Here is a 57,671-nt window from a genome sequence, read left to right as displayed (position 1 = left end):
TTTTCATTTGATAATCAACTTGACGAAAAACAAACCGTTAATATCAATCGCTACTTATTTGAATGGGTAATCGAAAATATCTGTAAGAATGCGGTTGATGCCATGGGGGGCGTTGGCTCTTTAAAAATCACCTTATCTGAAACCAAAAACAATAAAATTGCCATCGACATTAGCGATAGTGGCAAAGGTATTTCTAAACAAAATGTCAGCAAGGTTTTTAATCCAGGCTTTAGTACTAAAAAAAGAGGTTGGGGCTTAGGGTTAACGTTGGCAAAACGTATTATTGAAATATACCATGATGGTAAATTATTTGTAAAACATTCGGAATTAAATAAAGGCACTACATTCAGAATTTTGCTTGATGCTTAATCAGCTTTCTTTTTGCTCTTAAAATGTCTAATTTTGCACGACAATTTAGGCAATTACATTATGCAACAATACTTAGATGCTTTAAATCTCAAGAAGATATTACTTATTGGCCTCTTTTTCAGGGTATTATCTATTATTTTCTCTAAAGGATATGCTTTTACAGACGACCATTATGAAGTAGTTGTGCTTGCACAAAATTTGCTCGACAAAATTGACTCTCCCTTTACACAAGATTTTTTAGTAAATGGTGAAGCCTATCTGTTCAGTTTAATATATCCCTATATCCATTATTTAATTTTTGCTACTTGTGAATGGTTTGGTACAACCAATCCAGAAACAAAAATGTTATTCGCAAGAATCGTCAATAGCCTTTTCTCGTTATTAAGCATTTATTATGGGTATAAACTGACGGAACGACTAAGTAACCGAAAAAATGATGCAAAAATCGTTGGGTTATTGTTAGCTGTATTTTGGGTATTCCCGTTTATGTCGGTTAGAAATCTAAGAGAATTTGTTTGTATTCCTCCTTTATTGATTGCCTGTTATTATGCTGTCAACCCAAAATTAGATAACAAATCTGTTCTCTGGGCAGCTTTTTGGTTTGTCATCGCTTTTGTATTCCGTTATCAAATTGTATTTATTCCTTTTACAATTGGTTTAACTTGGCTGTTGACTAAAAATCAATGGCAAAAAGCCATTCTATTTGGATTCGGATGCATCCTTTTTTATTTACTCACGCAAGGAATTTTTGATTATGTATATTGGGGCAATCCTATTGCCTCTATCAAAGCTTATTTCACGTTCAATGCTGATGCAAAAAATATTGAGATTTACCCTAATGGCCCTTGGCATAGGTATATCGGAACAATGGCGGGCTTAACCTTGGCCTTATCGTCATTAATGTTTTTTGCGGGTTATTTCAAAACGGCAACCCAAGCTGGCAACAGACGAATGTTGTTTTTGGCTTCGTTATTTTTCTTTGCTTTTCACTCTTATTATCCTAATAAACAAGAAAGATTCATCCTGCCTTTTATTCCTTTCTTCTTGATATTGGGGGTAATCGGTTTCAGAGATATTTATGAAACATTGCAAAACAAAGCATGGTTCAGGACTACGACTAAGGTGCTGGTCTATTGGTTTATTATCCTCAACACTATTTTACTTTGTATTCTTTCGGTAACCTACACTAAACGTTCGAGGGTAGAAAGTATGAACTATTTCAGAGAAAAAGGTGATCTTCAGAATTTTGTTGTGCAAAACTTTCAGGCATCGCAACCAGTGGCTATCTTTTATTTAAACAGGCGATTAGACTATTATGATATTGATACCCCTAAAAAACTAGAAGATCTGCCAAACGAGCTTAAATCGGGTAAAAAGGCATATCCCAACTATTTAATTTTAGTGGGCTCGGCAGATTTGGAAGCAAGGCTTGCGATGATGAAAAAAATATTCCCCAACTTACAGCACGATACTGACATAGAACCAAGTTTTATAGATAACATTGCTTACGTTTTAAATCCTTCACACAATCATAACGAGACTTGGTTTATATATAAAATAGTCCGATAGTACTTTTCAAAAATACTTGGACTCAACTATCCTTACATTATTAAAACTAATCAATCTTAAAGCAAATAATGCAAAAATCTCATCAATCAGTTTATTTCCCTAATTTAAATGGAGTTCGATTTATTGCCGCTTTTTCAGTACTCATCCATCATACAGAACAAATAAAATATTTGATGGGTCTTGAAAATTTTTATGATTTCTTTATTTTAAAAAATATGGGAAAGTTGGGCGTAGGTTTATTTTTTGTATTAAGCGGCTTTTTGATTACCTACCTTTTGTTGAGTGAAAAAAATAGAAGAGGAGATATTTCTACGAAGGATTTTTATATCAGGCGAATCCTGAGAATTTGGCCATTGTATTATATCATAGTATTGCTAGCGTTTTTTGTTTTTCCAGAATTTTCTTTTTTCTATGGTCCTTTGGGGAATGACTTTAATTATGATACTAATTTTTATAAAAGACTCCCTTTCTTTTTACTTTTCCTTCCCAATGTAGGTTTTGTATTTTACAGAGCACCCTATTTATGTGCCCAAACTTGGTCTATTGGTATTGAAGAACAATTTTATGCCATTTGGCCGTGGATTATTAAAAGGAAAAATCCTTTAAAATCATTTTTAATCGTAGTATCAGTATTTGTAGCAATAGTAGGAAGTACTTCTTTTTATTTTCTAAAGTTGAGTGATTTACCAGAAGCAACCAAGGCTAAGATTTATGAAAACCTAGCCCTATTTTTTAGTCAGTTTAGAATATTAACAATGGTAATTGGAGGGATTGGAGCCTATCTAGTTTTTAGTAAACAAGAAAAGATTTTATCTTTCTTATTTAAAAAGAGTACTCAAATCATCGTTTACACGATAACAGTATTGATAATTGGGTCAAATGTCTATATCCCGGGTTTCAATCTCGAATTTCATGGCTTTTTCTTTTGCTATTTCATTATCAATGTAGCAGCAAACCCTAATACAATCCTAAACCTAGAAACCCCAATTATTCATTACTTAGGTAAAATTTCTTACGGTATTTATATCTACCATTCAGCCGTTATTGTATTCTGTATCAATGCGATACACTACTTTCTGGGGAATAACCTGAGCCTTCCTGTTTTTAACGTCATTCTATACACGTCAGCCATCGGTTTAACCGTCCTTGTGTGTGACTTATCCTTCCGCTTTATAGAAACGCCATTATTACGTTTGAAAGAAAGATTCAACCGATAAATATTTGATAATCAGAATATTTTGTTAAACTAATATTCTGATTATCAATCATTATGCCCCAACATTGGGCTAGTTTTCTCTAGGAGTATTTTGCATAAGTAATTTACTTTGTAGCTCTATAATTTGTTTTTGCATTTCAATGACATCATCAGCTTTCAATGCAACATAGCCAGCTTCTGATTCTTGCACTACAGACATCGAAGGAATATCTGTTTCACCTGTTAAATAAGCAACTTTTACATTCAATGTTTCCGCCATTCTTTTCAACTGAGAATACTTTGCATCGTTTCTATTTAAAATAGCATGTAAAGTAGCTTCCGTAATTTTTGATTGAGTCGCTAATTGTAATAACGTCATTCCTTTTTCTACAATTAGTACTCTTACTCTGTCCTCAATTCTTTTCATTTGTGTGCTGGGTAAATAATCTAATTCTCAAGAAGTATTAGTATTTATCTTTAATAATTAACGTTGATTTATTATGATTTATTTAATGTAAATTTTGAGTTATACTCATATAACTATAGCTTTGTATTATCAATTTTTTTGATAATTAATACATAAAATCGACCTAGTGCCTAACAAATTTTGTCTAACAAAATTTGTAGGGTACAAATATAAACGCTCTGACATTCGTATGCCACCAAATGACCTAAAAAAAACATCCGAATTACTTAAATGCAGGATAAAAGCTTGCAAAGATTCTTTACCGAATAATTGGAGGCAAAGAATTATCATTATCGCACCTGAGTATGATAGTTTAAAGGGTGCAAGATTAATGGATAATGTTTACAAACTTCGTTCTTCTGACTTACGCCTTACAGAGCTAATTGAAAAAATTGTAGAAGAGATTAATCAAAAAAAGGGGCAAAATCCTAAAAAAATATAGTCTTGATAAAGAAGAGAACAGATTAGTAATGGACAATAAAATTAATCTTGTCACATTTTAAGTATAAACGCTTATTACTAGAAATTGTTTTCAAAATCTTAAATTATTTATATCTAATTATCATTAATTTGCGTTAATGATACTTTTAAGATATAATTATTCAAAAGATTTATCTAGTAATAAGCGTTTTCTAGGAGTATTAAAATTAATAATTAAAATCTTTTATTCCACTAATTTTTCTGTTTTTTTGTCGTGAAAAAATATCACAAATAGAATTAACACTACGGCAGCAATACCAGCAGGCACCATCCAGACAGAAGTCCAATCGTGGACATTACCAGTAGTATATTTTGTCAATACTTTTCCAGAAAGAAACGAGCCGATTCCCATTCCGACACCATAAGTAGCCAATGTAATTAAACCTTGTGCCGAGTTCTTGATTTTATCACCCGCTTTATTATCTGTATAAATTTGTCCAGTAACAAAGAAGAAATCATAACAAACACCATGCAATACAATTGCTAAATATAAAATCCATTCCGATGAAATACCATCACCATAACCAAAACAGATAAATCTGACAATCCAAGCGATAAGACCAACGATTAACATCTTTTTAATACCAAACTTTTGTAAAGCAAAAGGAATCAAAAGCATAAATAATACCTCTGAAGCTTGTCCTAAAGACATCTTGTTCTCTACCTTAGTCATGTGTGATTCCGTAAGTGACAAATTAGCATGAGCATAATAAAATGCTAATGGAATACATACTAAAACCGATGATATGAAGAATATTAAGAAAGATCTATCTTTAAAAAGTACAAATGAATCCGTACCTAAAATTTGCGAAACAGAGGCTGTACCACTAGCTTTTGGAGGTGTATTAGGTAAAGTAAAAGCATAAATACCCCAAGCAATAGAGGTAAACATCGCAATTTGGAAAATCGTTACTTTATCCCCAATCTCATAGTATCCAATAATATTGGTTACTACAATCCAAGCAATCGTGCCCAATACTCTAATAGGAGGAAATTCTTTACCCGGGTCTTTCATCTGATTCATCGCAATAGAGCTAGACAATGCCAAATTTGGTGCGAAAGTCAAGGTATAAGCTAAAATATACCAAAAGAAAGTATCTGCGTCTTTGTTTTGAATTAAGAAATATAAAATAACGGCTCCTAATATATTCAAAACACCCATTACTTTTTGTGCTGAAAAGAATCTATCAGCAATCAATCCTACGAAAAAAGGGGCAAAAATTGAAGCAATTGAAAAAGTAGCGTAAGCACTTCCTATTTGATCACCATTAGCATGTAATGAAGTAAATAAGTACTTACCCATTTGACCGTACCAAGCTCCCCATGTACTAAACATCAGGAACATCATAAACATAAGTTGAATTCTAGTAGTTAATCGCATATTTTGTTTTAGATAAAGTAAGAAAAGTCTAAAATTGAAGATTTTCAAGCAAGTAAATTAATTCATAAATTTATAAATTCTGTCATGACTAACCCTAAAAATACAAACTTGAATGCTAAATAATTAAAAGACAATTAATTATCTAGCATTGTATTTTTCTGACATTTTAAAAAATTTGAAAATATCAAAAAACATGTTTTATTTTTGTCAAACTTTTTTGAATTACTGGAAGGTCATTTTCTGACTTTTTTCATCAACAAAATAATTATCTGATAAAATTCTATAGCGTATAGTAGTGCTCAAAACACTCATTATAGGTACAATGTTTACGGCATTGTACCTTTTTTTATAACTTCTTATATGCTTCTTTAAATGCTTCAAACTCATCTTGTAAAATCAAGATTTCCTTCTCAAAAAATCTAAAATCGCAGTGTTTGGCTTTTTCTTCAATAATTCTTGTTATCTCGTGTAAACGAGACGCCCCCAATGTTCCCGAATTACCTTTCAACGTATGAAGTTCGCTTTGAACTTGTTTGCAGTTGCTTGAATGAAAGCCTTCAATAGCAAGCTGAATTTGTTCGGTAGCTTCTTCTTCAAAACCTTCCAAAATAGAACTCACGAAGCTCATATCTCCGCCAACACTATTGGCAAGCTGTTTGATGATTTCTTGATCAAGCACAGGCAGTGAATCTAGTGAGATTTCAGCAGGAGTATTTACTTTTTCAATTGATTTATCATCTGTTACTGAGGTTATCTCAGCTTTCATTGAATCTGCCGTACTAATTGTTTTAATAGGATTCTTTTTGTGATTGTTTCCTCTTTCAACCCATTCCCTAACTTTTCTTACCAATATTTCAGCCCTGATAGGTTTAGGAACATAATCATTCATCCCATTGGCCATAAAACGGTCACGGTCTTCGCGCATGGCATAAGCAGTCATGGCAATAATCGGTGGCAGGTTATCTGATAATGCTCTTAATCGATGAGTGGTTTCTACACCATCCATTTCAGGCATCTGAATATCCATGAATATTACGTCAAAAGGTTTTTCTATTAATGATTTTTCTACCAAAGCAATGGCTTTTTTACCCGAATCGGCTGTAATTACTTCACACCCAGCTTTGCGCATGATTTCGCTTGCCACTTTTCGGTTTGTTGCATTATCATCTACTAGTAAAATATAAGGCGTGATATCACTAAAATGACCTACAACTTGGAATGCTACTTCGTCTTTTTTAGCCATCATTGGGCTAATATCCGTTTGCTTGATTTCGATGATAAACCAAAAGGTAGAACCTTTGCCCCAGTCTGAATAAACGCCTATTTCTCCTTTCATCAAACGACAAAGCTCTTTTGAAATGGCTAATCCTAAGCCTGTACCACCAAAAGATTTTTTAGTAGAATTATCCACTTGCTGAAACGCATTGAAAAGCATTTTCAGGTTTTCTTCTGTAATACCAATGCCAGAATCTTTTATCTCAACACGTATTCTATTAAACTTCCCTCTTTTTTGCACCAGATTTACCTTGATATTTACGGTTCCATTCTCGGTAAATTTCAAAGCATTAGAAGTAAGATTAGACAAAATCTGTAAAAGACGTGTTTCATCAGCAATCACAAACTCTGGCAAATTATCGCCAAATTCGCAGATAATTCTATTGCCTTTATTGGCTGCAATCTGTGAGAAAAGTGCTTGTAATCTATCAAAAACATCTTTGAAAACAATTGGTGCTTCATGCAAAGCCATTTTCCCTGCTTCAATTTTAGCTAAATCTAAAATATCATTTAGGATATGTAAGAGTGTTTCTGATGATTTTTTAATGGTTTGAACATAGTCTTTTTGCTCTATATCTAGTGCGGTATCGTTCAATAAGTCTATCATCCCGATTACACCATTCATAGGTGTTCTAATCTCGTGGCTCATATTGGCCAAAAACCGCTCTTTTACTTTTAACGAACGTTCCGCTTCATCTTTTGCCTTAACAATGTCTTGTTGGTATTTCTTTAAATCGGTTATATCTCGCCCTATCCCCGATACCTCCTCAATCATACCATTATTCAGGAAAATTGGATTGAGGTAAATTTCTATCCAATTGGGGTTACCATCTTCCGAATCCAACTTTACTTCAAAATGCTGTTGTTCTCCTCTAAATGCGGCTTTATATTTTTCTTCTAATACCCTCCTATCTGTCGCTGAAACCATTCTGAAACCAACTTTCTCGGTACTCAACATCAATTGTGGCTTTAGATTTAATTGGTTTTCTATCAATTGAGAATATTCTTTATTGAAAGACGTTAACAACATCTTGCGATTCACCGACCACATTAAGTGCGAACTACCTTCAATAATAGCGTTCAATCTGGCTGTTTCACGCGCCAAAATATCTTCTGCTTGTTTACGAGCAATAGCTAAGGCTACCTGACCAGAGATAAAATCTAGTAACTCCAAATCTTTTTGTTCGTACTTGTTCTGACGCTCATAAGATTTTAAGCCAATGATTCCCGTTACTTTATTGCCTATTCTCAGAGGCACGCAAATCATCACTTTGGGTACTACGCCATATAAATAAATTGTTTTGTCTTCAGCCAACTTAAAAATGTCATCATCCCTCAATATCAATGGTCTATTAGCTGCAATGGCATATTCTGTTAATCCATTCCCTAATTTTCGTTTGGTAAAATTCACTCGATTATCAAAATATTCATCGACATAATAAGGGAAATACAAGAAAGATTTTGCAGAATCGTATTGAGCGATAAAGAAGTTTTTTACGTCAATTACCTCTCCTAACTCTTTATGAATATTGACATATAAATCATCCAAATTGGTAGAACGAATCGTTGCCTGTGCAATACTTGCATATAGCTTTGATGCTCGCTCAGCCCTTACTTTAGCCGTTGAATTATGAAAAATACAGCGAAAAGCAGTAGGTACGTCTTTCTCAAAACGACAGTTAACCGAACCTGCTAAATAAAGTCGGCGACCATCTTTTCTTCTAAAAACTACCTCAAAATCAGGGATATTGACACCATTTTTCACCTTCTCAAATTTCTCAAGGGCATCTTTGGCAAAATCTGGATGAAGAATATCTTTTAGCCTTAAAGCAGCTAATTCGTTCGACTCATAGCCCATGGTTTCTAACCATGACTTATTTACATACAAAAATCGCCCTGAAATACTCGTGATTTGAATTACGTCGGTAGTATTCGTAATTAAATCCTGCAATTGAGCATTCGAACGTGCTAAGGCTTCGGCTACTTTTCTGCGTTCGGTAACATCTTCACCTATAATTGTTAAATATCTTGTATCATCGCCCGCATCATTGAAAATGGTAGAATTCAGTTCAACGTATTTTACTTGCCCACTCTTTGCAAGCATCGTTCTTTCTTTTTGGTCAAACAATCCTCCTTTTTCCATGGCATCTTGAAAAGAGGTTATCCTTTGCACCTTCTCTTCACTTGGTACCAATACATCAAAAAAGTTTTTTCCAATCAATTCATCTGGCTGATACCCTAACATCCTCATTGAAAAGGCATTACAGTATAATATCGTACCGTTATCCTCCAGCACCATCCCTACTAAATTAAGATTCTCTACAGCCTTTTCTAATTCAGCAGCCATTGAGGGCGGCATTTCGCCTGCTCTTTCATTGGCTTCTAATACTCTTAATTCTTTTTTGAGGTGACGAATTTCTATGATTAATTCTTCTTTTGTTTTATGAGACCAACGCATAGCTTTTGTTCTTGGTTATTTTCCTTTTCGATTTTAACGAAATTTTATCTTAAAAGTACAAAAAACGGCGTAATTTTAAGGAATAAAAGCAATTCATTAGTCTTTTTGACATTGAAGCTGTTTAAACTTTCCCTTTCGGGTTAAACTAAGTCTTTTAGAATAGCTTGTTCCAAAATTTACTCGACGTAGCGATGCTATGCTTCGCAAATTTTGAAAAAATCAATTCAAAAATACAATACTTTCACCTTAGAAACGGAAAGTTTAAACAGCTTCATTATTTAACATCCAAAAACCAACGACAGAATCATTGAAAGACGTAAGAGCTAAAAAAAGTCTAGGACAACATTTTCTAAGAGATTTAGAGGCAGCAAGAAAAATTGTAGAGCTGATGTCACTTCATGGGGGCTACGACCAAGTGATGGAAATTGGACCAGGAATGGGCGTACTTACTCAATTTTTATTACAACATACAGAATATCAAACTTCGGTAGTTGAACTAGACCGTGAGTCGGTCGAATACCTCAATATACATTATCCACAATTGAAGGGAAGAATCCATTCAGCCGATTTTTTACATCAGGATTTATCGACCTTCTTCAATGGTCAAAAATTCGGCATTGTGGGCAATTTTCCATATAATATTTCTTCACAGATTTTATTTAAAGTCCTCGACTATAAAGATTATGTACCAGAAATCGCTGGTATGTTTCAGAAAGAAGTAGCTGTAAGGATTGCTTCAAAGCCTGGCAATAAAGATTATGGTATTTTGAGTGTCCTCTTACAGGCATTTTATGATATTGAATACTGCTTTTCGTTGGGACCTGAAGTATTTTCACCACCCCCAAAAGTAAATTCTGGCGTAATTCGACTAAAAAGAAATAATGTATCGGATTTGGGCGTATCCGAAAGTAAATTTAAGGCTATTGTAAAAATGGGGTTTAATCAGCGTCGTAAAACACTAAGAAATGCCTTGAGAGCCTTACAATTACCTGAAAATCCGTTTTTAAATAAACGTGCAGAGCAATTATCTGTAGCCGATTTTCTTGAACTAACTCGGCTAGCCGAAGATAATGCTCCGATTATTGAGTAAAATCCTCTAACTATTTAGTCCATCCACATAATTGCTGGGGCTACAAAATCATGGAATCGACAAATCAACAACCTTTTGAACTTACTCCCTTTGAACTCACAAAGGAATACTTAGAAAAAATACAGACTGCCATATCAGTGCAAGAAAATGAGTTAATCATCGCTGAAATGGGAGAGTTATATCCAGCAGATATAACGAATATTTTGTATGAGTTGAACGGTGAAGAGTCTCATTATTTAGTAAAGTTATTAGACAAAAAATTAGGTGCTGAAATCATCACTAATCTTGATGCTGATGATCGCAAGAAATTCCTCAAGAATTTTACAGCAAAGGAAATTGCGGAATACATTGACGTGTTGGATTCAGATGACGCCGTTGATATTCTGAACGAACAACCTAAAGATATTTCTGAAGATATTATCGGTTTGTTGAAAGACAGAGAGCAAGCTCGTTTTGTGAACGATTTGATGCACTATGACGAAGATTCAGCGGGTGGTTTGATGCAAAAAGAGTTAATCAAAATCAACATAAAGCAGTCTATCACTGAATGTATTGAAGAAATAAGAAGACAAGCCGAGGATGTAGAAAACGTATCTGCCGTCTATGTGGTTGATGATGAAAGTATTCTATTAGGCAGAGTATCTTTAAAAAGAATAATTCTTGCTAAAAGAGGAGCCAAAGTATCGGATATATATGATGAAGATATTGTTTCTGTAAAAACCACGGCTAAAGGCGAAGAGGTTGCCGATGTAATGCAGAAATACGATTTGGATGCTGTGCCAGTGGTAAATATTCAAGGACGTTTGTTAGGAAGAATTACCATTGATGACGTGGTCGATTTTATTACGGAGTCTGCTCAAGAGGATGTTCAAGCGATGACTGGTATCTCGGAAGACGTAGAAGAAGACGATAGCGTTTGGCGTTTGGTTCGTTCACGTTTGCCATGGTTGCTTGGGGGAATGGTTGGGAGTTTCTTTGCAGCAAGATTAATTCATAATTTTGAAGATTTATTATCAAAAATTCCAGCAGTAGCTTTTTTCATTCCGTTAATTGGCTCAACAGGTGGAAATGTAGGTGTTCAATCGTCTTCAATCATTGTACAAAGTTTGGCTGATAAATCTGGTATAGATGTCTCTCTTGGCGAACGACTCTTGAAGGTATTAAAAGTAGCTTTTTTCAATGCTATCATTGCTGGTATTTTTGCGTTCTTTGGTTCCCTAATTGTTGATAGTGTTAATGTTCAGTTATCTATAACGGTATCGCTCTCTATATTTTCTGTGGTATTGTTAGCTTCATTCATGGGTACTATAACCCCATTAGTTTTAAATAAATTCAACATTAATCCTGCTATAGCCTCGGGGCCTTTTATTACCACAACAAACGATTTACTGGGCTATGGTGTATATTTATTGATTGTATATATATTGATGTAGATTATGATTGCAGTTATACAAAGAGTTGCTGAGGCTTCGGTAAAAATAGAGGGGAATATAAAAGGGAGTATCCAAACTGGCTTTTTGATATTATTAGGGATTACTCATGCAGATACTTTGGAAGACGTAGAATGGCTTTCTAAGAAAATTGTTGGCATGAGAATTTTCTCTGATGAAGAAGGGAAAATGAATCTTGACCTCAATACTATAAATGGTGATATTTTACTCATTAGTCAATTTACATTACACGCTAGTACTAAAAAGGGCAACAGACCGAGTTTTATAGAGGCTGCTCGCCCAGAAGTTGCTATCCCTTTGTACGAACAAATGATACAACAATTATCCAAAGATTTGGGTAAGAATATACAAACAGGCGAATTTGGGGCAGATATGAAAGTATCACTTATCAATGATGGTCCTGTTACAATTGTGATAGATTCCAAGCATAAAATTTAGTCTTTTTAAAATGATACGCAATACTATTGTAACGATTGCTGCCACTTTGGTGATTATAGCAGTAAACCTGAATGCTGATGTAGTACATTGGCCTCTTTTTGTTATCCTACTTTCGGCTTTAGTAATTGGTTACTTAGAACCCAAAAAAGGTTGGATTTCGGCGATTCAATTAATAGTCGGAATTTTTGCTGGTTTTTATCTTGCTCAGTTTTTAGGAATAGAAGCAAAGTTTCCTAATATCAATCAATTCTCTACTTATATTTCACCACTTCCTTGTTTGTTTGGTGGTTTTATGGGTAGTTTTTTCAGTAAAACACTGCATCAAAAATGACTATCGAAGAAGCACAAAGCACGGTTGATAATTGGATAAAAACCATTGGCGTTCGTTATTTCAATGAACTGACCAATATGGCAATGCTTACCGAAGAGGTAGGCGAAGTAGCAAGAATAATTGCTCGAAGATATGGAGAACAGTCTGAAAAGGAATCAGACAAAGCTAAAGATTTAGGGGATGAAATGGCAGATGTATTGTTCGTGTTGATATGCCTTGCGAATCAAACAGGTATCAATTTGACAGAAGCTTTACAAAAAAACCTAGACAAGAAAACAAACCGTGATGCTACTAGGCATTTGGAGAATGAGAAGCTTAAATAGGGACTAAAGGGTTTGAGGACTATAGGACTTAAAGAATTGAAAACTAAGAGATTTTTAGACCAAAGGATTTTGGAATAAAAGGTTGAAGGGCTTGAAGTTCTCAGCCTCCAAACAAAAACGGTAACCGCAAGGGTTATACCGCTACATTTATCAATATTCTATTAATTTTCATCTAAAATCTTCTTCTTCAAGTCCTTTAGTCTTAAAATCCTTTAGTCCATAAAAAGCTACTTCTTCATCTGCTTAGCTTCTACTTCTTTTACCATTTTTTGTCCTTGGTCTTTTGTGATTGCTGGTTTAATAAAAACAGAAATTTGGTCAACAGAAGGGTTCAACTTGGTGATAGACGAATGTAAAACATCAAATTCCATCTCGCCTGAAATAGCATTAAATTCTTGCGGTGTCAATCCTCCATTATCATCTGAAAAATCATTAAAGCGAACATTGATATTTTTACCAGCGAGCTTTCCTCCTTCCCAACTTACTACGCTTCCTCCTAAATCCCATCCAAAGCCAGTAATTGTAAACGTTTTGCCATTTAACTGTACAATTTCAGCTAGTTTCATGCCTAAATGAATATCATTTTTCGAGCTCCAAGGCGAGCTAAAATCTGTTTTCTCATCTTTGGTATAACGCACTCGTATCATTACATCCTGAATCTGCTGATATTCCTTGCCGTCTTTCCAATAAACTTCTACTTCTTTTTCAGTATCAGGATAAAGCTTTGTTATTTTAAACTGTCCTTCGCCAGTTTCTACGATTACGTCTTTCTTGACATTCTCTGCCCCATACTTTTTAGTAAGTCCCTCAAAATTCATACAAGCTAAAATATCCTCTAAATATAATTCTTGAATGGTATCTGGTCTTGCAATAATTTTTGAATGTCGCTTAGCATTTGTACTCGAATCTATCTTACTATCCTCGTTTTTCTTTTGGCTACAGCCATTCAGACACACCACTGAAATAAAAATTATTGAAATTCTCACTAAAGTAAAAAAACTTACAAACGGTTTTTCCATGATTATTATTGGTTTATTTCCCAAAGCTAATAAAAAAGGCTTGGAGGGACAACCCTCCAAGCCTTTGATTTTTATCATTTATTCTTAGATTAAGAATGAATTGCACGGTTTTCAGTAGCGGCTAAACAAGCTTCTTTCATCGCCTCAGTATAAGTTGGGTGTGAATGAGACATTCTCGCTACGTCTTCTGCACTAGCACGATATTCCATGGCTACTACTGCCTCGGCAATCATATCTGCTGCTCTTGCACCAATGATGTGTACGCCTAATATTTCGTCAGTAGCTTTGTCAGCTAATACTTTCACTAAGCCGTCAGTATCACCAGATGCCGTAGCACGACCTAACGCTTTGAATGGGAATGAACCCACTTTATAAGCCTTTCCAGCCGTTTTCAATTCTTCTTCAGTTTTACCTACAGAAGCTACTTCTGGCCAAGTATAAACTACGCCTGGAATCAAATTATAGTTGATGTGTGGTTTTTGTCCTGCAATAGTCTCTGCTACAAAAACACCTTCTTCTTCCGCTTTGTGTGCCAACATTGCTCCACGAATCACATCACCAATCGCATAGATTCCTGGTACTTTTGTTTGCAAAGTATGCTCATCAACTTCAATCTTACCACGCTCAGTTGTTAAACCTGCTGCTTCAAGATTCAAGCCATCTGTATATGGACGGCGACCGATACAAACCAACACATAGTCGCCTGTAATTTGTACGTCTTCGTCTTTACTATTTTTAGCTGTTACCGTTACATCGTCTCCATTGTTTACAACACTCGTAACTTTATGAGAGAAATAATACTCAGCACCTAATTTCTTAATCGATTTTTGTAATTCTTTACCCATCGTTTTATCCATCGTAGGAATCATCGAATCAGCAAATTCAACAAAACTTACTTTAGCACCCAAGCGAGCATACACAGAACCTAACTCTGCACCAATTACCCCAGCACCAATTACTACAAGATGTTTTGGAACTTCTTGTAAGTTCAAGGCTTCTGTTGAAGTAATTACTCTCTTTTTATCAATAGGAATAAAAGGCAATGCCGTTGGTTTAGAACCCGTAGCAATGATAATATTTTTACCCGTAATCTGTTCAGAAGTACCGTCAGCCTTAGCAACATTAATAGTATTTTTATCAATGAATGAACCTAAGCCATTATGAACAGTAATCTTGTTTTTCTTCATCAAGAAATTAATCCCGTCGTTCATTTTCTTTACAACCCCTGCCTTACGGTTAATCATTTGCTCGATATTAATTTTCGGAGCAGAGATTTCGATACCGTGGTCAGCAAAAGTATGAGCAGCATTATGAAAATGCTCAGAAGAATCTAAAAGAGCTTTTGAAGGAATACAACCTACATTAAGGCAAGTACCTCCCAAAACTGAATATTTCTCAATGATGGCAGTTTTGTTGCCTAATTGTGCGGCACGGATTGCAGCTACATAGCCACCCGGCCCAGAACCGATTACTATTACGTCGTATTGCATATTATTAGCTTTTGGCATTCAGTGGTTAACTGACGACCATCAAGTTATAAGTTGATTTACTTTATTATAAAATGGGGACTCTTATTTTTCTTTCATAAAAAGATAGCTAAAAACTCCTTATTTTCTAAGGAATTTTTAGCTATCCGTTCTGATTGCCGATTGCTGAAAGCCATCAGCCTTTTATTTATACATCTAACAATAGACGTGTTGGGTCTTCAAGAAGCTGTTTTACTCTTACTAAGAATGAAACTGATTCTCTACCGTCGATAATTCTGTGGTCATAAGAAAGGGCAATGTACATAATCGGACGAACTACAATCTGTCCACCCACTACAACGGCACGTTCTACGATATTGTGCATCCCTAAAATAGCTGATTGAGGAGCATTGATAATTGGCGTTGATAACATCGAACCAAATACACCACCATTAGTGATAGTAAACGTTCCACCAGTCATTTCTGGTAAAGTCAATTTATTATCTCTTGCTTTTAGCGCTAGGCGAATTACTTCTGATTCAATACCTGCTAAAGATAGTTGCTCAGCATTTCTGATAACTGGCACCACTAAACCTTTTGGTGCAGAAACTGCAATTGAAATATCACAAAAATCATGGTAAACAATTGAATCGCCATCAATTGAAGCATTCACTGCTGGAAATTCTTTTAAAGCTACACAAACGGCTTTGGTAAAGAATGACATAAAGCCTAAACCAACACCGTGTTTCTCTTTGAATTTGTCTTTGTATTTTCCACGAAGATCCATGATTGGTTTCATGTCTACTTCGTTGAAAGTAGTTAACATCGCAGTTTCGTTTTTCACTTGAACCAAACGACGAGCCACTGTCTTACGCAAAGAAGTCATTTTCTCCGTTCTTTCTCCTCTACCTGATGTTGATGGAGCTGCCACTGGAGCTGGCTCAGCTGCTTTAGCAGGAGCTGGCGTTGGCGCAGCTACTGGTTTTTGTGCTGATTGTGCATCTTCTTTCGTAATACGACCACCTACACCAGAACCTTGAACATTTGCTGGGTCGATACCTTTTTCTGCTAATGCTTTAGCTGCCGCTGGCGAAGCATGACCTGCTGCATAGCTAGTAGTTGATGCACTTGAAGCTGGTGCTTCTGGAGCAGCAGGGGCTGCCGCTGGTGCAGAAGCCGCTACAGCCTGACCAGCACCTATAGTGATAGTGGCTACTATTCCACCGATTGGCAAGGTAGTACCTGCTTCGGCTACAATATGTAATGTTCCTGTTGCTTCAGCAGGAAGTTCAAAAGTTGCTTTATCTGATTCTAGTTCACATAATACTTCGTCCATGTTTACTGAATCTCCTTCTTTTTTGTTCCATGAAGAAACCGTTACTTCTGTAATTGATTCTCCGACAGAAGGAACTTTAATCTCAATCGTTTTTGGAGCTTCTGTACTAGCTGCTGGCGCTGCCGCTGGTGTAGCAGGTGCTTCAGTAGTTGGAGCAGGTGCGGCTGGAGTAGCAGCAGTTTGACCACCTACTGTTTCAATAATACATATAACAGCACCAATCGGTAAAGTATCACCTTCTTTAGCAACGATTTTCAAGACGCCTTCAGCTTCGGCTGGGAGTTCAAAAGTGGCTTTGTCTGATTCTAGTTCACACAAAACTTCATCCATTTTAACAGTATCTCCGTCTTTTTTATTCCAAGCGGCGATAGTTACCTCTGTTATTGACTCGCCTACTGGCGGTACTTTCATTTCAATTGCCATATTCTGAATTTATAATTTAGAATTTAGATTTTAGAATTGATGATATCTCTAAAAACCAAAACTATATGATTAAAATACTTAGTTACTATAATTTAAGTTGATTGATGAATTACAAGCGTTGTCTCTAAAACTTGTTTAATCTAAAACACTGGTAACCCTATGAATTAATAAAAGTTGGTTACCCATTCAAGCATGAGTAACCAACAAATTTATTTTTACGCGAATGCTCTTTCTATTAGTGCAGCTTGTTCTTCATTATGAACTTTTAAGAAACCTGTTGCAGGCGAAGCTGATTTTTTACGTGCTACTAATCCTTCAAATGGTTTCCAGCCAAATTCACGAATGACGAATGACCAATATCCCATGTTTTCTGGTTCTTCTTGTACCCAGTACACTTTTGCTTTAGGATATTTATCTATCTCTGCCTGAACTTTTCCAATAGGGAATGGCTGTAGTTGCTCTACACGAATGATGGCTACATCAGTACGGTTATCTTTAGCTTGTTTGTCTAACAAATCAAAATAAACTTTACCGCTACAAAGCAATACTTTCTTCACTTTTTTTGCTTCTACAAAAGTATCTCCATAAACTTCTTCAAATTTTCCATCTGTAAAATCACTGATTGGTGAAACTACTTTTGGATGACGGAACAATGATTTTGGAGACATCATCACTAATGGCTTACGGAATTCCCAAGCTAATTGACGACGCAAAGCATGGAAAAGGTTAGCTGGCGTAGTAAGGTTTGTTACTACTATATTCTCTTCGGCTGCTAATTGTAAATACCTTTCTGGACGAGCATTTGAGTGCTCAGGCCCTTGACCTTCATAACCGTGTGGTAACTGCATGACCAAACCATTCATTGTTCCCCATTTAGACTCACAAGAAGCAATAAATTGGTCAATCATTGTTTGGGCGCCGTTTGAGAAATCACCAAACTGTGCTTCCCAAATAACCAATGTATCAGCGTTTGCTAAAGCATAACCAAACTCAAAACCCAATACTGCATATTCTGATAATAATGAGTTGAAGATTTGTAATTGCTCTTGTCCTTCTTCAATATAATTTAAAGAAGTATATGATTCGTTCGTATTGGCATCATGTAAAACAGCATGACGGTGCGAGAACGTTCCGCGCTGTACATCTTGTCCTGATACTCTTACGGGTTTGCCTTCCAACAATAATGAACCATAAGCCAACGCTTCAGCAGTTGCCCAGTTCAATAAACCATTTTCAAAGAATCCTTTTCTATCTGATAATACTTTTTCAATTTGCTTTAAGGCAGTAAAACCAGCAGGCAATTTTGAAAGCGATGCAGCAATTTTATCGATAGCTTCTTTTGAAATACTTGTTTTCGGAGAATTATCAAAATCTGCTAGATTAGCATAACGCAATTCAGCCCAACGGTTATCCAATTTTAAAGGATGGTATTCAGGACGAATTTTTTGTTTTACTAAATCCAAACGAGCTTGTAATTCACTCTTGAACTCAGAATCCATCTCTGAAGCCAATTTTGCATCGATATCACCCCTAGTAATCAATTTCTGAGTATATAACTCTCTTGGATTTAAGTGATTCGTAATATTTGCATAAAGCGTTGGCTGCGTAAAGCGAGGTTCGTCAGATTCGTTGTGACCATTTCTACGGTAACAAACCATATCAATAAACACATCACGGTTGAATTGCTGACGGAACTCGGCTGCCATTTTAGACACAAAAACTACTGCTTCAGGGTCATCACCATTTACGTGGAATACTGGCGCATCAATGATTTTTGCAACGTCTGTACAATAGATTGACGAACGAGCATCTTCAAAGTCAGTTGTAAACCCTACTTGGTTATTAATCACAAAGTGGATAGTTCCACCTACTTCGTAACCTTTTAGTTTTGCCATTTGTGTTACTTCATAAACAATACCTTGACCAGCTACGGCGGCATCACCATGAATCAAAATTGGCAAAATTTTATCGTAATCTCCTTCGTAGTGAGCATCCGCTCTAGCACGACAAAAACCTTCTACCAAAGGATTTACAGCCTCAAGGTGTGAAGGGTTAGGTGCTAATTTCAACGAAATTTCAACACCCGACGGAGAAATATGTTTTGAAGAATATCCTAAGTGATATTTCACGTCACCATCGCCATGAATTTGGTCAGGAAGATTACCTTCAAAACCATCAAAAATAGCATCGTAAGACTTGTGCATGATGTTGGCAAGCACATTCAAACGACCACGGTGTGCCATACCTATCATGGCTTCTTTCACGCCTAATTCTGCTGAACGGTTGATGATAGCATCCAATGCAGGAATCGTACTTTCACCACCTTCCAAACCAAAACGTTTTTGACCTAAGTATTTGGTTCCCAGGAAGTTCTCGAAAACTACTGCTTCGTTCAGTTTTGTTAAGATTTGTTTCTTTTCATCAATAGAAGGATTGAACGATAAGGCTTCTCTTTCGATTTTAGCACGTAACCATTCTTTCACTTCTGGCTCACGGATATATGCATATTCAAAACCGATAGAGCCTGCATAAATCTTATTAAGCGATTCTAGTATCTTACGTAAAGAAACAGCACCAATGCCTAAGAAATTTCCAGCTTGAAAATTAGTATCTAAATCAGCTTCTGAAAGAGAATAATCTTTCAAATCTAAACGGGGCTGACGGTTTTTTCGATTACGAATCGGATTGGTTTTTGCTAGAAGGTGTCCACGAGAACGAAAGGCTTTAATTAAACTAATTACAGCCATTTCTTTCTGAACGTTTGAAGTATCAGGCGAAGAAATGCCTTCACTTTTTATACCATTGGACACTCCTTCAGAGTCACTCCAATTTGCGTGAAAATCAAAACCTTTGAAAAAGTTTTGCCAACTTGTATCTACCGAATTAGGGTCTTTTGAATATGACTCATAAAGGTCAGAAATCGCTGCCGTATCAGCATTGGCAATGTATGAAAATTGATCCATTATAATGTGACGTAACCAGAATTGGGACTATCGTTATTTGTTTCTTTTTTGTTCTTATTCTATTCTAACGGCAAAGTTAAGCTAAGCTTTCAAATTAAAACATAAAAATTATTTGTTTTTTATTGAAAGAATGCCAAATTTATATAGCACAGCTTTTAATGATTCTAAAAGGGTACGTTTCTTTACAAAGTACAATAATAACTTCAAAAATTAATTATTTTATACTATTGGTTCAGCTTTTTTAGGTTTTCGATATATTCCAGTGCTTTTACAGATAATAAACGTTCGTTTAGATAGTAAGATTATCTCAGAAATATCTAAAAACACCCGATTTTCCATTGCCTGAATCAAATTCATAGCGTAACATTATCTGATGAAAGCCTTCTTTAGCTCCGACTGCCCCATTTGAATTGCCCGTAAAGTCATAAGCATATCCAAGCTGAATTTTACTGAATTGAATTTGTAAAGAGCCTAAAAAGGCATTATTTGAAAATTCAGACCCTGTATTTTGATACCACACTCCTAATCCAAAACGCTTATTAATCCATGCTGTTGCATTAAGGTCAACGTCTGTTCGGGTAGTATAGTTGTTTGAAAGCCTTCTAACTAGTACCCCCGTCTTCAACTGAAGGTCATCATCAATATCAAAAACATATCCTGCTGTAATAAACGAAGGTTGGTTGAATTCATTTTTATTGGCATTCAAATTCAATAAAGAAATACCTGCGTAATAATCATCATTATGGTAATAAATTCCCAAGCCAACACTTGAATTAAATCCTGTGGTACCAATACCTCCACCGCTTGATGAGATATAAGCGGGTACTTGCGTAACACCAGCCTGTACGCCTAATGCTAATTTGCCGTCATTGGGTAAGGTAAAACGATAGGCGAAGTCTCCGTATAATCCTAAGTTTCCTATAATACCGCCTGTATTGTTACCAATCAATTGATCAGCACTGTATGCTTGAAAACCTATCGCCATTTTATCTTGAGCAATGGGCATATCAAAATTGAAATACTGTTGATTAGTAGCAGCCGCACCCACTGTACTAAATAACGGGCGACGGCGATACAGTACTGCCATACTTACTACCTCTCGACTGCCCGCATAAGCTGGATTTACATTCAGCGGCATAAACGGATAGGTAATATATAATTGTTCTTGTTGAGCAAAACTCACAAAAGAGCATAACAATGAACCAAGGAAAACAAGATTTAGTAATATACGATGGATGACGTTTTTCATAGATGAAATATTTTGGGGCGAAGTTACAAAAAGCCTGATTACAATATTTCTATCATACTACTTATTTCAAGGCTACATTTCTAGTCATTAGCTTTCCAATGCCTATAAATAGGAAAGAAACCATTATAAAGACGAGGGTTATAAAGGAGGCATTGATAATTACTTTTAGATAGCCAAGCTGAATAACATTAAAAAATGGATATGGATAAAACCCTGAGAAAGCTCCGCTCAATAAAATAAAAATCATATAGAGGAAAGGGAAAATTAACCAAGGTAGAAAATCACTCCATTGGAGTTCGTCTTTCTTGACATATACGAGCCAATAGATAAAAAAAATCAGGGGTATAATTAAATGAAGTAATTCGTCGGCAACCCTCAATAAGCCTTCTGGATGCCATATGAAGCGTAGCATGGTATTATAAATTATGCTGACAATAACGATATAGACTGTGGTGGCTGTTAATGTCTTGGGAAGTGACAAAAAGTTTGTCAATGCAATATTTGGCTTTAACAATAATACTGTGGCACTCATTGAAACGAGGAGGTTGCTAAGGACAGTAAAATAGCTAAAAAACCTAATCGTTAATTCCGAAATATCTGCTTTTTTGTTCGTTATCAATACATAATATTGGAGAATCAAGGCAAACCAGCCCAATAAAACCAAAAATATTAAAAAGATCTTTTTTGACGGGATTCGCGAAATTTTCATACTTGAAAGATTAAAGCTATTTTTAATAACAACTTGAAATCTACTCAGAATCTTTTTTGTTTTCAATGATTATAAAACATATTTTTGAAGCTGTTTAAACTTTCCGTTTCCGAGGTGAAAGTATTGTATTTTTGAATTGATTTTTTCAAAATTTGCGAAGCATAGCATCGCTACGTTGAGTAAATTTTGGAACAAGCTATTCTAAAAGACTTAGTTTAATCCGAAAGGGAAAGTTTAAACAGCTTCTTTATAGTCATTGAAAATTCAATCTCATACTTTTGCCATTTTATAATTGGTATTTGTCAACATAAGCTATTAAGTTTAATATGAATCTAAGTATTTATAACAAAATCAATAATGATGGTTTTGCTATTATTGATAATGTTTTTAGTGACGAAGAAATCAACAATTTATTGTCGCATATCGAACAAGTAGGCACCATAAAAGATACTTTTAGAAAAACAAAAGATTTATTTGCTATCCGACAGTTCTTTAAAGAAGTCCCTGATTCGGTCAAAATTGTTTTTTCGGCTAAGTTGAGACAAATTATTACTGAAATATTTGGTCCTGACTATTTTGTGGTGAAATCTATTTATTTCGATAAACCAGAAGATTCCAACTGGTTTGTTGCTTATCATCAAGATTTAACAATATCTGTAGATAAAAAAGTGGAGATTGAAGGATTTGACCTTTGGACAAACAAACAAAACCAATTTGCGGTACATCCGCCAATTGATATACTTGAGGATAATTTTACTATTCGTATTCACCTTGACGATACTGATGATGCCAATGGAGCATTAAAAATAGTACCAACATCTCACCTGAAGGGAATTTATAAACCTGAAACAATTGATTGGGCAGTTGAAACTGAGACTATTTGTTCGGTAAAAAAAGGAGGAATAATGTTTATGAAACCATTGCTTTTACATGCCTCAAATAGAACGAAGAACAATAAAAAGCGAAGAGTTTTGCATATAGAATTTAGTAGAAAATCATTACCTCAAAATTTAAATTGGTCTGAGTTATTAATAGTTTAAAACGATGTTAAAATTGAAATCATGAATATATCCCTAAATTCCTCATTTACATTGAATGTGCTTCCTCATAAAGAAAAGATTCGTTTAGTAGTTATCAAAGATGAGCAAGAGTTCGTTTGCAGAATTGAAAACAGAAAAAAACTGAATCAATTCATCACCAATGAATGCTCTTCTATTTTCAAAGGAAGGCTACAATTGATTAAAGAAAAAGAAGACGTATTTGTACAAGTAAAGGGAGAAATCATTGGCAAAATACCAGAGACCGTATTCAAACAGATTTTAAATTAATTCACAATACTCTATACTTCAACGCTTGTTCTGAAAGCAAATCATGGAAAGAGAAAGATAAATATTGATTTTGTTTTACAACTTGAAACACACATTGTGTTACTAACAGATTTTCCCTGTTTATACGCATATCATTCTCCTCGTCGCCTGTTCCTCCATAAAGGTGAAAATCAATTATTTGTTCAGGACTATAATTAGGATGTTTCCCTTGAAAATCATCAAACCATTGCTCTCGCTGATGTCTGATTTCATCACTGTATAAGGTAGCCGATGACCAAATGTGTGCCTTACTCGCATCTTTCTGAGCATGATGTAAAACGTTGCCATCCCAACGGAACTCGCATAACTTTATGTTTTCATTGTCACTATGAATAACAATCAACGTAAAATTCTCTATTCCTTCAAATTCGTATTGTGCCAAAAAGTCATCAGTGGAATTAAACTTAAAAAAATCCAGAATCACCTGCCCTCTACTTTGCTTATAAGGAGGATTGTGCTGATGTTTTTCAAATGCCCCGTTTAATAAGCAAAGCGTAAAGTCATCAGAAGTGGCGAACCAAGTACCCCCAGCTTGTGCATCTTTCGGGAAGAAAACCTGTTTGCCACTGATAACATACTTCCTAGGAGGTATCGCTTTGGGGCGTGCTAGGGCTTCGTCTCGATTATTGGTCAAGAAAAAACCATTTTTATTAGGCAAATAAGTAAGTACACACATTTTTAATAAATGAGTTGGTATTGATTTACATGAAATTTTAATCTGTTTTAGGCTTCAGCCATTTTGCGATGTTTAATGGTAGAATGAGCCACACCAAAGTCAGAGGAAATGTGAATAGTTGGATACACTTCATTCAACCCAATTTTGATAATCGCCAAATGATGGATGGTATGCTCTATCAGGTAAGTAAGTTCGCGAAAAAAGCTACTTGAAATATCCATTGCTTGTTCTAAACCAAATGCAGATTGAAGGGTTAATGTTCTATCGTGCTGATAAAAATCCAAGCGATTGGTTACATTCTCTAATACTTCCAAAGCAAAACCCTTATCCCTTTCTATGCGTAAATCTCGTTCACGGGCATCATAGTTTACCATTCCTGTTTCGTACCCTTTTAAAAGACATAAGTAAAATTCAGTAATATGTCTTACGTGTTGTCCAACTGAATGATCATGCAAGGGGGCAAGATTATCTTTATACACTTCGTTTTCTAAACTCTCCATCAAATCAGCAAGCTGTTTGATAATCTCAATGTTAATTTTTTGGAGCATCATTTTATAGTTTTATGTAAATTGAAAGCAATAATTTGTAAATATTTTCTAGCTACTGAACTATGGCATTGACTAAAATTGTAAATGTCACATCCTCACTCATGCCAAGCGTTCCTCCTCCTACAGCCCACTCTCTCCTGTTAATGGTGGTACTTCCTAAAAAGGTAGCATTGTTCCCTTCCTGTTTGAATGTAAATGGTATTTTGACATTTTTGGTAGTTTCTTTAATCGTCAAATCAAAATATCCGATAAAGTCATTGCCGATTTTTTCAATCTTTGTAGATTTCATTTTAATAGATGGATATTTAGCGACATTAAAAAAATCTTCCTTCTCTTTTAAATGTCTGTTCCGGATATTATTGTCGGTATCCAACGTAGACGCCTCCACAGAAGCCACCAAGCTTGCATTATTTAAATCATTAGTATCGAATTTCAACACTCCTGAAAAGCCTTTGAATTTACCATTGATGGTAGAGCCTAACATTTTTATTTTAAATGTAACCCCTGCGCTTACGGGTTTCCATTGTTGTGCAAAGGTGCTGATATTTACGAAGAGCAAACAGATTAAGATTTTTTTCATAACTTCTAAAATTTATAGGAAATTGCCACCATTGGCAAAAGGCTTTTATAGCGCCATCGGTCGTTTTCTTGGTTGGCTACAGATACTTTTTTATCGGAAGTATATTCGACAAAAAAGAAACTCAAACCACCCCGTATACCTATTTTATTATTTACCCAATAGCGCAGAAATAATTCTGAGTTTAAACTACCTTTGTCTGAATCGCTTACTAATAATAGATTAAAATTAGTTGGTTTAGCCTCTGAAACGACAGTACCATCATTGAACTTTCGCTTTGAAGCCTTGGCAATTAAATCGCCCGACTGCTTAGTACCAAAACTAAAGCCTATGGCATCTATATTGATACCAACTTCTAATTTTTGAGTAAGGGCATATTGTAAATTAATAGTAAGATTTAATGCGTTAGCTTGTACTTTTTTTATCCTAAAGGTATCAATATTTGCTACAATATCATCTGATACTAATGCTGCAAAATTGGATGTACCCGAGGTTAGGCTTGCGGGAGCTGTTCGTAACTGAATATCATTCGCAAAAAAAGACGTTAATCGTACTCCATATCCTATTTTGAAACGATAGGATCTGCCGATACCAAACATTTGAGTATATGATAGTGCCGGAGAAAATCCTGTTCCTGTAGCTAAAGCCAAATCGGCTGTTTTATAAGAGGTATCATAGCCTTGAGCAAAACCTTTGATACAGACAAGAATCAACGATAAACATACAAATATTTTTTTCATTATGCTTGAATTTAATTATTTCATTTAAAAATTTCACTATAACAACTTGGCACTTCCAAACAATACACTAAATTGCCGACACCAAACCAATACGTATTTCTGTTTATCAAGCTTAGCCTCCTGTGGAACATCCAATACAAACGTACCTGTTTTATCAAGTTTTACTACGGTTACGAAATTGGTTGAACGAGTATCCTCAGCTAGATAAATGTATAGGTCTGGTCCTTGTTCAGTTTTAAAGTTTTCAAAGGATAGATATTTCTTGTCAGCGTTATTGCTATCGCTAATGATCTTAACTGTCCCTGAAACTGCATGCGCACCATTTGAAAACATACCTGTAGCTAATTCTTTTCCTTCTTTTATTTCGGGAGGCTGTACATTATTTACTGGAATGAGTTCAATATTTTTAACACATGAACTTAGTAAAGCAATACTTGAGAGAATAATGAGAAGCTGTTTCATTGTTTTATGATGTTGATTACATCACAAATTTGGAAATATCCAAACAATTGTACTGTCGGCTAGGTGACCTAAAGTAAAAATGAGCGTCTATTTCAATAAATGATTACTTAACCGAGAGGAATTGAATTTAATTGAAGCAAAAAAATATGGTAAAACTATGAGCCAAATTTAATTCTTGATGCAAATTTTGCTTTTTTCATTAAAAATTTGGCAGAAAGAGCAAAGTAAAGAGGATAAAATTAAGTATTTTTAATGATTACTTCTTAAATTCACAGCATAAATACCTTAAAATTGAAGCTGCACAAAATCCCCAATTCCAATTCATGGCGAAATTATTAATTATTGACGATGAAAAAGCGATTCGAGGTGCTCTGCGAGACATACTAGAGTATGAAGGCTATAAGATTGACGAAGCAAACGACGGGGAACAAGGATTAGAGATGTTCAAGCAAAACGACTATGATGTGGTGCTTTGCGATATTCGTATGCCTAAAATCGATGGACTAGAGCTACTTCAAAAAGCAACTGAATTGGGACGTTCCACACAATTCATCATGATTTCGGCTTTTGGAAATGTAGAAACTGCAGTAGAAGCCACTAAACGTGGAGCATTTGATTTTATATCCAAACCCCCTGATCTGAATCGTCTTTTAGTAACTGTAAGAAATGCAGTAGAGCGCGGTAAAATGATCATAGAAACAAAAGTTTTGAAGAAAAAAGTTTACCGATTGAATGAAATTGTTGGAGAATCTGTCGCTATTCAAAAAGTAAAAGATATTGCAGACCGTGTGGGTCCTACTGAGGCGCGTGTATTAATTACTGGTCCTAATGGGGCGGGTAAAGAAATGGTAGCGAAGCGTCTGCATGAAAAAAGTAATAGAGTAGCAATGCCTTTGATTGAAGTAAACTGTGCAGCCATTCCTGCTGAACTAATCGAATCTGAATTATTCGGTCATGAAAAAGGCTCTTTTACTTCTGCGGTAAAACAAAGAATTGGCAAGTTTGAACAAGCAGATGGCGGAACGCTATTCTTAGATGAAATTGGTGATATGTCGCTTTCGGCACAATCAAAAGTGCTGAGGGCTTTACAAGAACATAAAATTACGCGAGTAGGCGGTGATAAGGAAATCAAAATCAATGTGCGTGTTTTTGCAGCTACCAATAAGAATTTACAAGTAGAAATTGCAGAAGGACGTTTCCGTGAAGATTTGTATCACCGTTTAAGTGTGATTCCGATATACGTACCCCCACTTAAACAACGCCCAGATGATATTCCTTTGTTAGTGGAGAAATTTCTTAATGATGTGGCCGATGAATACGGACAACCAACTAAGCAAATTGAAAAAGAAGCCATGGAATATTTACAAACTTTACCTTGGACAGGGAATGTTCGTGAATTAAGAAACGTTGTCGAGAGATTAGTCATTATGTGTAATGAATTAATTACGTTAGACGACGTAAAAATATTTGCTACGCCAGTGATTTAGTTTAAGGCTTTAGTTATCTATCAAAAAGGGCAAATTCATTTTGGAGGGTTTGCTCTTTTTGATTTTAGTTTATGAAGCTGTTTAAACTTTCCATTTCTGAGGTGAAAGTATTGTATTTTTGAATTGATTTTTTCAAAATTTGCGAAGCATAGCATCGCTACGTTGAGTAAATTTTGGAATAAGCTATTCTAAAAGACTTAGTTTAACCCGAAAGGGAAAGTTTAAACAGCTTCAATATTATACTGAATACCAATAACCTATCTTATTATTTCATCTTAACAAATTTCGAGCGTGACACTCTTTCTTTATTTTAATTCTTAGAAAAACTTAAGATTAATATCAGATATTAGGAAGTATACTACCCCATTTTAAACCAATCATACATTTTCTTAAAATAAATAAACAACCTACCATGAAAAACACTTTTCTATTACTCTTATTCGCCCTATCTACATGTACGTCTTTTTGTCAGGATATTATAACCTATACAAATGGTAAAACTCAAAATGTAAAAGTGTTAACCACTACTGATACTCATATTACCTGTGAAGATTATGTATCCAAAGACAGATTTACTATTGCTAAAACTCTTATTTTATCCATAAAATATCAAGAGGGAAAAACTGAACCCCTAGGAATAGTATTGCCTCAAAAAGTAACCACTACGATTAATGAAAATCAAAAAGTTTTGGACAGTCAGGATAGTGTGTATTTCAAAGGTGGTGGGATTATTTACAAAGGTATTCACTACAAAAAAATCGATGAGATGGACAATATTTTGCTAAAAACGTCTAATCCACAGATTACTAATAATTTAGTATCTTATCGTTCAAAATCTAAATTTGCTAATACTGTCGCTTCTGTTGGTAGTTTTATAATGGGCTGGTCTATTGGTGCAGCAATAGGAGGTAAAGGGTTTAATACAGGTTTGTTTGGTATTGGAACAGGAATAGTTGGTATAGGGCTTATCATTAATAGCAGTGCTAACAAACAATTAAAACAAGCTATTGCTACGTATAATAGTGGACTAGTACTAGATAAAAAAGTTTCGCTGACTCCTATTTTTTATCAAAATAATTATAAGCAAATGAATATAGGAATTGCCCTTAATTTCTAATCCCTTATTAGTTCAAGCAAGTCTATGTGTTGCTGATGGAAAACATCAACAACACATATTTTTTAAGGGATAATTAAAATTTATTGTAAATGAGAAGAAACTACTGTGTATTTAGTATTCTCTGAAAATACAACGCTTCTACAGAACCAATATCATTACTTTGTCAGTCATAATCTTAGTTTTCACACAATTTGTAGAAAAGGATACCAACAAAGTTTTAAATCATTTTAGAAGTAATTACACTACTTGTAAAGTCCGTGCTACTGTTTAGTTGGTTTTGTCTCTTTCAACTTCTTCTCCGCCTTATCAAGCACTTCAGTTTTCCAGTTTTTATCGGCTTTTGCCTTTTCGTCCTTTTTCTCAATACTGATTTCTTTTTTCTCGGTATTGACTGAAAAGCCTGTTCGGTTTACGATTTTCCACTCGCCTTTTATCAATTCCATTATTCTCAACTCTTTGGTTGCTATCTTTTTACCATCTATCGTTTTTGTTTGGTCGAAACTAAGCCATACATAGGTTGGATTTACTTTTCTAAAATTAAAATTCTCTCTGGTATAACTTGCCTTAGTCACTTTAGGGTTCTGACCGAAATAAATAATAACAAACTTGCTGATATTATCCCAATTTTCTTGTTGTGCTGTTAATTCTTTATCTACCACAGCCCAATAGGTTTGTGCTGTTTGTCGAAAACAAAGGCTCCATTTTTCAAAATTCCTTGCATTAAAATAGTTAGCCTCATCGGCTATCACTTGCTTTATTTGTCCTTGTTCTTCGGGACTAGTAATATTTTGTGCAAAAGTATCATTCAAACAAAGTAGACAGGCTACTAGTAGTAAAAAACGAAGGTTCATGGTGATGCGAATGATTAAAAGGTATAATAAATTCTTTATTCCTAGCGAGTGACTTAAGTCACTCGCTAGGAATAATTATTAGGTCACCGACAGCCAAAAGCCGAAGACCGATAGCCCATAGCCCTTATAAATTCTTCTCAATAAAATTAGTCATCATTGTATAAAGGTGGAAACGAGTGTTCCCTCCATAAATACCATGATTCTTGTTGGGATAATAAAACGATTGAAACTGTTTATTAGCTTTAATCAGGGCTTCTTCTAGCGCTATTGAATTTTGGAAATGCACGTTATCATCACCCGTTCCATGTACTAATAAGAAATTTCCTTTTAAGTTTTTAGCATAAGTTACAGGCGAGTTTTCATCATAGCCTTTTGCATTTTCCTGAGGAGTTCTTAAGAATCTTTCAGTATAAATACTATCATAAAAACGCCAATTAGTAACAGGAGCAACAGCGATGGCGGCTTTGAAATAATCAGCACCTTGGAACAAACAGTTTGATGACATATATCCACCATAACTCCATCCCTGAATCCCGATTCTAGTTTTATCTACATAAGGCAAATTCCCCCAATATTTTGCAGCTTCTATTTGGTCTTTTACTTCTAGTTTTCCTAAATTCAGGTAAGTACATTTCTTAAAATCTGCTCCTTTTCCACCAGTACCACGGTTATCTACACAAGCAACGATGTATCCTTTCTGAGCTAAATGCTGATACCAAAATGAATTAAAACTATCAAACTGATTTAATACCTGCTGACTTCCCGGTCCACCATATAGAAACATAAATACTGGATATTTTTTCTTAGGGTCAAAATTAGTAGGTTTTATCATCCATGCATTCAACTCAATATTTTCAGATGTTGTGATGGTCATAAACTCCTTTTTGGCTAAATCATAAGTTTCAAGGGTTTTTCTTAGTTCAGCATTGTCTTCTAACACTTTTACTAATTGTCCCGATGGTGCTTTGTGTAAACTTACCTTTACTGGACTATTCGCCGCCGAATGATTGAGGATGTAGTATTTAAAATCATTGCTGAAATTAGCACTATTCATGCCCTTCTCTTGCGAAAGCTGTTTTTTGTTTTTCCCATCTAAAGAAATACTAAATAGCTGGCGTTCAGTATTAGATAATTCGGTAGAGGTAAAATAAAGTGTTTTTGTTTTTTCATCAATCCCATAAAAATCATCTACTTCCCATTTTCCAGTGGTGATTTGCTGTATCAATTTACCCGTAATATCATAATGATAAAGGTGTTTGAAACCGTCTTTTTCCGAAGATGCAATGAATGATTTCCCGTCAGACAAATACGTTAAATCATCCGCAAAATGTTCAACATCTACATAGGTTCTACTTTCTTCTGTATGGATTACTTTAGTATTACCCGTTAAAGCATCAGCATGAAGAATATCCAAATGGTTTTGTAAACGATTCAATTTTGTGATAGACAATACATTAGCATCCTGTGTCCAGCGAATCCTTGGCACATAAATATCAGTATCGTAACCAATATCCATTTTAGTGCTTTTTACTTCATTCAGGTGATACACCGAAATAGCTACTTTAGAATTTGCCTCTCCTGCTTTTGGGTACTTATAACGGTAATCTGTAGGATATAATTTACCCCACATTTGCAAATTATATTCTGGCACATTGCTCTCATCAAAAGTATAATAGGCTATTTTCTTGCTGTCTGGTGACCATTGAAAGGCACGAGCAAAAGAGAATTCTTCTTCATAAACCCAGTCGCAAGCACCATTGATAATATGATTCCATTTACCATCATTGGTAATTTTTTGCTCTGTCATAGTACCTAAATCAACGATAAATAAGTTGTTTTGACGAACAAAAGCTACTTTAGAACCGTCAGGAGAAAAAGTAGCAAACATTTGTTTCCCTCCGCTAGAAAGCTGAACAAGTTTCTTTGTTTTCAAATCATATACAAAATTTTCTTCTTTCGAACTACGACGATAAATAGGCTCTGATTCTGTACTTATCAATAATTTTTGTTCGTCCGCAGAAAGTGCGTAGTCATCTATTACTATTTTTTTTCCTAGATTTTCTACACTTACGGCTTCATTAAAGATGGTCTCTACTGCCGAACCATCCGTCACTTGATATTTGATAACTTTACCATTATCAAGGGCAGTATAAAATGCACCATCTTTCATCCAATTGACATTCTGTACTTGTTTTTGGTTGAAAGTATATTTAGTCCAAATGTCTTCTAAGCTAACTTTCTTTTTCTGCGCGAATACTGGAGTATTTACAGCGTAAATAATGATGAAGGCAATATAAAGCAGTTTTTTCACGAATATTATGGGGCTTGATTGTTGATTGGTTGATTTCTGGAAAGTTTTTCATTCAAACTAGAAAACCTTTTTATGTTATTGTCAAAGATAAAAAAAATAGAGGAAAAGGCTGTTAGAAAGCTTGATTAAGCTAAAACAAAATTGGCATGACCGAAGCCATGCCAATTTTGATCGTAATGTTTTATGACTGATTCTATTGATTAAAAATAACAACCTCTGGGGTTTCAGTAGTATTACTTGTGTTCATTGCTCTGTCTTTAATCGTTATTTCAAACTTCACTGTATCCTTTTTACCAGTTAGATTAGGAATCCCTGCGAAGTTAAGGTATTCAAAATTGACAGAATAATCTACGACCCCTTCGATAGGACCAGCCTTAGTACCATCTTTTAAATGGAATAATATATTCCCTCCAAATTTCACACTAGGGTCGCTCAATACGAACTTACCATTCTTTTTTACATATAAATCAATCAAGAAAGTCCTGACATCTAAACCATATTTTTTTTGCAACGCTGCGAACTCCTGAGTATTAAATCCTAAATCACCGTCACCATCTTGAAAGTTAATAGAAATAATCACAGAGTCTTTTTTGGTAACCCCCAATTGAGTTGGTTTTTCTGTAGTGATGATACGAAGATTATTATATGAAATACTGGGTATATTACTAAAATCTGGTACGCCCGTACAAGAAAACATAAGCACTAAAAAACTAAAGATGTATAAGTTCTTTCTCATAGCATTTAAAAACATTTTAACGGTATAACGATTTTCCTCGCTTCCTTGTTGTTTTATTGTTCTGTAAAGTTAATGATTTGCTTAATTTTGCAGAACGATATTAGATTGATTTCACGAATCGACCCCAAAATGATAACATCAGCACAATTAAAAGCAAGCGTACTCAACGTAAATACACAAAATTTTGATGACTTGGCACTAAGTATTTTCCGTTTTCAAGCTCAAAATAACGTTACTTATGCAAAGTACTTAAAATATCTACAAGTTGATGTATCAAAGGTTCAGTCAATTAAAGACATTCCATTTTTGCCGATTGAATTTTTCAAAACTCAGACCATCCTCAGTGGTGAAGTACAACCAAAAATAATTTTTGAAAGTAGCGGAACGACAGGGCAAAATACATCAAGACACTTGGTAGCCGACCCTGATTTCTATTTGCAAATTGCCGAACAGATTTTTGAAAAATTCTATGGTACACTCGCTGAATTTCAAATTCTGGCATTGCTCCCTTCCTATCTTGAGCGAAACAATTCTTCTTTGGTGTATATGGTCGAGCATTTTATCAAACAAAGTAAATCGCCAGATTCAGGATTTTATCTGAATAATTACCACGAACTAGCAACTACCTTAAAAAGAATTACCTCAGAGGATTCTTCTAAAAAAATATTATTAATCGGGGTGACCTTTGGCTTACTAGATTTTGCTGAAGCGGGCTTAGACTTATCTTTCCTTCAAGCATTTCAACACTTAACAGTAATGGAAACAGGCGGTATGAAAGGGCGAAGAAAAGAATTGCTCCGCGAAGAAGTACATGAAATACTGACGAATGCCTTCTATGTCGATAAAATTCATTCAGAATATGGCATGACCGAATTATTATCGCAAGGGTATTCATTCGGAGAGGGTATTTTTGATTTACCTGCTTCGATGAAAATCTTATTAAGAGATGTAAACGACCCTTTTAATGTTGAACATCAAACTAGAGGAGGCATCAATGTCATTGATTTAGCCAATGTAGACTCTTGCTCATTTATTGAAACCAAAGATTTAGGCTCATTTATCCCTGACACTGGACAATTTAGGGTATTAGGCAGGTTTGACAATTCGGATATTCGCGGTTGTAACCTGATGATTTTATAAATCAAGGGTGTGCTTCTAGCCACTCTTCGCCATCTTTATAAACTTCTCTTTTCCAGATAGGTACTACTTGTTTGAGGGTATCAATTAGCCATTGGCAAGCTTCAAAAGAGGCAGCTCGGTGTGGTGTAGAAACAGCAATTACCACAGCCACATCGCCGATTTCTAATGTTCCTTTGCGATGTACCATTACGATTTTTTCAATCTCCCATTTTTCTCTGGCTTGGTCGGCTAGTGCCTGCATTTTTTTTACCGCCATTGTATCATACGTTTCAAAGATTAGTCTTACTACTTCTTTGGCATTATTATGATTTCTGACAGTTCCGATAAATACATCCACTGCTCCCGCACGTTCTGACTGTGCGGCATCAATACAAGCTTGAATATCAATGGCTTTGTCGGCTATTTGTATCATTTAAAATATTCGTTTAGTCTAAAGAAAATTTTGAAGAATGTTAACGCACGAAAATTTAAATCCTAATTTTCAAATCAACACATCTTCAAATTTTCAAATTACTTTTCCAATTCCAAAAAGGAGTATCTATACAAATGCTTCTCGTCGGTTTCGTGGTCTATTCTACTTACTTCTTCCCAAACATTTTTATCAAGTTCTGGAAAGAAAGTATCTCCTTCAAAAACATGATGAACTTCTGTCAGATAGATTTTATCTGTAAAAGGCAAGGACAGGCGATAAATCTCTGCACCACCGATGATAAAGGCTTCGTTATCTTCTATCTCACTAGCTGCTTCGATAGCATCTTCCAAAGAATGAACAGTGATACAGCCTTCCACTTGAAATTCAGGATTTTGGGTAATGATGATGGAAGTACGATTTGGCAGTGGCTTACCGATAGATTCAAATGTTTTACGCCCCATAATCACTGGATGCCCAGTTGTAAGTCGTTTAAACATCTTTAAATCTTCAGGCAATCGCCAAATTAGTTGATTATTATGTCCGATAACGCCGTTTTCAGCAACGGCTACGATGATTGATAATTTCAATGTAGTTTGATTTAACTTTTTACTCAAAAATAATCGTCTTATTGCCATGAATAAACACACGGTCTTCAAGGACAAACTTTAAGGCTTTAGCCAATACAATTTTCTCTACATCACGCCCAGCCTGAGCCATTTCTAAAGCATTTTTGGTATGGTCTACTCTTGTGATATCTTGAAAAATAATTGGACCTTCATCCAAATCATCTGTTACAAAATGCGCTGTTGCACCAATAATTTTTACGCCTCTGTGATGTGCTTGTTTATACGGATTAGCTCCGATAAAAGCAGGTAAAAATGAATGGTGAATATTGACAACTTTCTTACTGAACTTCTTGGTAAATTCTGGCGTGAGGATGCGCATAAATTTGGCAAGAATCAGGTAATCTGGTGAGTAACTTTTCACCAATTCTTCAATCTGCTTTTCATGTTCAGCACGCGTAATACCCTCTGCTGAAACATAATGGAAAGGGACATTAAATTTCTCAGTAAGCGGACGTAATACTTCATGATTGCCAATTACTGCTAAAATATTAAAAGGCAAATCGTTGAATTCATTTCTAATCAATAAATCTGAAAGGCAGTGGTGTTCTTTGGTAACCAATACCACTACGTCTTTTACTTGTTTAGTAGTAAGGTCGATATTAGCGGTACTTGGCAGGATTCCTCTTAGTCCATCTTCAATTCTTTCTGGGTCGCAGTCGCCAGAAAAAGCTACACGCATGAAAAAAAGATTGTTGTCAACATCTACAAACTCGTCGGTACGTTCAATATTAAGGTTATTAAAAAAAAGTACTCCTGTAATTTTATGAACAAGTCCCTTTTCGTCGGTACAATCAATTCTTAATATATAATCAGTCATTTTTAATTAAAATTAAATTTGGGTTTTCAGTGTTTTACTCAAAACATAAACGCTTGATGTGGGTTCGATTCCTTCCGGTGCCGTAAAGATTAAAATGTTTTACTCATCTTCACAAACTCGATTCCATCTTTTGTCCACGTTTCCGACACGATTTCAAAACCAAATTTTTGATAAAACGGATAAGCACTTACTCTGGCATTACACCAGAGATTCTTTATATGTTGTTTTTCGCATTCTTCAATCAGTGCTTGAAGTAATACAGAACCATAACCTTTGCCTTGATGGGCTACTTTTGTAGCAAATTTTCTAAACTGGGCATTTTCTTCTTCTAAAAATAAGGATACAACAGAAAGCAATTCAGTATTTTCGAATACTCCAAAATGCACCCCTCTTTCATCTTCTTCCAATTGCACATAAGCTAGTGGTTTATCTGGCCACATTACGCTTTGTCGGATTGACCAAGTATCGCTAGGATTTATTTTTCTGACTTCCACAAATACTATTGATTAAAATCATTTTGCTTTAATTAAAATACAAAGTAAGTAGATTAATTGTTATTCTTTTCAAAGCCTTTGTTACTATTTTGGTTAAAAGGCTTTTTCTAGAGGTATTTATAAGCAGTAATGATGTATTTTTATCAAACAACTGAATGTTAGTTTTATTAACCACCCTATTTTCCAATATTTTTATTTTCAGGCACTTAAAATTGTATTTTTTTCAAACCTTAGCCAATCTATATAGAATTTAGAGAAACAAAACACATTCCGTATTAATTCATTGATTACCTTTGCCCCAAAATCATTCTTTAAATAAAAGAAATTTGAATTAATTCAAACAATTAAAGTTCAAAATTCCCAATTAGCATATTTCACAATGGAAAAAATTAAAGTTGCGAACCCTGTCGTTGAATTAGATGGCGACGAAATGACTCGAATTATCTGGAAATTCATTAAGGATAAGTTGATTACTCCTTACTTAGATGTAGATATTAAATACTACGATTTAGGCATGGAATACCGTGACGAAACTAATGACCAAGTTACGATTGATGCAGCAAATGCTATCAAAGAATATGGTGTTGGTATCAAATGTGCTACAATCACTCCAGACGAACAACGTGTTGAAGAGTTCGGCTTGAAACAAATGTGGAAATCGCCAAACGGAACAATTCGTAATATTTTGGATGGTACTGTTTTCCGTGAGCCAATCGTTTGTGCTAACGTTCCAAGATTAGTACCAAACTGGACAGCTCCAATTATGATTGGTCGTCACGCTTTTGGTGACCAATACCGTGCTACTGACTTCTTAACAAAAGGAAAAGGTAAATTAACAGTTACTTTCACGCCTGAAGATGGTTCTGAACCACAAACTTTTGAAGTATTCAACTTCAAAAACGATGGTGTAGCATTAACAATGTACAACACTGACGAGTCTATCCGTGGTTTTGCTCATTCATGTTTCAACATGGCATTAAGCAAAGGATGGCCTTTATATTTATCTACTAAAAACACCATCTTGAAAAAATACGATGGCCGTTTCAAAGATATCTTCGAAGAAATCTACCAAGCAGATTACAAAGCACAATACGAAGCAGCAGGCATTACTTACGAACACCGTTTGATTGATGACATGGTAGCTTCTGCATTGAAATGGAATGGTAATTTTGTTTGGGCTTGTAAAAACTATGATGGAGACGTTCAGTCTGACACAGTTGCACAAGGTTTCGGTTCATTAGGTTTGATGACTTCAGTATTGATTACTCCAGACGGAAAAACAATGGAAGCTGAAGCAGCACATGGTACTGTTACGCGTCACTACCGTGACCACCAAAAAGGAAAACCAACTTCAACTAACCCTATCGCTTCTATCTTTGCTTGGACTCGTGGTTTAGAGTTCCGTGGTAAATTAGATGGTAACGATGAGTTAATCAACTTCTGCCAAACGTTAGAAAAAGTTTGTGTTGAAACAGTTGAATCTGGTAAAATGACTAAAGACTTAGCAGTTTGTATTCACGGAAATAAAGTGAATCATGGCGAGCATTATTTATATACTGAAGAATTCTTGGCTGCTTTAGATGAAAATCTTAAAGCTGCTTTGGCGAAGTAATTTTCGTTTTTCTTTAGCATACAAACAGGCAAAATCAACAATGGTTTTGCCTGTTTTGGTTTTAAATGAAATTTCAGGTTATATTGATTGTTATAAGCGATATTCAATTACAAATGCTGTCCAACCGTCTGGTTTTGTTTGTAAAGAAAAATTGAAGCCGTGATTATTCAGTATCTCTCTGCAAAGCATTAATCCTATACCTTGTCCTTCTGGCTTATCACTAAAGAATGGGGTAAACAATTGCTGTTCAATGGCTTTTGGAATGGGCTTTCCATTATTAGCAATAATAATTTGATACTCATCAACATCGATAGTAATGGTTTTATCACTACTTCCTTCACAAGCTTCAATGGCATTTTTTAATACATTCACTAATACTTGTTCTATTTGCCCTACATCTATCAAAATAGGTTTTCCCTCTCCCTTATAATTACTAATTATCAAGATACCCTTTTGCTCTATTTGCAGGCGCATCAATTGTACAGTATTTTTTACAAGGCTAGCGATATTCCTTTCTTCTTTATTAGGCAAAGGCAGACGGACAATATCAGCAAAACGCCTCATGAAAAGATTCAAACGGTCGTTTCGTTCAGTGGCTACCCTTAAAGCATTTGATAAGTCTTCTTCTTCAATATATTTTTTGGTTACTTCCAGAATAGAATTCACTGCTCCTATTGAATTGTTGACTTCATGAGCCATCATCCGAATTACTTTGCCATAAGCTTTCTTTTCGGTTGCTAAAATTTCGGTGGTCAATTCTTCAATGAGTAAAAATGGGCGAGCAAAGCCCCTATCCATAAAAAATGAGCGTTGAATTTTATAAGTAGCCAAGCCATTTAATTGTACAGTTTGTGCTTCTTTGTTTTCTAATAATATTAAATGGGGAATAATAGGATGGGCAATTTGACTTAATGGTAAAGTATTGGGCAAATATTCAGGCAACGTAAAAAGCTCTTGTGCCTTGGGGTTCGTCTTGACAATATTGCCATCAAAATCTAAAATGATAATGGCTATTGGTGAAGCCTGAATGAGTTTTTCCAGAAAAAAGTGCTGTTCAACTACCTGTAGGCGTTCTTGTCGGAGTTGGTCAATCATGGCATTATATACTCCAATCAGTTCATCCATTTCGTATTTACCTACACGCTTAAACTTCACGGAAAAATCTTGGTCTTTAATAGCTTCCGCACCAATTAGCAAAAACTTTAAAGGCTGGATAAAGTCTCGGTATAGTAGTACAGCAATAATTATTGAGCCCAAAATCAATACTTCGGAAAGGATAAAATAGAGCTTATCCTCATTCAGAAGCCGAAACGTTAAAAAGATAATAACGGCATGAATGAGCGTAACAAAAATGATATATTTTACTTTTAAGGACAAATTTTTATTGAGTGAATGAGTGAGTTGTGATTGAGTGATTTTGTTATAATTGAGTGAATTGTGAATGAATGAGTTAGTGATTTTCATTAAATTGACAGTTTAAATTTAATCTTTCAATTTAATGATTAGTTAACCTATAACTAAAATCACTAATTCACAACTCACTCAATCACTCAATCACTCAATAGCAAACGGTATATTAAACTTTTCCAACCTTCTGTACAAAGCAAAACGTGTGATACCTAGCGAACGAGCGACTTTTGATATTTTGTTTTGATGAAAAGCCATGGCTCTTTGAATCATTAACAACTCAATTTCATCTAACGTCATCGTTCCTACTTCTGGTAGCGTATTTTTATTACTTTGTATAGTATTGATGGAAATATTCTTTTGAAAATCTTCAATCGCTAGTTCATCTTTAGGCGTTAGCAAAATCGTTTTTTCAACTAAATTTTTCAGTTGACGAATATTGCCTGGTAAAGGTAAAGATTTCAACCAATTGATAGCTTTAGGAGCTATTGTTAAATAGGGACGCTCGTAAATAGTTTTCAGGTTACTGACAAAATAAATGGCTAAAGAAGCAATGTCATCAGGTCTTTCTCTTAAAGCGGGCAATTTTACTGAGATAAGATTGATTCGATAAAACAAATCTTCCCTGAAAGTATTGTTAGCCACCATTTCTTCTAAATTACGGTTAGTTGCACAAATTACCCTTACATCTACCGTTTTGCTTTTGCTGCTTCCCAATGGTTCAAAGGTTCTATCTTGTAATACTCTGAGTAATTTTACCTGACTTGATAAATCTAAATCACCAATTTCATCTAAGAATATTGTGCCTTTATTAGCCAGCTCAAAACGCCCTATCCTATCAGATTTAGCATCTGTAAAAGCTCCACGGATATGCCCAAACAATTCACTTTCAAATAAACTAGCCGAAACACCCCCTAGGTTCACTTTAATAAATGGCTTGTTTTTTCTTTTACTATTTTGATGGATAGCCTCCGCAATCAATTCTTTCCCTGTACCACTTTCGCCTGTTATCAACACAGGGGCATCTGTAACGCCCACTCTACCAATCGTTTCAAGGATTTCTAATAGCTTTGGGTCATCGCCCACGATGTGTTCAAACTGATATTTTTGGTCTAACTTCTTACGATTGAGCGATTGTACTTTTTGCTGAGAAAGATTTAGAATTGTAGTGATAGACTGTATAATATAATCATTTTGCCATGGTTTAGTTATAAAATCCTTAGCCCCCAATTTCATTCCTTCTACAGCCAAATTGATAGTTCCCCAACCTGTCAATAGGATAACCGCAATATCAGGGAAAGCACCACGGATAATTTTCAATGCTTTTATCCCTTCATCTCCAGAAGTTTCAATCGAAAAATTAAGGTCTAGTATAATTAAATGTGGTTGAAATTCTTCGATAACATCCATCGCCAAAACAGGTGAAGAGGTCGTCTTCACCTGAAAGCCTTCTTGCCGAAGCATCAACGAAAGGGATGTCTGTACGGCTATATCGTCATCAATGACTAATATTTTGTTCATTTCTTTTTTGCTTTAGGCTATAGGCTGTAAGCTTTAGGCAAGTACATTCCATTCTTTTTGTTGTAAGCTACAAGCTTTAGCCAAGTATATTACAATGCCTAAAGCTTACAGCCTATAGCCTAAAGCTACTGTTCATGCAAAGCCATTGCTGGTTGAATTTTGGCAGCTTGTCTGCTTGGGTGATAGGCACAAAGCGTTACGATACCGTATAAAATTACGATAGAAAGCCCAATTGCCATCCAATAAATACTGTTTTCTATATTGAACATGTGCATTAAAGGAACTTGTACGGCAAATAGTACTCCGATAAGTATTCCGAAAGTAGTAATTACCCAGATTTCGCCCACAAACTGTATTTTGATATTGCCAGCGGTTGCTCCCAACGCTCTACGAACACCTATTTCTTCACGACGCTTGGCAATGTTTAAATTCAAAACTCCAAACAATCCCATTGCTACATTCACTAATAAAAAGACTGTAATAATCAAGAAAATAATAACGGGCACTAAAGCTAAATTATGCTGATTTTGGCGTTGGTCAGTCAGATAACTTACTTCTGTCGTCCAATCTTTAGCAATAGCTCCAATATCTTTGGTAAGCTTTGCTTCAAAATTAGCATCTGTACCAGGTTTTACTTTGATGAGTACTTTACCGTATTCATATTTGTCGTCAATGAGGTTAAAAATACAAGGGGTATTTTCGGTAAATTCTCCTTTTGCTTTGAAGTTTTCAATTACTCCAACTACTCTTTTATTCTCACCAATAATTTTTCCGATTGGATTTATTGCTCCAAACAAAGCCTCTTGAGTTTTTTTATTAATCACCACAGGTTTGAATTTGGCTACTGCATCAGCCTTTTTAAACCAGTTACCCATTATTGTTTTCATACCCAAAGCCTTTGTGAAATCTTCATCTGAATTGTAATAATCAGCAAGGATAGAATTCTTTTTATAACTAATATTTCCATTAGTGTTATTAAATGAAAAAGGTGAATTACTAGACATTCTTGTAGCTACTTCTACTTCTGGATATGACCTAATTTTCTGAAAAACGGTGTTCAATTTTTCCGCAATGGCTGTTGTATCTTGGTTTTTGTTCAAGTCCAAAGCCCAAACGTTTTCGTATTCAAAACCGATAGGTTCTAAATAGTTTTTGAAATTGTAACTAATCAGCGTCATTACGCCAAAAAGTACCAAAAAGGAAAACCAAATCTCTACCATCAATAAAGTATGATGGCGTTTTTTATTCCAGATGAGTTTAAATAAATGAGATAACATGATAATTGTGATTTAGTGAGTGAGTGATTGTTTCAATTGTGAATGAGTGAGTTGTGATTTAGTGGTTTTTAATCCTGAAATTCTTTTTGTTAGATAATTTTACACAAACAATATGTAGCGGCAACCCTTGCGGTTGCCCTGTTCCGATTTCCACGTTTGCGGTTACCCTGCGTTGAACGGCAACCGCAAGGGTTTGCCGCTACACATTATAAAAAATCTCTATGCTAAAATTCCAAAATCTGAAATCACAAATCCAAAAACCTACGAACTTTTCAGTGCATCAATTACTTTCATTTTCGACATTCTGATGGCTGGTACTACGCCTGAGAGTAAGCCGAAAATCAAACAAACCAATAAACTCACGCCAAATACACTAAAATTAATCGTTAAGTCGGCATGAAGAATTAAACCACTTTCATTGAAAATACTGATGATGATTAACGTAAGGATTAAGGCAAAAGAACCTCCAATCATGGTAATAAAGATATTTTCAATAATAAATTGCCAAGCCAAAGAACTAGAAGGTGCTCCGAAAGCCTTACGAATCCCGATTTCAGAAGCCCTTTCCATAATTCTACTCACATTCAAATTCACTAAGTTGATAGCAGGTAAACCCATCAACATCAATAAAATAAAGAAGATACCAACATATAGAAAAATCTCTTGTCCATCTCTTGTAAAACTATACAAAAAAGTATCTACATACGTTTGAGCTTTGACTTCGATAATATCATACCTATTCCCCCAATTCATAATAGGTAAAGGAATTCTTCTAACCGAAGCATCAAATTCATCTTGAATTGCTTTAAAATCACTTTTGTTTTTTGCCAAAATGATAGCCGTAAAACTACCTTGTAAGCCTTTAGATTGATAATTACTCTTGGGCAAATTATAAGGAAAAAACACATCCGAAAAAGTCATAATACGAGTAACAGGTGCAGATTTCACTACGCCAATCACTCTGAATTTCTCATTATCTACTTCTATTGTTTTGCCTATTGCTGAAGCTGTTTCGTCTTCAAAATATTGTTTTTTCATGGCATCGGTAATTACTACTACGTGTTCGCCATTGGCAATATTTTGTTCGTTAAAAGGCTTTCCTTCCAGAAATTCATAGTCTGTCACTTCCCAAAAAGTTGCATCACAAAACTTGGTACTTACTTTGATTCGTTTACCATTCAAATAGGAATTGGCCGAATTAATCATCGTTGAAAACCCTATTTTTTCGGGTGTCTTCAAGGGTTTGATATGCTCTTTGATAAAATTATAAGAAATCTGTCCGCCATTCATAGAAGTTCTTGCCGAATCTCGTATGGTAAGATTCATAATATACAGCGACCTATCTCTTTTGTATTCTGGATAGTGACTTCCTACTAAATGGTCGATAAAAGAAGTAATTACCATCAACACCGTAAGCGTCAGCGTAATGCCAAAGAGGGTAATAAAAGTATAGAATGGATGCCTAAGCAGGACTTTCCACGCTATTTTGATGTAATTGAATAACATAATTTATTTTGTTTAGAGGTTAAATTAAGATACTTGAGAGCCATCAAAAAGGCGAATTAAGCGGTGGGTTCTCTTAGCCATGTTTTCGTCGTGAGTAACCATTACGATAGTACTTCCTGCAGCATTGAGTTGTAAAAGAATATTTAAAATTTCATTCCCCATCGCACTATCCAAATTACCTGTTGGCTCATCTGCTAAAATGATTTCTGGATTTCCAACAATAGCCCTGGCAATGGCAACACGCTGTTTTTGTCCCCCCGAAAGTTGATTCGGAAAGTGTTTCATCCTATTACTCAACCCTACTTTTTCTAAAGCCTCTTTCGCTGCATCTCTACGACTTTTGCTGGTTGAAGTACGGTATAGCAAAGGAATTTCAACATTATCTAAAATCGACAAGTCGTTGATAAGGTGAAAGCTCTGAAAGATAAACCCTATTTTCTGGTTGCGTAGAAAAGCCAAATCCTTATCCGTGAATTTTTCTACAGGTTTACTATCAATAGCAATCGTGCCTGTCGAAGGCTCATCTAATAAACCCATAATGTTCAACAACGTACTTTTGCCACAACCTGATGGTCCCATAATAGAAACGAATTCTCCTTTTTTAATGTCTATATTGATATTGTTCAATGCCAATGTTTCAATATTACTAGTCTGATAGACTTTCTCGATGTTGGTTAGTTTAATCATGATTATTTTCTAAGATTTAAAGATTCGTTTTGTTCAAAATCGTATAACGTATAATAACGTAATGTATAATATGCTTGCCAATAGTCCCTTAGGGCAATGATATAATCTCTTTTGGCGCGGTCTTTTTCTTGCAAGGCTATGCTCAAATCTGTGATGCTCAAATCTGCCAAAATGTACCTATCTTGGGCAATCTGATACCTTTTATTGGCTATTTCATCTGTTTCTGCGGTGAGTTTCACTTGCTTTTGAAGCATTTCAAAAAGCGTTACCTGTGTATAAATCTGTTGCTCAAAAGTTAGTTTATCTTGTTCTACACTTTGCTGTGTTAGTTGTAAATTGGCTTTAGCTGTTTGTGTACGAGCCTTAGACCTCCCCCAATCCATAATCGGCAACGTAAATTGTATTTCGACGAACTCACGGTCTTGAGCATTTTTATAAATATCCAAAGGTCTTGCACCACGATTAGACAAACCAAAAGCTACATTCAAAGAGGCATTCAACCCATTCTCACTTTTAGCTTTGTTCAAATCTCGTTCAGATTCTAAGATTCTTCGCCGAAAGGCAATGGCATCAGAGCGACTATTCAGAGCTTCCTTAATGGCTTTTTGTGCATCAACCTCAAACACTTTAATCTGAAAAGGAACGTCCAATTCTAACTTTGTACTTTCTCTATAGCCAATGTATGATTTCAATTGTAGCGTCGCTACCTCCGCTTGCTGTTTAGCAGACGCCAAATCTTTCTGAGCATTTAGCACTGATAAACGCAATTGAAGGATGTCATTTTCTGAAATCTTGCCCAACTCTAGCCTTTTCGATGCAATTTTATACAGCGTATCGTTATTACTTCTATTCTTCTCGGCAATTTGCAAGTTGACCTGTGCAATCAACAAATCAAAATAGTAACTACTCACATTCAAGGATACTTTTTCTAAGGATTCCAGAAAAAGCTGTTGACTTTCTGAATACTTCAACGGTTCTATTTGTTTATCCCATTTCATAAGATTGAACCTAAAAAGCGGTTGCGTCAATCCAAATGCTACAGGTATCCCATTATAAAGCGTCGTATTTCTCTCGAAATCATCAAAGCGTTGAAGTTGCTTTTGTACATAAATCGTTCCTCCTGTTTTGGCAATACTTTGGCTAAGCGATAGCGTTAAGGTTGAATTATTATTAGAAACCGACTGAAAAGCGACTGTTCCATCAGGTTGAAGCACTTGAATAAACGAACGTGTAAAACTTGGCAAAGCACCACTTAAACTCAATTGCGGTTTAAAATCAGCTTGAAACGATTTGAATCGCCAAAAATTTGTTTCCTTCTGCGTGGATGCTTGTTTAGCAGCAATGGATTTATCTTTGGCCATTTGCACGGCTTCATCTAAGCTTAATTGAGTTTGCTGTGCTAATGATAAATTGCTGATAAACAATAAGATGTATCGTAAAGTGTTTTTCATTATTGCTCAATTTTAATTTCGTTCAAATGCTCATACTTGCTCAAATCCGAAATAATCACCTTTTCGCCTGCTTGAATACCACTTTTTATCTCTACAAAATCAAAATTGGAAAGTCCAATTTCTACCTCTCTTCTTTTAGCAATGCCTTTCTCTAATACAAATACAAAGGTCTTTCTTTTCCCATTAAAAGCAGGACCATTAGCTACTCGAACCGCATTACCAATGCGATTGGTAACCATAAAAACCTCCACCTTCATATTGGGGCGAAGCGAAGCGTGTTTATTATCCTCTAAAGCAACTGAAAATTGAACGATGCCATTGGCTACTGAAGGCTTTATTTGCACCACCATGCCACGTAGTGACACTTCATTGATTTTTACAATCACAGGCATCCCTATTTTCAATTGGTCGGAATAAGTATCCGAACAAGAACCTTCTATTCTAAAACTGCCTAAATCAGCCAATTTGGCTAACATTTCACCTTCGTTGACGGCTGAACCGATTTTATCGTTTACCCAAGTAAGCACCCCTGAACGGTCGGCAACAATATCTGCCATCGTGATTTTGTGTTGAAGTTCTTTCAAGTTCTTGCTTTCAATTTCAGCATTCAATTCAGACTCTCGCACATTTGCTCCAACAGACTTTCGGTGATAATTCAATTCGTTCTCTAATTGTGCTTTTTCTAGTTCTGCAATCTTCAAAAGGTTTTCGGCTTTAGTTACATCTTCTTGTGTTCTCCCTCCTACTTTTAGCAAGCGCTTGGTGTCTTCTAAATCTGCTCTAAGCCGATTAATGGTCAGGGATTTTATTTTATCGCTGATGTCAGCATCATAGATTTTTTTATCTAAATCCATCTTCAACTTTCCAATGCTATTTTGCTTTAAAGCCAGTTGGTCTTTTAGTTTCTCCAACTCTATCATCGTCAGCGATTTATCTAAATCCATGATAGGCTGACCAGCCTTTAATGATGCACCTGTGGTAAAAAAAACTTTTTTAATGCTTGCCTTTATCGGACTAGTAATGGTTTGTTCAAAAGCAGGAATTACTTCGCCAGATGCCGTTAAGGTATTTTCGATACTGCCCATTTCAGCCACAGCTGTTCTGATTTTTGAAGCTTCAATAGAAGATTGAAGAGAATTTCTAAAAAAGTAGAGTATCGCAATTAACGCTGACACAAGCAACAAACCGATAAGCCACTTTTTAGATTTCCGTTGATTAATAAGGTTTTGAGAAATTTCTTTGTCCATAATACTGTTAGATTTGTCAATAGTATTCCAAAGACAATGCCAAACAATAATTAATTGATTATCAATCAATTACACAAAATAAGAAATGTAATTTATGTGCTATTTAGCACGGTTTGTGCGGGAAGGAACGGGGTGTACTTACCGTATAATAAGTTTTGGGAAATTAGTTGGGTGGAGATTTGGGAAATGTGTGGGTTTTTACTAAGTTAGTATAAGTATTTATTATTAAAAACTTTCCCAAATTAAGGGATAGTGTCAATAATAATATTAGGATAAAAAGAATACCCTAAATCAAAACCTATTGGGATGAAAGTAATTCAATATATTCAAAAAAAAATTGACGATAATGATTTGAAATCTTTTATTTTAGATTGTTATAAATCGAGTGAAATAAGACATCAATTATATGCACTTTGTATCCTAATTGAAATAAAATTTGAACTTCTACCTATAGAACACTTTAATGATGTTGTAAAATCTATTTTATCCAAGGGCTTAGCCTTAAATTTTCAAAACTTTACTAAAGAAAGAGCAAATACATATTCCTCTGAATCTAAAATAGATAAACCCATTTATTCAAGAGTAGTTACAAAAGATACTTTTAATGGGTATATTGGAGATTTTAAATTTAATGAACCATATATTGATTTTGAAAAAATAAAAATAAATGGTTGGTCAACAAGAAACGGGACGGTATGGATTACGCTAAAAGACGAATTGAATAATGTTATCAATAATTCTATTGACAACATTTACAAAGCAAATGATGTATGTGATTTTTTAGGGTTACCAAGAGAGTATGAGGATGTCGAATATTTTAAAATTAATTATTCCTCGAATTTTAATGAGTGTGTTTTCCAACCAAACTCATCAAATGTGCTATGGCATTATAACTACGTATTATTTCTTGCATATAAAAAAGATGATGGGTTCGGTAGAACATATAATGAAAATGGATTTCGCTTTGGTCGAGAACAAGTACATTCAAAATCTTATTACTTTGACAATGAATTTAATGCTGAAATAATAGGTTTAATCTCTGAAAAATACCCTATAAATGACAATATAATTAATGAAGCTAAAAAAAGGTTGGAAATATGAGGGAAGAATTAATAAAACAACTTGAAATATTAAGCCAGGATGAGTGGAATAAATTTATAAAACAAATTTCTTTCAATAAAGAAGTAGAGCCTAATACTGAATTCTTAGGTGATGATTTACCATCTATTTTACTAAATCTATATAGGACGATTAACAAACTTAACAAAAGTATTCTTCAATCTTACAATAACGCAATTATTTATAATCTTAAAACAATAGATAAGATTAATAGTAATTCTCAAATCATCTATACTTACCTATACTTTGTTCATGAAACGAAACCATTTGAGCATAAAAAAACACTAACATCAGTTCTTTATGAAGATAAATTAAAAAAAATGTTCTATGGAAGTTCAAATTTAGAAGAATTATTATTGAAATCACTTATCCTATTAGAAGACTCCAATAATCCTATTCTATTAGAGAAGATTTCAAATTTAAAATTGAACGATTACTATATTTATCTAAGAATACTATATTTCAGTCAAATAAACCTTATTAATTTATCTTTGGCTGATTTTGAATTTATTTTAACAGGCAAAAAAATACTTTCAGAATATGAGGGATTTATTTATTACAACGCTAATATTGACATAATCCCTAATAAAATAACTCTAACTGATTTCACAAAGCACCTACATAAAAATTGTATAAATATCAGCAATAATATCAATCTAAAAAACGCTTTAAATAAGGTGATTGATTTTTGGAAAAATAAATTATTTTCAAATTCCCCGTTAATAGATATGTTAATCCTTCATTTAGAAGATTATTTTAATAAAAAAGAATCAAATGCAAATTTATACCCCAAATTAATAGATATTATTTATGAATATGACACTCAATTGGGATTAACTATATCTAACTATTATAACGATCAAAAATATAACTCTAGGGAATCAATTAACCGTGATGAATTTTTCAAAAACATTCTTGACTCATATTAAAACTTTTTTATATGGATTTGTTAAAAGATATAACAAGTAGGGATATAGATTTATTAATTTCTGATATTGATTTATTAGAAGCAGGATATGAATTAAATTATGTTATGGATGCAAGCGATATAATTACTTTTTCATTTCCATATGGAATTTATTTCAATTTGAATCTAACTCCTGATGATATAGGCGATTCTTTTATTTCATACGAATATATATTTAGCAAATCAATTAAACCAATCCTATTGGATGAATATAAATTAGAATTAATCTTAAATAGAAATTCAATTAAATCAAATGTAGATAAGAGATTAAATCGAAATTTGTTTGATTTGACCATTGAAACTTCTCAAAATTTGAATGAAACGATTAGAAAGATTGAAAATAGCACAACATTTCTACTAGCAACTGCATTAATGCAAGAAAAATTAGTAAATAAATTTGATGATTTATTTATGAACAAGTTACAAGTCGATGAAATAGTATTAGGTAATAAAAATAAAAAAGATGAAAATCAATTAAATGAATTATTTAGGAAGGTTAAAAGAACTGATTGGGTCAATGATGTTTTCAGAATATGGGTGAATACTAAAACCGAAATAGATTATAATGATGCAGAGGTAATTAAAGAATACAAAAGCACTTTAAGAGATTTTATTGCTATTGATAGATTGTGTAATATAAATAAATTGACCGATGAAAGTACAGAATTAAAAGGTAAATATATATTTTTATATTTCTCAGGGGCAAAAAAGTCTGCTGATATTTTTAAATTAAAAGATGTTACAAATCATTTACCAAAAATTAATAGAATTAATAACTATAATATATTAAGAACACCCAAGCACACATTTTTATTATTCTTAATCTTTGATGAGAATCTTACTAAGATGAAAGATGCCTTGTTAGAGTTTAAAAGCATAGCACAAAAAAAAGAAAAACTCAATGAATCTCTAAATACTTTGCATGAAAAAGAAATTAAAGATTATTTTGATAAATTAAACCTTCAAAGAAGAACCCTAATTGAGAAAACATTTATTGAAGTCCAAATTAATCAACATAAGGAGTTTCAAGATAAAATAGCTGAAAAAATTAAATCTTTAAAGGAGAAAGAAAACCTTAAAGAAGTTTCATCTTTTTATGAAGACTTATTAAATAATGCCAAAATTGCCAATAGTAAAACAGAATTATTACAAATTAATAGTTCATATCTACTACAAGGCAGCATAATAGAACTGCTTCAAAAATTAAAGAATGAAGAAGCTTTTAAAATAAATAAAGGGAAAGACCAAATAAAGGGAGATTATCACCATTTACCTATTTTAATTTTTTTTGACTGTAATTCTATAACCAATAATGCCAGATTAGAATCTCTATATATTAAAATCATCGAATATGTAATAGCAACATCAGTATTTAAAGAAAAACAGCTTAATGAATTAATTGACAGTATAAAATTAATTTATTCTGAAATTGAAAATGAAGGTAGTAATAAAGAATATTTTTATGAAATTCTAATAAAAGTATTCATACTACTATTCATTGAAAAAGCTGATGAAATTAAAATAGAAGTAGCATTAATTATAGAGGATGGATTATTAAATTTAGAAACTAATAAAACTGCAGATGGTAAATGGGCAGATGATTACATTTACACTTTGATTTGGGTTTACAGAAGAATGGAACAATTTGAGAAGTCTGAATACTATTGTGATAAAGGCATAAAACTATTTCACAACGACCCAAGATTTTATCATGGGAAGAGTTTAGTTTTATATAATAAATCGTTTAATCAAAATACGTTAGCAACATGTAGTGAGAACCAACTTGATGAAATTTTGCATTATTCTGAGTTATCTATTAAAATGTATAATGATGTAATGAATAATACGTCTATTTGTCGTGTTGAATATATCAAATATGTAAAAGGCTCTATTTCAGCTATAAACAATTTAATATTATATTCTGTATCATTATTTTATCTTGATAAATTGGAGACAAATCAATATATAGAAAATCAAGATATACATACTAAATATAGTTTAATGCATTTAAGAGAATATATTTTAAAACCTATTAAATATTTTGAAAAGGAATTTCAAAACCCTGAAAAAGGACGAGCTGAATACATTCATACAGAATCTATCTTTGAACTAGTAGAAGCAATATATTTTAAGGATATAAAGAAAATGGAATATTCTACAAATGCCATTAATGAAGCCCTTAAAATGAATCCTAGTTCAGACCTTTATAAAAAAACTTCTTTAAAAATAGCAAGTTGGACTGATAAAATATAACCTTCATACAACATCAGTTTTGTTTGTCGAAGTTCGTGTCTCTACGAACTTTATTTTGTCCCATTTAATTGCCTTTATCTACTCTTGCTGTTCTAAGTCTTTTTTCGACTTAGAACGACAAATAAAATCGCAGTCTCCGACTGCAAAGGGATAAAAACAACACATACTTTTGCAGAAGTTCGTATCTCCACGAACTTGTTTTTGGCAAAATAAACTTTAACATAAAACGGTAACCGCAAGGGTTACCGCTACAAAGGATTGTAATCGGTTTTATCTCTAGATTTGTTTATAAAAAATGTAGTGGCAACCTTTACGGTTGCCCAAAAGAATATGCAAAAAAGAAATAAAAGAATTTTACACTTAATCTTATGCCAAACAAAAAATTAAGACATTCTATTCGTTACAAAAATCACGACTATTCTGCTGGTGGTTCATATTTCATCACAATATGTTCAATCAACCGAGAAAATATATTCGGCGATATTATAAATCAAGAAATGAATCTGTCATACTTAGGTTCAATTATAGAAAAAGAATGGTTAAGTATTCCAAGTCGTTTTCCATCAGTAGTATTGGATGCTTTTCAAATAATGCCCAATCACCTTCATGCAATTATTCATATAAATGCTAATAAAGATGAGGCTTTTCCAAAATTTCCTAAGCATACACTTTTAGGTAATATCATTGGTAGTTTTAAATCTTTAGTCTTTCAAAATTTTTATAAATATTTAAAAGACAACAACTTAATAAAACAACAGTCAGCAAAGGTTTGGCAGAAAAATTATTGGGAACATATCATTCGTTTTGAAAATGAATTGAGCAATTGTCAAAGGTATATCATTAGTAATCCCCAAAAATGGGAGGAAGATATCGACAACTTAGAGAAACTCTTGCTTAAGATGGAAGAAAAAAGTATTTCCTAATTTTTGATTTAATTAATCACTACTTCAAAACAATCTAAGGGAGTGTTTCTTAAACTGAACGAATTTCAAAAATTTTATTTATGACTTCGGCAAAAAGGTACAAGATAATTTCATCATAGTAACCTGAAAATGGTAAAATAAAAGGTAACCGCAAGGGGTACCGCTATAAAAGGTTAAAATCGGTTTTATCTCTGGATTTGTTTTATAAAATGTAGCGGCAACCTTTACGGTTGCCCAAAACGAATACCATCTCCGTCTATCTCCGTACTCTGTTATACTTAGAACACTTGTAGCATTATGTTCTATGTCCTACTGAACATGGAATACACCACGGAAAAAGACATGAGTGAACAAGAGGGTCAATTGCTCAATTCTTTGGAATATTGAGTAAATAAATACCGACTTTAGTTTTATAACATAAGTCTGCAACTCCTCTTAATTCTAGTAACTCATGAAAAAAGTACTATTCTTAGTCTTCTTCTTAGTAACCTCATTTAAAATTATTGCACAAACAAATGCAGTCGTTAAAAATCTTCATTATAAACCCTTCAACGGGAATGGTTTTGTTTGTGTAAATCCCAAAAAGAAATTCAACCGAGCTTTATATGGTAGCAATTCTGCTTTTAGGATAGAAGCTGGCGATTTTCCAGAGTTTGCTTTGTATCTACCCGGCATGGGCGGAAACTGCAAAATTGGACTATTGAATGGTACAAAAAGTAAGTGGCTCTCGGAAGCTCAAAAAATACAGACGGTGTATCAGGATGGAGCGATGCACTATAAAATTCAAGATGAATTATTGGGTGATGCTACTTTGGTATTAAAAGTTACAGCTACTTATACGCAAGAAGCCCTATTAATAGCTTATCATGTTGAAGGAAACAAACCCAAGGATACACAACTGACTGTTTTGTTTGGAGGAATTACGGGGAAAAAATTTTCAAGAGATGGTGATATTGGGGCTGACCCAGAAAGTAGCTTTTATTTAAAAGCAGAAAACTGTAGCAATAATAAAATCAACATAGCTAAAAACACTTTTAACATCCAATATTTACGAAAGGATTCTAGTCAAGTAGTAGCAGGACTATTTCCTGACAATTATACTTTATCTATCACTGATGCAATCGCCCAAAAATCTCCTTTTGAAGTAAATTCTTATCGTAATAAAGTTTCAAATCCATGTTTGACAGGTATTGGTGATTTGAAAGAAACGGAACAATACCTCTATATCCAAAAAGGGAATGTGGGTTTTGACTATTCAGCAATTCCTGTATTTGCAAAACAGAATGAAGTTCTTCGCCAAAAAATTGCGAATACTGTACAAATCCAAACGCCAGATACGTTACTAAATCCTATGGGACAAGCCCTAAGCTTGGCCGCTGATGCCATTTGGGATAGTCCTACTTATATGCACGGTGCCGTGGCTTGGCGGATGCGTTTACCTGCTTGGCGTGGTCCTTATATTGCTGATGTAATGGGGCAACACGACAGAGCGAAAACGCACTTTTCTGCTTATGCCAAATCACAAGTGGGTGAAGCTTTTCCATTAGCCGATTCTTCACCTGATTCTGCTATGCACTTGGCTCGCCAACTTGAAAAAATTGGGAAAGGTATTTTTACAGAAGGCTACATTTGCAGAAATCCAAATGGTGATATTCGGGCACACCATTATGATATGAATTTGGTGTATATCGACCAACTTTTAAATCATTTCAATTGGACGGGCGATACTACCTATTTACGTGAGATGTGGTCAGTTATCAAAAAACACCTCGCTTGGGAAAAACATAATTTTGATGCTGACGACGACGGACTTTTTGATGCTTATTGCTGTATTTGGGCAAGCGACGCTTTGCAGTACAGTGGTGGTGGCGTTACTCACTCTACAGCTTACAATTACCGAGCATTTCGTTCAGCAGCTTCATTAGCTAAATTGTTGGGTGAAAACTCAAAGCCGTATCAAGATGAAGCTGATAAGATTTATAAAGCCCTACAAGAAAAACTTTGGTTAGATGAAACAGGCTGTTTTGCTGAATACAAAGATGCTTTAGGGTTACAATTAGTCCACCCTTCTGCTGGGCTTTGGACTATCTATCATGCTATTGATGCTCAGGCTGCTTCGCCCAAACAACAATATCAGATGACTGAATACGTTCAAAAAAACATTCCTCATATTCCTTTCCGTATCCCAGAACTCAATCAAGATTTTTATCAGTTGAGCACCACTAATTGGCAACCCTATACTTGGAGTATCAACAATGTGGCTTTGGGCGAAAACCTCCATACTTCGTTAGCTTGTTGGCAAGCGGGTAATAAAAACTTAGCCTATGAAATTTGGCGTAACACCATCATCGAAAGTCTTTATACTTCTGCTTCGCCGGGTGGATTTGAGCAACTATCAAGTTTGGATGCTATCAGGGGCGAACTGTATAGAGACTTTGGCGACGGCATCGGTATGGCTGGCAGGAGTTTAGTAGAAGGTTTGTTCGGAATAAGACCGCAGTTATTAGAAGGAAAATTATTGATTGAACCGGGTCTTCCGAATGAATGGGCTTATGCTAAGCTCAAAACGTCTGATATTGAATTTAACTTCAAGAAAAATGCTAAACTATATGAATATGACATTAAAACCTTTTGGAATAAATCGTCTGAATTAACTTTAAGGATTTCAACGGAGTATCAAAAAGTAAAATCTGTAGTACTTAATGGAAATCCTGCAAAATATACTTGGACACAAAATGGGAACAATGAGCCAATCCTTGAAATAAAGACCTTAACAGGTAAGACTTTTGTAGTGAAAGTATTATTTGAAGAGAACAAGGTTGTTAAAAATGTCGCAAAACGTGAAATACCTAAAACAGAACAGACTACAGTAAACCCTGAGAAAAGCATAAAAAGTAATGTATATCATTCGATAGATTTAAGTAGCTCCTTCAATGATAAAGTGACTCGTATTTTTAAAAACAAGTACTTGTCTCCTCGCCTACAAAGTGCTACATTGCAATTGCCCGTTCAAGGGATTGGTAATTGGTGTTACCCCTTGGTGGAAGCAATTATTGATGACTCAGGTCTTCGTCAAAAAGCAAAACAACAAAATGGTTTAATCCATTATCAACAAATTCCATTTGCTACGCCCGCTGATACCAATCAGGTGAATATTGCTTTTGCTAGCAAATGGGATAATTTTCCAGATACATTGAATATACGTCCTAAACAAAAAATACAAGGTCATGCTGTGCATTTATTAATGGCTGGTACTACCAATCCTATGCAAAGTCAAATGGCAAACGGCAAGGTAGTGGTTCACTATGAAAGCGGCGAACAAACTTCTTTTGAATTACACAACCCGAACAATTGGTGGCCCATTGAACAAGACTATTTTTATGATGGCAAGGCTTTTCAATATTCACAAACTGAGCGTCCAACTCGATTGTTATTGAAAACAGGTGACTTCATCAAAGAAAATTCAAAGCATACCAGTATCAAAGGTTTTAGTAATGCTGTTATCGAAGGCGGAGCGGCCAACGTTTATCAATTTCCCATTCTGCCAAAACCGATTAAATCTATTCAAGTAATCTCTCTTTGCAATGATGTTATCATTGGCTTAATGGCTCTTACAGTGCAGGAATAAGGTTTTTACGATTGGAGATTAGCATTATCTCCAATCACTCATTTCCTCTTTGATATCTTCAATCAGAAAATGATTGATTGGTACTTTAGCATCTTTGAGCAAATAGATACTTGTTCCATATTCTCGGGCAAAAGGGTTTTCTAGTTTGCCCGTTAGTGACACTGATTGAAAAAGCGGTCTTTCTTTTTGACGGTTTTTATCATCGTCGTCAGCAAACTGTATTAAGATAATGTTCTTAATTTCAACTTTATCTAAAGGCGGATACCAGTTGATATAATCAGCGTTAACAGTAACAGCACCAATCGTTGGGAATTTTGAATAGTAATTGATAGCCCCAGCTTGTCCATAATTATCACAAAGTACCAGAGTATGTTCCTTGTCTGCGATACCCGCATAAACACTATCTACTTTTTGGGCTAGTTCTTTCCAACTTAGCATATCTGCAAAATCTTGTGGCATCGTATGGTCTCTACCATCCTCCCATCTTAGCATCCCAAACTTTTTATAGTTAGCTAGTTTCCCTTGTATTTCAGTGGGTGTAACATTCGGAAATGCAATTCTGTACATGGGTATAAACAGTAACAGAATAATCAAAATCGCTACTGGACGAAGGTATATTTTCCAACCTTCGTTCAATACATTTTCAAGGTATACCGAGCCAAAAGCTAATAAAATTGGGTATAAACCAATGGCATAATAATCTTTCGCTTGTAAATAAACAAAGATTGATAAGGTAAACACAAATGCCCAAAAGAACATTCGATACGCTTTAAAGGGCTTGTACCTAAAAAAAGAAATAAGTGCTGCTATTAACACAAAAAGCGAAGCTGTAAAAAACAATAGTTGTTCTTTGAGGAAACCTACTCTACTGACATTGACCAATTGATATTTTTTAAGCAAAGCCAAATGATGAAAAACAGGGTAATTGTTATTTACCTGCCAAATTAAATTAGGAAGTACGAGCAAAAACGCGATGAATATGGCAATGTATAAATGTGGATTTTTGAATACTTTCCGATGGGGATTCAATACCAAAGCAGGAATAAAGCCTATCAATAAAAATACAATATTGTACTTATTCAAAAAGCCAAAAGCAAAAGTAACAGCCGCTATCCACAACCATCTGTTTTGACTAGTGATGAAGTATTTTAAGAGCGAAAAGTATAGGAAAGTCCAACAAAGAATATCTAAAGAATTCGGCTGATAAAGGGTATTTATTCGTAGGATGACAGAAAAAGTAACAGCACAAGCCCCTAAAATCAAAGCAAAAATACCACCCTTTAACACTTCAATGGCTTTCCAGACTACCACCATCGTTAACACACCAAAAAGGGCAGGAAAAAACTTCACCCAAAATATACCATTGCCCAATTGCAAAATGATATACGAAAACCAAGAAGTAACGGGCGGAACCGATAAATATCCCCATGCTAAATGGTGTGCTTGGTCGAGATGCAGATACTCATCTCTGTGTAAATCATAAATAGGATGGATTAAATTATATTGAAGGATAAACTTAAAAACAATGAAGCAAATGAGTATAATAGTTTTCTTATTCATGGTCTTTGGGAAGCGAGGTTAGTATTTTTGAAGCAATAGACATTTTTAACATATATAATCTTGTTTTCGTACAATTTATTAGGCTATTTTCCTGAAATTGTAAAGTCCACAAGCTGTTTTCATAAGATTTTCTCTGAATCCGAATCTGTAATTACGATTTT

The 57,671-nt window shown here is 34.6% G+C and carries 49 protein-coding genes (1 of these 49 running past the window's edge); 20 read left to right on the top strand and 29 right to left on the bottom strand.

The window, feature by feature from the left end; all coding sequences use genetic code 11:
• From VB264_RS10820 to VB264_RS10810, 3 genes are all read left to right on the top strand, one after another.
• Positions 1–369 carry the final stretch of a sensor histidine kinase gene (locus VB264_RS10820; RefSeq protein ID WP_323249242.1) on the top strand. 816 nt of this gene lie to the left of the window's left edge, so 369 of the gene's 1,185 nt are visible here — the last part of the coding sequence; its start codon lies beyond the left edge, outside the window; it ends in the stop codon at positions 367–369.
• Positions 370–429: 60 nt separating this feature from the next.
• The gene (locus VB264_RS10815; protein WP_323249240.1) at positions 430–1,938 is read left to right on the top strand and encodes a glycosyltransferase family protein; all 1,509 of its coding nucleotides are present in this window, start codon (positions 430–432) and stop codon (positions 1,936–1,938) included.
• A 68-nt stretch (positions 1,939–2,006) separates the two neighbouring features.
• Positions 2,007–3,155, top strand: a complete 1,149-nt coding sequence (locus tag VB264_RS10810) for an acyltransferase family protein (RefSeq protein WP_323249238.1) — start codon at positions 2,007–2,009, stop codon at positions 3,153–3,155.
• 69 nt (positions 3,156–3,224) lie between these two features.
• Here VB264_RS10810 and VB264_RS10805 read toward each other — a convergent pair whose 3' ends face one another.
• Positions 3,225–3,560 carry a helix-turn-helix domain-containing protein gene (locus VB264_RS10805; RefSeq protein ID WP_309912211.1) on the bottom strand — a complete coding sequence of 112 codons (336 nt, stop codon included), beginning with the start codon at positions 3,558–3,560 and terminating at the stop codon, positions 3,225–3,227.
• 229 nt (positions 3,561–3,789) lie between these two features.
• Between VB264_RS10805 and VB264_RS10800 the strand changes: the two genes are divergently transcribed.
• Positions 3,790–4,041 (top strand): hypothetical protein, encoded by a 252-nt coding sequence (locus VB264_RS10800; RefSeq protein WP_309912213.1) that lies wholly within the window; start codon positions 3,790–3,792, stop codon positions 4,039–4,041.
• Positions 4,042–4,263: 222 nt separating this feature from the next.
• Here VB264_RS10800 and VB264_RS10795 read toward each other — a convergent pair whose 3' ends face one another.
• The gene (locus VB264_RS10795; RefSeq protein ID WP_323249236.1) at positions 4,264–5,460 is read right to left on the bottom strand and encodes a nucleoside permease; all 1,197 of its coding nucleotides are present in this window, start codon (positions 5,458–5,460) and stop codon (positions 4,264–4,266) included.
• 346 nt (positions 5,461–5,806) lie between these two features.
• Complete coding sequence (locus VB264_RS10790) at positions 5,807–9,193, bottom strand: PAS domain S-box protein (protein ID WP_323249234.1); 3,387 nt, start codon at positions 9,191–9,193, stop codon at positions 5,807–5,809.
• Positions 9,194–9,500: 307 nt separating this feature from the next.
• Here VB264_RS10790 and rsmA point away from each other — a divergent pair, with 307 nt between their 5' ends.
• Genes rsmA through VB264_RS10765 form a run of 5 tightly spaced genes read left to right on the top strand, consistent with a single transcriptional unit; the run spans position 9,501 to position 12,826 of the window.
• The gene (gene rsmA / locus VB264_RS10785) at positions 9,501–10,283 is read left to right on the top strand and encodes a 16S rRNA (adenine(1518)-N(6)/adenine(1519)-N(6))-dimethyltransferase RsmA (RefSeq protein WP_309912217.1); all 783 of its coding nucleotides are present in this window, start codon (positions 9,501–9,503) and stop codon (positions 10,281–10,283) included.
• A gap of 50 nt (positions 10,284–10,333) precedes the next feature.
• A complete protein-coding gene (gene mgtE, locus VB264_RS10780; RefSeq protein ID WP_323249232.1) occupies positions 10,334–11,716 on the top strand; it encodes a magnesium transporter in 1,383 nt (460 codons plus the stop codon).
• Between the two features lie 3 nt (positions 11,717–11,719).
• Positions 11,720–12,172 carry a D-aminoacyl-tRNA deacylase gene (dtd, locus tag VB264_RS10775; RefSeq protein WP_309912221.1) on the top strand — a complete coding sequence of 151 codons (453 nt, stop codon included), beginning with the start codon at positions 11,720–11,722 and terminating at the stop codon, positions 12,170–12,172.
• A gap of 10 nt (positions 12,173–12,182) precedes the next feature.
• Complete coding sequence (locus tag VB264_RS10770) at positions 12,183–12,503, top strand: hypothetical protein (protein ID WP_309912222.1); 321 nt, start codon at positions 12,183–12,185, stop codon at positions 12,501–12,503.
• A complete protein-coding gene (locus tag VB264_RS10765) occupies positions 12,500–12,826 on the top strand; it encodes a nucleotide pyrophosphohydrolase (RefSeq protein ID WP_323249230.1) in 327 nt (108 codons plus the stop codon). The genes VB264_RS10770 and VB264_RS10765 overlap by 4 nt, the downstream gene beginning before the upstream one ends.
• A 227-nt stretch (positions 12,827–13,053) precedes the next feature.
• On the opposite strand, the gene VB264_RS10760 is transcribed toward VB264_RS10765, so the two are convergent.
• The 6 genes from VB264_RS10760 to VB264_RS10735 all read right to left on the bottom strand — a co-directional run bounded on the left by VB264_RS10760 (position 13,054) and on the right by VB264_RS10735 (position 21,991).
• Positions 13,054–13,845, bottom strand: coding sequence for a hypothetical protein (locus VB264_RS10760; protein WP_323249229.1), 792 nt, complete (start codon positions 13,843–13,845; stop codon positions 13,054–13,056).
• Between the two features lie 89 nt (positions 13,846–13,934).
• A complete protein-coding gene (gene lpdA / locus VB264_RS10755; protein WP_323249227.1) occupies positions 13,935–15,335 on the bottom strand; it encodes a dihydrolipoyl dehydrogenase in 1,401 nt (466 codons plus the stop codon).
• A gap of 184 nt (positions 15,336–15,519) precedes the next feature.
• A complete protein-coding gene (gene odhB / locus VB264_RS10750) occupies positions 15,520–17,070 on the bottom strand; it encodes a 2-oxoglutarate dehydrogenase complex dihydrolipoyllysine-residue succinyltransferase (RefSeq protein ID WP_323249225.1) in 1,551 nt (516 codons plus the stop codon).
• 215 nt (positions 17,071–17,285) lie between these two features.
• Positions 17,286–20,033 carry a 2-oxoglutarate dehydrogenase E1 component gene (locus tag VB264_RS10745; protein WP_323249224.1) on the bottom strand — a complete coding sequence of 916 codons (2,748 nt, stop codon included), beginning with the start codon at positions 20,031–20,033 and terminating at the stop codon, positions 17,286–17,288.
• A gap of 307 nt (positions 20,034–20,340) precedes the next feature.
• Positions 20,341–21,282 (bottom strand): PorP/SprF family type IX secretion system membrane protein, encoded by a 942-nt coding sequence (locus tag VB264_RS10740; RefSeq protein ID WP_323249222.1) that lies wholly within the window; start codon positions 21,280–21,282, stop codon positions 20,341–20,343.
• Positions 21,283–21,343: 61 nt separating this feature from the next.
• Complete coding sequence (locus VB264_RS10735; protein ID WP_323249220.1) at positions 21,344–21,991, bottom strand: Pr6Pr family membrane protein; 648 nt, start codon at positions 21,989–21,991, stop codon at positions 21,344–21,346.
• 326 nt (positions 21,992–22,317) lie between these two features.
• Here VB264_RS10735 and VB264_RS10730 point away from each other — a divergent pair, with 326 nt between their 5' ends.
• Both VB264_RS10730 and VB264_RS10725 read left to right on the top strand, forming a co-directional pair.
• Entirely contained in the window at positions 22,318–23,031 is a 714-nt protein-coding gene (locus VB264_RS10730) for a phytanoyl-CoA dioxygenase family protein (protein WP_323249218.1), read from the top strand.
• 21 nt (positions 23,032–23,052) lie between these two features.
• On the top strand, positions 23,053–23,319 hold the full coding sequence (locus VB264_RS10725) for a hypothetical protein (RefSeq protein WP_323249217.1): 267 nt from the start codon (positions 23,053–23,055) through the stop codon (positions 23,317–23,319).
• 1 nt (position 23,320) lies between these two features.
• On the opposite strand, the gene VB264_RS10720 is transcribed toward VB264_RS10725, so the two are convergent.
• The 5 genes from VB264_RS10720 to VB264_RS10700 are packed head-to-tail and all read right to left on the bottom strand — an operon-like array spanning position 23,321 to position 26,361.
• Entirely contained in the window at positions 23,321–24,034 is a 714-nt protein-coding gene (locus VB264_RS10720; RefSeq protein WP_323249215.1) for an NRDE family protein, read from the bottom strand.
• 47 nt (positions 24,035–24,081) lie between these two features.
• Positions 24,082–24,585, bottom strand: a complete 504-nt coding sequence (locus VB264_RS10715; protein WP_323249213.1) for a hypothetical protein — start codon at positions 24,583–24,585, stop codon at positions 24,082–24,084.
• Between the two features lie 49 nt (positions 24,586–24,634).
• On the bottom strand, positions 24,635–25,162 hold the full coding sequence (locus VB264_RS10710) for a YceI family protein (RefSeq protein ID WP_323249211.1): 528 nt from the start codon (positions 25,160–25,162) through the stop codon (positions 24,635–24,637).
• 5 nt (positions 25,163–25,167) lie between these two features.
• Positions 25,168–25,899, bottom strand: coding sequence for a hypothetical protein (locus tag VB264_RS10705; RefSeq protein WP_323249209.1), 732 nt, complete (start codon positions 25,897–25,899; stop codon positions 25,168–25,170).
• 36 nt (positions 25,900–25,935) lie between these two features.
• The gene (locus VB264_RS10700) at positions 25,936–26,361 is read right to left on the bottom strand and encodes a DM13 domain-containing protein (protein ID WP_323249207.1); all 426 of its coding nucleotides are present in this window, start codon (positions 26,359–26,361) and stop codon (positions 25,936–25,938) included.
• Positions 26,362–26,684: 323 nt separating this feature from the next.
• On the opposite strand from VB264_RS10700, the gene VB264_RS10695 reads away from it, so the two are divergent.
• Both VB264_RS10695 and VB264_RS10690 read left to right on the top strand, forming a co-directional pair.
• Positions 26,685–27,848 carry a sigma-54-dependent transcriptional regulator gene (locus VB264_RS10695; RefSeq protein ID WP_323249205.1) on the top strand — a complete coding sequence of 388 codons (1,164 nt, stop codon included), beginning with the start codon at positions 26,685–26,687 and terminating at the stop codon, positions 27,846–27,848.
• A 412-nt stretch (positions 27,849–28,260) separates the two neighbouring features.
• The gene (locus tag VB264_RS10690; protein ID WP_323249203.1) at positions 28,261–28,965 is read left to right on the top strand and encodes a hypothetical protein; all 705 of its coding nucleotides are present in this window, start codon (positions 28,261–28,263) and stop codon (positions 28,963–28,965) included.
• A gap of 260 nt (positions 28,966–29,225) precedes the next feature.
• Here the strand turns inward: VB264_RS10690 and VB264_RS10685 are convergent, their stop codons facing one another.
• From VB264_RS10685 to VB264_RS10675, 3 genes are all read right to left on the bottom strand, one after another.
• Positions 29,226–29,816: a hypothetical protein gene (locus VB264_RS10685; RefSeq protein WP_323249201.1), complete on the bottom strand. Its 591-nt coding sequence runs from the start codon at positions 29,814–29,816 to the stop codon at positions 29,226–29,228.
• 124 nt (positions 29,817–29,940) lie between these two features.
• A complete protein-coding gene (locus VB264_RS10680) occupies positions 29,941–32,127 on the bottom strand; it encodes a S9 family peptidase (RefSeq protein WP_323249199.1) in 2,187 nt (728 codons plus the stop codon).
• A 193-nt stretch (positions 32,128–32,320) separates the two neighbouring features.
• Positions 32,321–32,863: a hypothetical protein gene (locus VB264_RS10675; protein ID WP_323249197.1), complete on the bottom strand. Its 543-nt coding sequence runs from the start codon at positions 32,861–32,863 to the stop codon at positions 32,321–32,323.
• Positions 32,864–32,992: 129 nt separating this feature from the next.
• Between VB264_RS10675 and VB264_RS10670 the strand changes: the two genes are divergently transcribed.
• On the top strand, positions 32,993–34,003 hold the full coding sequence (locus VB264_RS10670; protein ID WP_323249195.1) for an MDR/zinc-dependent alcohol dehydrogenase-like family protein: 1,011 nt from the start codon (positions 32,993–32,995) through the stop codon (positions 34,001–34,003).
• Position 34,004: 1 nt separating this feature from the next.
• On the opposite strand, the gene VB264_RS10665 is transcribed toward VB264_RS10670, so the two are convergent.
• From VB264_RS10665 to VB264_RS10650, 4 genes are all read right to left on the bottom strand, one after another.
• Complete coding sequence (locus tag VB264_RS10665) at positions 34,005–34,415, bottom strand: molybdenum cofactor biosynthesis protein MoaE (RefSeq protein ID WP_323249193.1); 411 nt, start codon at positions 34,413–34,415, stop codon at positions 34,005–34,007.
• Positions 34,416–34,513: 98 nt separating this feature from the next.
• Entirely contained in the window at positions 34,514–35,002 is a 489-nt protein-coding gene (locus tag VB264_RS10660) for a dihydrofolate reductase (protein WP_323249192.1), read from the bottom strand.
• Positions 35,003–35,021: 19 nt separating this feature from the next.
• Positions 35,022–35,858: a formyltetrahydrofolate deformylase gene (purU, locus tag VB264_RS10655; RefSeq protein ID WP_323249191.1), complete on the bottom strand. Its 837-nt coding sequence runs from the start codon at positions 35,856–35,858 to the stop codon at positions 35,022–35,024.
• A gap of 89 nt (positions 35,859–35,947) precedes the next feature.
• Complete coding sequence (locus VB264_RS10650; RefSeq protein ID WP_323249189.1) at positions 35,948–36,352, bottom strand: GNAT family N-acetyltransferase; 405 nt, start codon at positions 36,350–36,352, stop codon at positions 35,948–35,950.
• Positions 36,353–36,731: 379 nt separating this feature from the next.
• Here VB264_RS10650 and VB264_RS10645 point away from each other — a divergent pair, with 379 nt between their 5' ends.
• Positions 36,732–37,964: an isocitrate dehydrogenase (NADP(+)) gene (locus VB264_RS10645; protein WP_323249187.1), complete on the top strand. Its 1,233-nt coding sequence runs from the start codon at positions 36,732–36,734 to the stop codon at positions 37,962–37,964.
• 90 nt (positions 37,965–38,054) lie between these two features.
• On the opposite strand, the gene VB264_RS10640 is transcribed toward VB264_RS10645, so the two are convergent.
• The 7 genes from VB264_RS10640 to VB264_RS10610 form a co-directional block, all read right to left on the bottom strand.
• A complete protein-coding gene (locus tag VB264_RS10640) occupies positions 38,055–39,428 on the bottom strand; it encodes a sensor histidine kinase (RefSeq protein ID WP_323249186.1) in 1,374 nt (457 codons plus the stop codon).
• A 90-nt stretch (positions 39,429–39,518) separates the two neighbouring features.
• Entirely contained in the window at positions 39,519–40,892 is a 1,374-nt protein-coding gene (locus tag VB264_RS10635) for a sigma-54-dependent transcriptional regulator (RefSeq protein ID WP_323249184.1), read from the bottom strand.
• A 125-nt stretch (positions 40,893–41,017) separates the two neighbouring features.
• A complete protein-coding gene (locus tag VB264_RS10630) occupies positions 41,018–42,169 on the bottom strand; it encodes an ABC transporter permease (protein WP_323249182.1) in 1,152 nt (383 codons plus the stop codon).
• A gap of 261 nt (positions 42,170–42,430) precedes the next feature.
• Complete coding sequence (locus tag VB264_RS10625) at positions 42,431–43,675, bottom strand: ABC transporter permease (protein ID WP_323249180.1); 1,245 nt, start codon at positions 43,673–43,675, stop codon at positions 42,431–42,433.
• Positions 43,676–43,699: 24 nt separating this feature from the next.
• A complete protein-coding gene (locus VB264_RS10620; protein ID WP_323249178.1) occupies positions 43,700–44,362 on the bottom strand; it encodes an ABC transporter ATP-binding protein in 663 nt (220 codons plus the stop codon).
• Positions 44,363–44,364: 2 nt separating this feature from the next.
• Positions 44,365–45,813: a TolC family protein gene (locus VB264_RS10615; protein ID WP_323249176.1), complete on the bottom strand. Its 1,449-nt coding sequence runs from the start codon at positions 45,811–45,813 to the stop codon at positions 44,365–44,367.
• Positions 45,813–47,060, bottom strand: a complete 1,248-nt coding sequence (locus VB264_RS10610; RefSeq protein WP_323249173.1) for an efflux RND transporter periplasmic adaptor subunit — start codon at positions 47,058–47,060, stop codon at positions 45,813–45,815. The genes VB264_RS10615 and VB264_RS10610 overlap by 1 nt, the downstream gene beginning before the upstream one ends.
• 306 nt (positions 47,061–47,366) lie before the next feature.
• Between VB264_RS10610 and VB264_RS10605 the strand changes: the two genes are divergently transcribed.
• The 5 genes from VB264_RS10605 to VB264_RS10585 all read left to right on the top strand — a co-directional run bounded on the left by VB264_RS10605 (position 47,367) and on the right by VB264_RS10585 (position 55,950).
• A complete protein-coding gene (locus VB264_RS10605) occupies positions 47,367–48,161 on the top strand; it encodes a hypothetical protein (RefSeq protein ID WP_323249171.1) in 795 nt (264 codons plus the stop codon).
• On the top strand, positions 48,158–49,108 hold the full coding sequence (locus VB264_RS10600; protein ID WP_323249169.1) for a hypothetical protein: 951 nt from the start codon (positions 48,158–48,160) through the stop codon (positions 49,106–49,108). Before VB264_RS10605 ends, VB264_RS10600 begins: the two co-directional genes overlap by 4 nt.
• A gap of 11 nt (positions 49,109–49,119) precedes the next feature.
• Positions 49,120–51,399, top strand: coding sequence for a hypothetical protein (locus VB264_RS10595; RefSeq protein WP_323249167.1), 2,280 nt, complete (start codon positions 49,120–49,122; stop codon positions 51,397–51,399).
• Between the two features lie 368 nt (positions 51,400–51,767).
• On the top strand, positions 51,768–52,322 hold the full coding sequence (locus VB264_RS10590; protein ID WP_323249165.1) for a transposase: 555 nt from the start codon (positions 51,768–51,770) through the stop codon (positions 52,320–52,322).
• Between the two features lie 451 nt (positions 52,323–52,773).
• Positions 52,774–55,950, top strand: a complete 3,177-nt coding sequence (locus VB264_RS10585; RefSeq protein ID WP_323249163.1) for a DUF4450 domain-containing protein — start codon at positions 52,774–52,776, stop codon at positions 55,948–55,950.
• A gap of 24 nt (positions 55,951–55,974) precedes the next feature.
• On the opposite strand, the gene VB264_RS10580 is transcribed toward VB264_RS10585, so the two are convergent.
• Positions 55,975–57,510 (bottom strand): glycosyltransferase family 39 protein, encoded by a 1,536-nt coding sequence (locus tag VB264_RS10580; RefSeq protein WP_323249161.1) that lies wholly within the window; start codon positions 57,508–57,510, stop codon positions 55,975–55,977.
• Positions 57,511–57,671 lie beyond the last annotated feature (161 nt).

Source organism: Arcicella aquatica (assembly GCF_034928825.1).
Taxonomy (GTDB): domain Bacteria; phylum Bacteroidota; class Bacteroidia; order Cytophagales; family Spirosomataceae; genus Arcicella; species Arcicella aquatica.
The sequence above is the reverse complement of the archived record's forward strand: the minus strand, read 5'-3'. Positions and strand labels throughout refer to the sequence as shown.

Bases quoted from the DNA above. Each gene is read 5' to 3' on its own strand.
- VB264_RS10705 (WP_323249209.1), bottom strand. From the start codon at position 25,899: ATGAAAAAAATATTTGTATGTTTATCGTTGATTCTTGTCTGTATCAAA.
- VB264_RS10810 (WP_323249238.1), top strand. From the start codon at position 2,007: ATGCAAAAATCTCATCAATCAGTTTATTTCCCTAATTTAAATGGAGTT.
- VB264_RS10590 (WP_323249165.1), top strand. From the start codon at position 51,768: ATGCCAAACAAAAAATTAAGACATTCTATTCGTTACAAAAATCACGAC.
- VB264_RS10800 (WP_309912213.1), top strand. From the start codon at position 3,790: ATGCCACCAAATGACCTAAAAAAAACATCCGAATTACTTAAATGCAGG.
- VB264_RS10740 (WP_323249222.1), bottom strand. From the start codon at position 21,282: ATGAAAAACGTCATCCATCGTATATTACTAAATCTTGTTTTCCTTGGT.
- VB264_RS10635 (WP_323249184.1), bottom strand. From the start codon at position 40,892: ATGAACAAAATATTAGTCATTGATGACGATATAGCCGTACAGACATCC.
- odhB (WP_323249225.1), bottom strand. From the start codon at position 17,070: ATGGCAATTGAAATGAAAGTACCGCCAGTAGGCGAGTCAATAACAGAG.
- VB264_RS10605 (WP_323249171.1), top strand. From the start codon at position 47,367: ATGAAAGTAATTCAATATATTCAAAAAAAAATTGACGATAATGATTTG.
- VB264_RS10665 (WP_323249193.1), bottom strand. From the start codon at position 34,415: ATGATACAAATAGCCGACAAAGCCATTGATATTCAAGCTTGTATTGAT.
- VB264_RS10710 (WP_323249211.1), bottom strand. From the start codon at position 25,162: ATGAAAAAAATCTTAATCTGTTTGCTCTTCGTAAATATCAGCACCTTT.
- VB264_RS10675 (WP_323249197.1), bottom strand. From the start codon at position 32,863: ATGAGAAAGAACTTATACATCTTTAGTTTTTTAGTGCTTATGTTTTCT.
- dtd (WP_309912221.1), top strand. From the start codon at position 11,720: ATGATTGCAGTTATACAAAGAGTTGCTGAGGCTTCGGTAAAAATAGAG.
- VB264_RS10585 (WP_323249163.1), top strand. From the start codon at position 52,774: ATGAAAAAAGTACTATTCTTAGTCTTCTTCTTAGTAACCTCATTTAAA.
- VB264_RS10685 (WP_323249201.1), bottom strand. From the start codon at position 29,816: ATGAACCTTCGTTTTTTACTACTAGTAGCCTGTCTACTTTGTTTGAAT.
- VB264_RS10770 (WP_309912222.1), top strand. From the start codon at position 12,183: ATGATACGCAATACTATTGTAACGATTGCTGCCACTTTGGTGATTATA.
- VB264_RS10715 (WP_323249213.1), bottom strand. From the start codon at position 24,585: ATGATGCTCCAAAAAATTAACATTGAGATTATCAAACAGCTTGCTGAT.
- VB264_RS10690 (WP_323249203.1), top strand. From the start codon at position 28,261: ATGAAAAACACTTTTCTATTACTCTTATTCGCCCTATCTACATGTACG.
- lpdA (WP_323249227.1), bottom strand. From the start codon at position 15,335: ATGCAATACGACGTAATAGTAATCGGTTCTGGGCCGGGTGGCTATGTA.
- VB264_RS10700 (WP_323249207.1), bottom strand. From the start codon at position 26,361: ATGAAACAGCTTCTCATTATTCTCTCAAGTATTGCTTTACTAAGTTCA.
- VB264_RS10645 (WP_323249187.1), top strand. From the start codon at position 36,732: ATGGAAAAAATTAAAGTTGCGAACCCTGTCGTTGAATTAGATGGCGAC.
- VB264_RS10720 (WP_323249215.1), bottom strand. From the start codon at position 24,034: ATGTGTGTACTTACTTATTTGCCTAATAAAAATGGTTTTTTCTTGACC.
- VB264_RS10640 (WP_323249186.1), bottom strand. From the start codon at position 39,428: ATGAAAATCACTAACTCATTCATTCACAATTCACTCAATTATAACAAA.
- VB264_RS10695 (WP_323249205.1), top strand. From the start codon at position 26,685: ATGGCGAAATTATTAATTATTGACGATGAAAAAGCGATTCGAGGTGCT.
- purU (WP_323249191.1), bottom strand. From the start codon at position 35,858: ATGACTGATTATATATTAAGAATTGATTGTACCGACGAAAAGGGACTT.
- VB264_RS10670 (WP_323249195.1), top strand. From the start codon at position 32,993: ATGATAACATCAGCACAATTAAAAGCAAGCGTACTCAACGTAAATACA.
- VB264_RS10765 (WP_323249230.1), top strand. From the start codon at position 12,500: ATGACTATCGAAGAAGCACAAAGCACGGTTGATAATTGGATAAAAACC.
- VB264_RS10815 (WP_323249240.1), top strand. From the start codon at position 430: ATGCAACAATACTTAGATGCTTTAAATCTCAAGAAGATATTACTTATT.
- VB264_RS10735 (WP_323249220.1), bottom strand. From the start codon at position 21,991: ATGAAAATTTCGCGAATCCCGTCAAAAAAGATCTTTTTAATATTTTTG.
- VB264_RS10790 (WP_323249234.1), bottom strand. From the start codon at position 9,193: ATGCGTTGGTCTCATAAAACAAAAGAAGAATTAATCATAGAAATTCGT.
- VB264_RS10630 (WP_323249182.1), bottom strand. From the start codon at position 42,169: ATGTTATCTCATTTATTTAAACTCATCTGGAATAAAAAACGCCATCAT.
- VB264_RS10760 (WP_323249229.1), bottom strand. From the start codon at position 13,845: ATGGAAAAACCGTTTGTAAGTTTTTTTACTTTAGTGAGAATTTCAATA.
- VB264_RS10595 (WP_323249167.1), top strand. From the start codon at position 49,120: ATGGATTTGTTAAAAGATATAACAAGTAGGGATATAGATTTATTAATT.
- VB264_RS10805 (WP_309912211.1), bottom strand. From the start codon at position 3,560: ATGAAAAGAATTGAGGACAGAGTAAGAGTACTAATTGTAGAAAAAGGA.
- VB264_RS10610 (WP_323249173.1), bottom strand. From the start codon at position 47,060: ATGGACAAAGAAATTTCTCAAAACCTTATTAATCAACGGAAATCTAAA.
- VB264_RS10795 (WP_323249236.1), bottom strand. From the start codon at position 5,460: ATGCGATTAACTACTAGAATTCAACTTATGTTTATGATGTTCCTGATG.
- VB264_RS10620 (WP_323249178.1), bottom strand. From the start codon at position 44,362: ATGATTAAACTAACCAACATCGAGAAAGTCTATCAGACTAGTAATATT.
- VB264_RS10580 (WP_323249161.1), bottom strand. From the start codon at position 57,510: ATGAATAAGAAAACTATTATACTCATTTGCTTCATTGTTTTTAAGTTT.
- VB264_RS10615 (WP_323249176.1), bottom strand. From the start codon at position 45,813: ATGAAAAACACTTTACGATACATCTTATTGTTTATCAGCAATTTATCA.
- VB264_RS10725 (WP_323249217.1), top strand. From the start codon at position 23,053: ATGAATATATCCCTAAATTCCTCATTTACATTGAATGTGCTTCCTCAT.
- mgtE (WP_323249232.1), top strand. From the start codon at position 10,334: ATGGAATCGACAAATCAACAACCTTTTGAACTTACTCCCTTTGAACTC.
- VB264_RS10745 (WP_323249224.1), bottom strand. From the start codon at position 20,033: ATGGATCAATTTTCATACATTGCCAATGCTGATACGGCAGCGATTTCT.
- VB264_RS10600 (WP_323249169.1), top strand. From the start codon at position 48,158: ATGAGGGAAGAATTAATAAAACAACTTGAAATATTAAGCCAGGATGAG.
- VB264_RS10625 (WP_323249180.1), bottom strand. From the start codon at position 43,675: ATGTTATTCAATTACATCAAAATAGCGTGGAAAGTCCTGCTTAGGCAT.
- VB264_RS10730 (WP_323249218.1), top strand. From the start codon at position 22,318: ATGAATCTAAGTATTTATAACAAAATCAATAATGATGGTTTTGCTATT.